This is a genomic window from Nocardioides sp. LS1 (genome assembly GCF_003865225.1).
Lineage (GTDB): Bacteria > Actinomycetota > Actinomycetes > Propionibacteriales > Nocardioidaceae > Nocardioides > Nocardioides ginsengisegetis.
This window is the reverse complement of the sequence record NZ_BIFF01000002.1, coordinates 1,234,466-1,292,136: the sequence shown is the minus strand read 5'-3', so window position 1 is coordinate 1,292,136 and position 57,671 is coordinate 1,234,466. Positions and strand designations below refer to the sequence as shown.

50 protein-coding genes and 3 tRNA genes (2 of these 53 running past the window's edge) are annotated in these 57,671 nt (G+C 68.7%); 30 read left to right on the top strand and 23 right to left on the bottom strand.

The genetic code is table 11. The annotated features are described in order from the left end of the window. Both EJF31_RS11055 and EJF31_RS11050 read left to right on the top strand, forming a co-directional pair. Positions 1–689: the 3' portion of a pyridoxal phosphate-dependent aminotransferase gene (locus tag EJF31_RS11055; protein ID WP_125037089.1), read on the top strand. It extends 526 nt beyond the left edge of the window; 689 of the gene's 1,215 nt are visible here — the last part of the coding sequence; its start codon lies off the left edge, out of view; its stop codon occupies positions 687–689. An 86-nt stretch (positions 690–775) separates the two neighbouring features. Further along, on the top strand, positions 776–1,546 hold the full coding sequence (locus EJF31_RS11050) for a 1-acyl-sn-glycerol-3-phosphate acyltransferase (protein WP_125037088.1): 771 nt from the start codon (positions 776–778) through the stop codon (positions 1,544–1,546). 241 nt (positions 1,547–1,787) lie between these two features. Here the strand turns inward: EJF31_RS11050 and EJF31_RS11045 are convergent, their stop codons facing one another. The 8 genes from EJF31_RS11045 to rpmH form a co-directional block, all read right to left on the bottom strand. Then, a complete protein-coding gene (locus tag EJF31_RS11045; protein ID WP_125037087.1) occupies positions 1,788–2,804 on the bottom strand; it encodes a ParB/RepB/Spo0J family partition protein in 1,017 nt (338 codons plus the stop codon). Beyond that, positions 2,801–3,778 carry a ParA family protein gene (locus tag EJF31_RS11040; protein WP_373994710.1) on the bottom strand — a complete coding sequence of 326 codons (978 nt, stop codon included), beginning with the start codon at positions 3,776–3,778 and terminating at the stop codon, positions 2,801–2,803. The genes EJF31_RS11045 and EJF31_RS11040 overlap by 4 nt, the downstream gene beginning before the upstream one ends. 143 nt (positions 3,779–3,921) lie before the next feature. Next, positions 3,922–4,611 carry a 16S rRNA (guanine(527)-N(7))-methyltransferase RsmG gene (rsmG, locus tag EJF31_RS11035; RefSeq protein WP_373994709.1) on the bottom strand — a complete coding sequence of 230 codons (690 nt, stop codon included), beginning with the start codon at positions 4,609–4,611 and terminating at the stop codon, positions 3,922–3,924. Positions 4,612–4,667: 56 nt separating this feature from the next. Beyond that, positions 4,668–5,096, bottom strand: a complete 429-nt coding sequence (locus EJF31_RS11030) for a R3H domain-containing nucleic acid-binding protein (protein WP_260430855.1) — start codon at positions 5,094–5,096, stop codon at positions 4,668–4,670. 158 nt (positions 5,097–5,254) lie between these two features. After that, positions 5,255–6,214: a membrane protein insertase YidC gene (gene yidC, locus EJF31_RS11025; RefSeq protein ID WP_373994720.1), complete on the bottom strand. Its 960-nt coding sequence runs from the start codon at positions 6,212–6,214 to the stop codon at positions 5,255–5,257. 36 nt (positions 6,215–6,250) lie between these two features. Beyond that, entirely contained in the window at positions 6,251–6,517 is a 267-nt protein-coding gene (gene yidD, locus EJF31_RS11020; protein WP_125037084.1) for a membrane protein insertion efficiency factor YidD, read from the bottom strand. After that, positions 6,514–6,870, bottom strand: coding sequence for a ribonuclease P protein component (rnpA, locus tag EJF31_RS11015; RefSeq protein WP_125037083.1), 357 nt, complete (start codon positions 6,868–6,870; stop codon positions 6,514–6,516). The genes yidD and rnpA overlap by 4 nt, the downstream gene beginning before the upstream one ends. Positions 6,871–6,895: 25 nt before the next feature. Next, positions 6,896–7,033, bottom strand: a complete 138-nt coding sequence (gene rpmH / locus EJF31_RS11010) for a 50S ribosomal protein L34 (RefSeq protein ID WP_028637884.1) — start codon at positions 7,031–7,033, stop codon at positions 6,896–6,898. A gap of 509 nt (positions 7,034–7,542) precedes the next feature. On the opposite strand from rpmH, the gene dnaA reads away from it, so the two are divergent. The 11 genes from dnaA to EJF31_RS10960 all read left to right on the top strand — a co-directional run bounded on the left by dnaA (position 7,543) and on the right by EJF31_RS10960 (position 19,912). After that, positions 7,543–9,087, top strand: coding sequence for a chromosomal replication initiator protein DnaA (gene dnaA / locus EJF31_RS11005; RefSeq protein WP_373994708.1), 1,545 nt, complete (start codon positions 7,543–7,545; stop codon positions 9,085–9,087). A gap of 566 nt (positions 9,088–9,653) precedes the next feature. Continuing rightward, the gene (dnaN, locus tag EJF31_RS11000) at positions 9,654–10,793 is read left to right on the top strand and encodes a DNA polymerase III subunit beta (protein ID WP_125037081.1); all 1,140 of its coding nucleotides are present in this window, start codon (positions 9,654–9,656) and stop codon (positions 10,791–10,793) included. A gap of 61 nt (positions 10,794–10,854) precedes the next feature. Further along, positions 10,855–11,766: a phosphogluconate dehydrogenase (NAD(+)-dependent, decarboxylating) gene (gene gnd / locus EJF31_RS10995; RefSeq protein WP_125037080.1), complete on the top strand. Its 912-nt coding sequence runs from the start codon at positions 10,855–10,857 to the stop codon at positions 11,764–11,766. Positions 11,767–11,773: 7 nt separating this feature from the next. Continuing rightward, positions 11,774–12,943 carry a DNA replication/repair protein RecF gene (recF, locus tag EJF31_RS10990; RefSeq protein ID WP_125037079.1) on the top strand — a complete coding sequence of 390 codons (1,170 nt, stop codon included), beginning with the start codon at positions 11,774–11,776 and terminating at the stop codon, positions 12,941–12,943. Further along, positions 12,943–13,521 carry a DUF721 domain-containing protein gene (locus EJF31_RS10985; protein ID WP_125037078.1) on the top strand — a complete coding sequence of 193 codons (579 nt, stop codon included), beginning with the start codon at positions 12,943–12,945 and terminating at the stop codon, positions 13,519–13,521. The genes recF and EJF31_RS10985 overlap by 1 nt, the downstream gene beginning before the upstream one ends. A gap of 324 nt (positions 13,522–13,845) precedes the next feature. Next, positions 13,846–15,975 (top strand): DNA topoisomerase (ATP-hydrolyzing) subunit B, encoded by a 2,130-nt coding sequence (gene gyrB / locus EJF31_RS10980; protein WP_125037077.1) that lies wholly within the window; start codon positions 13,846–13,848, stop codon positions 15,973–15,975. A 144-nt stretch (positions 15,976–16,119) separates the two neighbouring features. Beyond that, positions 16,120–18,783: a DNA gyrase subunit A gene (gyrA, locus tag EJF31_RS10975; RefSeq protein WP_373994719.1), complete on the top strand. Its 2,664-nt coding sequence runs from the start codon at positions 16,120–16,122 to the stop codon at positions 18,781–18,783. Next, positions 18,783–19,397 carry a DUF3566 domain-containing protein gene (locus tag EJF31_RS10970; RefSeq protein WP_125037075.1) on the top strand — a complete coding sequence of 205 codons (615 nt, stop codon included), beginning with the start codon at positions 18,783–18,785 and terminating at the stop codon, positions 19,395–19,397. Before gyrA ends, EJF31_RS10970 begins: the two co-directional genes overlap by 1 nt. Before the next feature lie 114 nt (positions 19,398–19,511). After that, a tRNA-Ile gene (locus EJF31_RS10965) sits at positions 19,512–19,588 on the top strand. A 69-nt stretch (positions 19,589–19,657) separates the two neighbouring features. Beyond that, positions 19,658–19,783: a DLW-39 family protein gene (locus EJF31_RS22125; RefSeq protein WP_220481937.1), complete on the top strand. Its 126-nt coding sequence runs from the start codon at positions 19,658–19,660 to the stop codon at positions 19,781–19,783. Between the two features lie 53 nt (positions 19,784–19,836). Next, positions 19,837–19,912 (top strand) — tRNA-Ala (locus EJF31_RS10960). Positions 19,913–19,967: 55 nt separating this feature from the next. Here EJF31_RS10960 and EJF31_RS10955 read toward each other — a convergent pair. Then, a complete protein-coding gene (locus EJF31_RS10955; RefSeq protein WP_185736209.1) occupies positions 19,968–21,845 on the bottom strand; it encodes a multicopper oxidase domain-containing protein in 1,878 nt (625 codons plus the stop codon). 146 nt (positions 21,846–21,991) lie between these two features. On the opposite strand from EJF31_RS10955, the gene EJF31_RS10950 reads away from it, so the two are divergent. Together EJF31_RS10950 and EJF31_RS10945 are read left to right on the top strand one after the other, a co-directional pair. Beyond that, entirely contained in the window at positions 21,992–22,855 is an 864-nt protein-coding gene (locus tag EJF31_RS10950) for a hypothetical protein (RefSeq protein WP_125037073.1), read from the top strand. Positions 22,856–23,014: 159 nt separating this feature from the next. Then, entirely contained in the window at positions 23,015–24,025 is a 1,011-nt protein-coding gene (locus EJF31_RS10945) for a hypothetical protein (RefSeq protein WP_125037072.1), read from the top strand. Here EJF31_RS10945 and EJF31_RS10940 read toward each other — a convergent pair. The 3 genes from EJF31_RS10940 to EJF31_RS10930 are packed head-to-tail and all read right to left on the bottom strand — an operon-like array spanning position 24,022 to position 26,311. Then, the gene (locus tag EJF31_RS10940; protein WP_125037071.1) at positions 24,022–24,816 is read right to left on the bottom strand and encodes an MBL fold metallo-hydrolase; all 795 of its coding nucleotides are present in this window, start codon (positions 24,814–24,816) and stop codon (positions 24,022–24,024) included. The genes EJF31_RS10945 and EJF31_RS10940 overlap by 4 nt on opposite strands. 8 nt (positions 24,817–24,824) lie before the next feature. Beyond that, positions 24,825–25,565: a sterol desaturase family protein gene (locus EJF31_RS10935; RefSeq protein WP_125037070.1), complete on the bottom strand. Its 741-nt coding sequence runs from the start codon at positions 25,563–25,565 to the stop codon at positions 24,825–24,827. Continuing rightward, on the bottom strand, positions 25,565–26,311 hold the full coding sequence (locus EJF31_RS10930) for a FadR/GntR family transcriptional regulator (RefSeq protein ID WP_125037069.1): 747 nt from the start codon (positions 26,309–26,311) through the stop codon (positions 25,565–25,567). Before EJF31_RS10930 ends, EJF31_RS10935 begins: the two co-directional genes overlap by 1 nt. A gap of 96 nt (positions 26,312–26,407) precedes the next feature. Between EJF31_RS10930 and EJF31_RS10925 the strand changes: the two genes are divergently transcribed. The 4 genes from EJF31_RS10925 to EJF31_RS10910 are packed head-to-tail and all read left to right on the top strand — an operon-like array spanning position 26,408 to position 29,476. Further along, positions 26,408–27,217, top strand: a complete 810-nt coding sequence (locus EJF31_RS10925; protein WP_125037068.1) for an SURF1 family protein — start codon at positions 26,408–26,410, stop codon at positions 27,215–27,217. Positions 27,218–27,226: 9 nt separating this feature from the next. Beyond that, positions 27,227–27,577, top strand: coding sequence for a DUF3817 domain-containing protein (locus EJF31_RS10920; protein WP_125037067.1), 351 nt, complete (start codon positions 27,227–27,229; stop codon positions 27,575–27,577). A 4-nt stretch (positions 27,578–27,581) separates the two neighbouring features. Then, the gene (locus EJF31_RS10915) at positions 27,582–28,460 is read left to right on the top strand and encodes a patatin-like phospholipase family protein (protein WP_221767526.1); all 879 of its coding nucleotides are present in this window, start codon (positions 27,582–27,584) and stop codon (positions 28,458–28,460) included. After that, on the top strand, positions 28,457–29,476 hold the full coding sequence (locus tag EJF31_RS10910; protein WP_125037066.1) for a 1-acyl-sn-glycerol-3-phosphate acyltransferase: 1,020 nt from the start codon (positions 28,457–28,459) through the stop codon (positions 29,474–29,476). Before EJF31_RS10915 ends, EJF31_RS10910 begins: the two co-directional genes overlap by 4 nt. A gap of 16 nt (positions 29,477–29,492) precedes the next feature. On the opposite strand, the gene EJF31_RS10905 is transcribed toward EJF31_RS10910, so the two are convergent. Next, positions 29,493–30,290, bottom strand: a complete 798-nt coding sequence (locus EJF31_RS10905; protein WP_125037065.1) for a hypothetical protein — start codon at positions 30,288–30,290, stop codon at positions 29,493–29,495. Between the two features lie 198 nt (positions 30,291–30,488). Between EJF31_RS10905 and EJF31_RS10900 the strand changes: the two genes are divergently transcribed. Further along, the gene (locus EJF31_RS10900; protein ID WP_125037064.1) at positions 30,489–30,998 is read left to right on the top strand and encodes a peptidylprolyl isomerase; all 510 of its coding nucleotides are present in this window, start codon (positions 30,489–30,491) and stop codon (positions 30,996–30,998) included. A gap of 26 nt (positions 30,999–31,024) precedes the next feature. Beyond that, complete coding sequence (locus EJF31_RS10895; RefSeq protein WP_260430770.1) at positions 31,025–31,936, top strand: rhomboid family intramembrane serine protease; 912 nt, start codon at positions 31,025–31,027, stop codon at positions 31,934–31,936. Positions 31,937–32,312: 376 nt separating this feature from the next. On the opposite strand, the gene EJF31_RS10890 is transcribed toward EJF31_RS10895, so the two are convergent. After that, positions 32,313–32,780 carry a cell division protein CrgA gene (locus EJF31_RS10890; protein ID WP_125037062.1) on the bottom strand — a complete coding sequence of 156 codons (468 nt, stop codon included), beginning with the start codon at positions 32,778–32,780 and terminating at the stop codon, positions 32,313–32,315. 77 nt (positions 32,781–32,857) lie between these two features. On the opposite strand from EJF31_RS10890, the gene EJF31_RS10885 reads away from it, so the two are divergent. Beyond that, the gene (locus tag EJF31_RS10885) at positions 32,858–33,697 is read left to right on the top strand and encodes a DUF881 domain-containing protein (RefSeq protein WP_260430769.1); all 840 of its coding nucleotides are present in this window, start codon (positions 32,858–32,860) and stop codon (positions 33,695–33,697) included. Here EJF31_RS10885 and pknB read toward each other — a convergent pair. The 7 genes from pknB to EJF31_RS10850 are packed head-to-tail and all read right to left on the bottom strand — an operon-like array spanning position 33,669 to position 42,321. After that, the gene (gene pknB / locus EJF31_RS10880; RefSeq protein ID WP_125037060.1) at positions 33,669–35,462 is read right to left on the bottom strand and encodes a Stk1 family PASTA domain-containing Ser/Thr kinase; all 1,794 of its coding nucleotides are present in this window, start codon (positions 35,460–35,462) and stop codon (positions 33,669–33,671) included. The genes EJF31_RS10885 and pknB overlap by 29 nt on opposite strands. Further along, positions 35,462–36,931 (bottom strand): serine/threonine-protein kinase, encoded by a 1,470-nt coding sequence (locus EJF31_RS10875; RefSeq protein WP_260430852.1) that lies wholly within the window; start codon positions 36,929–36,931, stop codon positions 35,462–35,464. Before EJF31_RS10875 ends, pknB begins: the two co-directional genes overlap by 1 nt. Before the next feature lie 5 nt (positions 36,932–36,936). Continuing rightward, positions 36,937–38,400: a penicillin-binding protein 2 gene (locus EJF31_RS10870; RefSeq protein ID WP_125037058.1), complete on the bottom strand. Its 1,464-nt coding sequence runs from the start codon at positions 38,398–38,400 to the stop codon at positions 36,937–36,939. Further along, entirely contained in the window at positions 38,397–39,818 is a 1,422-nt protein-coding gene (locus EJF31_RS10865; RefSeq protein WP_125037057.1) for an FtsW/RodA/SpoVE family cell cycle protein, read from the bottom strand. The genes EJF31_RS10870 and EJF31_RS10865 overlap by 4 nt, the downstream gene beginning before the upstream one ends. A 5-nt stretch (positions 39,819–39,823) precedes the next feature. After that, positions 39,824–41,125, bottom strand: coding sequence for a PP2C family serine/threonine-protein phosphatase (locus tag EJF31_RS10860; protein ID WP_125037056.1), 1,302 nt, complete (start codon positions 41,123–41,125; stop codon positions 39,824–39,826). Between the two features lie 4 nt (positions 41,126–41,129). Beyond that, the gene (locus EJF31_RS10855; protein WP_125037055.1) at positions 41,130–41,615 is read right to left on the bottom strand and encodes an FHA domain-containing protein; all 486 of its coding nucleotides are present in this window, start codon (positions 41,613–41,615) and stop codon (positions 41,130–41,132) included. Then, positions 41,608–42,321, bottom strand: a complete 714-nt coding sequence (locus EJF31_RS10850; RefSeq protein ID WP_125037054.1) for a DUF3662 and FHA domain-containing protein — start codon at positions 42,319–42,321, stop codon at positions 41,608–41,610. The genes EJF31_RS10855 and EJF31_RS10850 overlap by 8 nt, the downstream gene beginning before the upstream one ends. A gap of 214 nt (positions 42,322–42,535) precedes the next feature. Between EJF31_RS10850 and EJF31_RS10845 the strand changes: the two genes are divergently transcribed. Then, positions 42,536–42,622: transfer RNA gene (locus tag EJF31_RS10845), tRNA-Leu, on the top strand. A gap of 254 nt (positions 42,623–42,876) precedes the next feature. Further along, complete coding sequence (locus tag EJF31_RS10840; protein ID WP_125037053.1) at positions 42,877–43,194, top strand: hypothetical protein; 318 nt, start codon at positions 42,877–42,879, stop codon at positions 43,192–43,194. 35 nt (positions 43,195–43,229) lie between these two features. Here the strand turns inward: EJF31_RS10840 and EJF31_RS10835 are convergent, their stop codons facing one another. Continuing rightward, positions 43,230–43,658: a DUF3883 domain-containing protein gene (locus tag EJF31_RS10835; RefSeq protein WP_185736208.1), complete on the bottom strand. Its 429-nt coding sequence runs from the start codon at positions 43,656–43,658 to the stop codon at positions 43,230–43,232. 211 nt (positions 43,659–43,869) lie between these two features. Here EJF31_RS10835 and EJF31_RS10830 point away from each other — a divergent pair, with 211 nt between their 5' ends. From EJF31_RS10830 to EJF31_RS10805, 6 genes are all read left to right on the top strand, one after another. Continuing rightward, entirely contained in the window at positions 43,870–46,938 is a 3,069-nt protein-coding gene (locus EJF31_RS10830) for a BPTD_3080 family restriction endonuclease (RefSeq protein ID WP_125037051.1), read from the top strand. Continuing rightward, entirely contained in the window at positions 46,928–49,618 is a 2,691-nt protein-coding gene (locus EJF31_RS10825) for a site-specific DNA-methyltransferase (protein WP_221767525.1), read from the top strand. The genes EJF31_RS10830 and EJF31_RS10825 overlap by 11 nt, the downstream gene beginning before the upstream one ends. Beyond that, positions 49,615–51,363 (top strand): ATP-dependent endonuclease, encoded by a 1,749-nt coding sequence (locus EJF31_RS10820; RefSeq protein WP_125037049.1) that lies wholly within the window; start codon positions 49,615–49,617, stop codon positions 51,361–51,363. The genes EJF31_RS10825 and EJF31_RS10820 overlap by 4 nt, the downstream gene beginning before the upstream one ends. Continuing rightward, the gene (locus EJF31_RS10815; protein WP_125037048.1) at positions 51,360–54,164 is read left to right on the top strand and encodes an ATP-dependent DNA helicase; all 2,805 of its coding nucleotides are present in this window, start codon (positions 51,360–51,362) and stop codon (positions 54,162–54,164) included. The genes EJF31_RS10820 and EJF31_RS10815 overlap by 4 nt, the downstream gene beginning before the upstream one ends. A gap of 69 nt (positions 54,165–54,233) precedes the next feature. Continuing rightward, positions 54,234–56,279, top strand: coding sequence for a helicase HerA domain-containing protein (locus EJF31_RS10810; protein WP_125037047.1), 2,046 nt, complete (start codon positions 54,234–54,236; stop codon positions 56,277–56,279). Then, a complete protein-coding gene (locus tag EJF31_RS10805; RefSeq protein ID WP_125037046.1) occupies positions 56,279–57,646 on the top strand; it encodes a hypothetical protein in 1,368 nt (455 codons plus the stop codon). The genes EJF31_RS10810 and EJF31_RS10805 overlap by 1 nt, the downstream gene beginning before the upstream one ends. Here EJF31_RS10805 and EJF31_RS10800 read toward each other — a convergent pair. Then, positions 57,643–57,671, bottom strand: the final stretch of a protein-coding gene (locus EJF31_RS10800) for a DNA adenine methylase (RefSeq protein ID WP_221767524.1). Its footprint extends 877 nt past the window's final position; only the last 29 of its 906 coding nucleotides appear in the window; its start codon lies off the right edge, out of view; it ends in the stop codon at positions 57,643–57,645. The genes EJF31_RS10805 and EJF31_RS10800 overlap by 4 nt on opposite strands.

The following is a 57,671-nucleotide window of genomic DNA, read 5'->3' as shown; positions in this document are numbered from 1 at the left end:
ACCCCAACAACCCCACCGGCGCGGTCTACAGCGAGGCGACCGTCCGGGGGCTGGTCGACATCGCCCGCCGGCACGAGCTGGTCGTGTTCGCCGACGAGATCTACGAGAAGATCCTCTTCGAGGACGCGGTCCACCACCACGCCGCGACGTACGCCGGCAACGACGTGCTCTCCCTGACCTTCAGCGGACTGTCCAAGGCCTACCGCGTGTGCGGCTACCGCGCCGGCTGGGTGATGATCTCGGGCCCCAAGGAGATGGCCACCGACTTCCTCGAGGGCCTCACGCTGATCGCCAACATGCGGATGTGCTCCAACGTCCCGGCGCAGCACGCGATCCAGACCGCCCTGGGCGGCTACCAGTCGGTCGAGGAGCTGATCGGCCCGGGCGGCCGCTACTACGAGCAGAGCATGCTCGCCCACCGGCTGCTCAACGAGATCCCCGGCGTCTCCAGCGTGAAGCCGCAGGGCGCCCTCTACTGCTTCCCGCGCCTGGACCCCGAGGTCTACCCCATCGAGGACGACGAGCAGTTCGTCATCGAGCTGCTGCGCGCCAAGAAGCTGCTCGTCACCCACGGGACCGGCTTCAACTGGTTCCAGCCCGACCACTTCCGGCTCGTGACGCTGCCCGACGTGGCGATGCTCGAGGAGGCCATCGGGCGGATCGGCGACTTCCTCGCGATGCGTCGCTGACCCGTCGTTGATCCGCCGCTGGTCCGTTGCTGAGACAGCTCCTCCGCGACGCCCGCCGGTCACCGGGGTGCCCCTAGAGTCACCCCATGCGAGACCTCACCTACCCCCCGATCATCGCCACGGCCAAGACCGCCTTCCGGGTGCTGGGCCAGCGCTTCCAGATGACCGGGACGGAGAACGTCCCCCGCACGGGCGGCGTCCTCCTGGCCTACAACCACATCGGGTACGTCGACTTCGTCTACGGCGGCCTCGCCGCCAACCCCTCGGGCCGCAAGGTGCGCTTCATGGCCAAGCGCGAGCTCTTCGACCACACCTGGACCGGTCCCCTGATGCGCTCGCTGCACCACATCGAGGTCGACCGCGGCGAGGGACTCGCGTCGTTCCGGACCGCCGTGGACTACCTCAAGGCCGGTGAGGCCGTCGGGATCTTCCCCGAGGCGACCATCTCGCGGGCCATGGAGCTCAAGGAGTTCAAGTCCGGCGCGGTGCGGATCGCCGCCGAGGCCGGCGTCCCGCTGGTGCCGGTGATCCTGTGGGGCACCCAGCGGATGATGACCAAGGACCACCCCAAGGACTTCTCCCGCGGCAAGACGATCGCCATCCACGTCGGCGAGCCCCTGCACCCGACCGGCGAGAACGCCGTTGCCGAGACCGCCGAGCTCAAGAGCGTCATGGCGACGATGCTCGATCGGGCCATCGCCGACTACCCGGCCGACGAGCAGCCGCCGGGGTCCTGGTGGGTGCCGGCCAGCCACGGCGGCACCGCGCCGACGCTGGAGGAGGCCGCCGCCCTCGACGCCGCCGAGAAGCGGGAGCGGGCGGCGAAGCGCGCTGCGAAGAGGGCGGCCCGGTCCTGACCTCGATGTTGCACGTGAAACATCGGCGCCGGCCGGCGTAGACCCCCGAAATCGGCCTCGCCAGGAGCCGCTGGGAGCGATTTCCGGTCCCGCTGACGGCCGCCCCGCAGCGCCACCTCGCTCAGAATCGCTCTGACAGAACCGAAGAGCCCCCCGATCCGGCGATCGGGGGGCTCTTTCGTGCCTGTTCTGGTCGTTTGTCATGCAACATGTCGCTTTGTCGACAAAGCGACTTATTGATTCAGATGGGCCGATCGTTCCGGTTGCGCGGATCCATGACGTCGACGATGCGCTGGAGGTCGTCCATCGAGGCGAACTCCACGGTGATCCGTCCCTTGTTCTTGCCCAGGTCCACCTTCACGCGCGTCTCGAGGCGGTCCGAGAGCCGGTCGGAGAGCTCGACGAGTCCGGGGGCGACCGGCTTGCGCCGGGTGACCCGCTGGGGAGTCGTGCCGTGGTCGCCGACCGCGACGATCTCCTCGAGGCCACGCACGCTGATGCCCTCGGCGACGACCCGCGCGGCGAGGCGGTCCTGCACCTCGGAGTCGACGACGGCGAGCAGCGCGCGGGCATGCCCGGCAGAGAGCACCCCCGCGGCGACCCGGCGCTGCACGGCCGGGCTCAGCTTCATCAGGCGCAGGGTGTTGCTGATCTGGGGCCGCGAGCGGCCGATCCGGGTGGCCAGCTCCTCGTGCGTGCAGCCGAAGTCGTCGAGCATCTGCGCGTAGGCCGCGGCCTCTTCGAGCGGGTTGAGCTGCGAGCGGTGCAGGTTCTCCAGCAGCGCATCGCGCAGCATGTCGTTGTCGTCGGTCTCGCGGACGATCGCGGGGATCGTCTCCAGGCCGGCCTGCTGGGAGGCACGCCAGCGACGCTCGCCCATGACCAGCTCGAAGGTCTCCGGCCCCGTGCGGCGTACGACGACCGGCTGGAGCAGCCCGACCTCGCGGATGGAGTGCACCAGCTCGCCCATGGCCTCCTCGTCGAAGACCTGGCGCGGCTGGACCGCGTTGGGCGTGATCTGCGCCAGCGGCAGCTCGGCGAAGTAGGCGCCCGAGACCGGGGCGAGCCCCTCGGCGGCGGGGTCGACCGGCGCCGGCGGCACGGCAGGCGGAGCCGTGGGCGTGCCGTCGACCGGGGGCGCTGGGGAGGCCGCGTCCGTCTCGCTCGCCGCCGGCGGCGCCGTCGGGATCAGGGAGCCCAGCCCCCGGCCGAGACCGCGGCGCTGCTGCGGACGACCCGTGTTGGTGGTGCTGCTCATGAAGGAACTCCCTTGATCGCGATCTCGCGGGCGGCCTCGAGGTAGGACAGGGCTCCCGGCGATCCGGGATCGTAGGTCATCACGGTCTGGCCGTAGGACGGCGCCTCGGAGACGCGCACCGAGCGCGGGATCGTCGTCTTCACGACCCGCGCGCCGAAGTGCTCGCGCACCTCGTCCGCCACGCCGGCCGCGAGCCGGGTGCGGGCGTCGTACATCGTCACGAGGATCGTGGAGACCTGCAGGCGCGGGTTGAGGTGCGCCTTGACCATCTCCACGGTCTCGAGCAGCTGGCCCAGGCCCTCCAGCGCGTAGTACTCCGCCTGGATCGGGATCATCATCTCCGCGCCCGCGACCAGCGCGTTCAGTGTGAGCAGGCCGAGGGACGGCGGGCAGTCGATGAAGACGTAGTCGAAGCGCTCCTCACCCACCTCGTCGGCGGTGCCGACCCGGGGATGCGCCTGGATCGCCCGGTGGAGGCGGTTCTCACGGGCCACGACCGAGACGAGCTCGATCTCGGCACCCGCGAGGTCGATGGTCGCGGGGACCACGAAGAGGTTGTCGATGTCGGGGCACACGGCCATGACCTCGTCGAGCGGCACGCCCTCCACCAGGGCGTCGTACGTCGAGGGCACCCCGCGGCGGTGCTCCACCGACAGCGCGGTGGAGGCGTTGCCCTGCGGGTCGAGGTCGATGACCAACACCCGCTGCCCGAGCTGGGCCAGGGCCGCGGCGACGTTCACCGTCGACGTGGTCTTGCCGACGCCGCCCTTCTGGTTCGCCACGACCAGGACCCGGGTGGCGTCGGGGCGGGGCAGGGCCGGCCGCATCCGGGCGCCGGTGCGGGCGAGCACGGTGTGCTCTGCCGCGCGCGCCAGTGGAGTCGCGTGGTCGTCGAAGACCGGGCCCGCGTCGGCCAGGTCGGCGGCGGTCCGGACGGTGAAGGGACGGGCGGTCGGTGTTTCACGTGAAACCACGGTCTTGTCGGTGTCCGTCCCATGTTGTGGATGACTGGCGCTTGTCTGTGGATAACCACGCTCACTGAGCGGGGTCGGGGCGGTGGATAACTTGTCACTCATGAGGGCGGAGCCGTGCTCCGTCCCCTGCCGAGACTCGTCCGTCACGCCCCACGCCTCCGGTTCTTGCTCGTCCTGCGGGACTTGGCACCGGGTTTGCTCACCGGCGCCGTCGCAAGCGGCCAAGATACCCGGGTCGGATCGGCCCAGGCCACTCGCACCGCCAGAGTGGTCGAATCCAGCTGGTCCTCGCCCAGCACCAGCACCTCGGGCTCCGCACAGCCGAAGGCCTCGAGCTCCGCGGCGGCCTCGACGATCTCCTCGGTGATGGAGGAGCCCTTCATCGCCACCAGGGCGCCCGTGGGCGCCACCAGCGGCATCGACCAGGTCAGGAGGCGGCCGAGGGGAGCCACCGCCCGGGACGTCACCACGTCGAAGTGGCGGGACCCGTGCAGTGCGTCGGCGCGGCCGCGGACCACCTCGACGTGGTCCAGCGCCAGCTCGGCCACCACCTCCTCGAGGAAGGTGGTCCGGCGCAGGAGCGGCTCGACCAGGGTGATCCGCAGGTCCGGTCGGGCGATCGCCAGGACCAGGCCGGGGAGGCCGGCGCCGGACCCGATGTCGCACACCGAGGAGTCCTCGGGCAGCAGGTCGCCCAGCACCGCGCAGTTCAGCAGGTGGCGGTCCCACAGGCGCGGCGCCTCGCGAGGGCCGATCAGGCCACGCACGACCCCCTCGGTCGCCAGCAGCTCGGCGTAGCGCTCCGCGAGGGGAAGCCTCTCGATACGGAACACCCTCCGGGCCACGTCGGGCGCGGAGGGTGTTTCACGTGAAACATCGTCGTTCATGATCAGCCGGGGAGGACCACCACGTGCCGGCGGGGCTCGACGCCCTCCGACTCCGAGACCAGGCCGGCGGCGGCCACGGCGTCGTGGACCACCTTGCGCTCGAACGGGGTCATCGCGTCCAGGGCGACCTTCTCGCCGGACTCCTTCACCCGCGCGATCGTCTCCTCGGCAAGGGCCACCAGCTGCTCGCGCTTCTCGGCGCGGTAGCCGGAGACGTCGAGCATCAGCCGGGAGCGCTCGCCGGTCTCGCGGTAGACCGCGAGCCGGGTCAGCTCCTGCAGGGCGTCGAGGACCTCGCCGCGGGCGCCCACGAGCTGGCTGAGGTCGGCACCGACGATGGAGACCGCGGCCCGGTCGCCCTCGACGTCCATGTCCAGGTCGCCGTCCAGGTCGGCGATGTCGAGCAGCTCCTCGAGGTAGTCGGCGGCGATGTCGCCCTCCTGCTCGAGCTGCTGGACGCGGTCGACGCGCGAGGCCGGCGTCGCCGCCTCGTCGGCGCTCTCCGTGCCTTCGGTGTCCACGGTGTCCTCGTCGAGGACGTCGGGGGTGTCGGTCGCGTCGGTCACCGTCGTGTCGATCGTCGGGTCGCTCACTGCTGGTCTCCCTCGGGGGTCGTGCCCGACGGCTTCGCGCCACCGGACTTCTTGCGCTGTTCGCGGGTCTGCTTCTTCGGCTGCTGGCGGGTCGTCGGGCGACGGTCGACCTCGGGCTCGGCGGCGACCTCGGTGGCCACCGCGGCGCCGCCGTGACGACGGGCCTTCGCAGCATCGCGGTCAGCCTTGGCCTGGGCGGCCGGCGTGCCGGGAGCAGGGTTGTTGCGGATCACGTAGAACTGCTGGCACATGGTCCACAGGTTCGACGTCGTCCAGTAGAGGAGGACACCGATCGGGAAGGCGATGCCACCGACGGCGAAGACGAGCGGCAGCACGTAGAGCAGCAGCTTCTGCTGCTGGGCGTAGGGCCCGCTCAGCGCGTCGGCCGGCATGTTCTTGCTCATCAGCTGGCGCTGGGTCAGGAAGGTCGTGGCCGTCATGGCGACCACGAGGATCGCGGCCACGATCTGCACGCTGGTGTGCCCGTCGGGGCTGGTGAAGGAGGCCGAGATCGGGATGGAGCCGAAGAGCTTGGACTCCCCGAAGTTCTTGGCCAGCGCGTCGCTGAGGAAGCCGTTGCCGGTCTGGTTCTTGGCGGCCTTGTCGATCAGGCGGAAGAGCGCCAGGAAGATCGGCATCTGGATCAGGATCGGCAGGCACGAGGCGAACGGGTTGGTCCCGGTCTCCTTGTAGAGCGCCATCGTCTCCTGGGCGAGCTTCTCGCGGTCGTGGCCGTACTTCTTCTGCAGCTCCTTCACCTTGGGCTGGATGAGCTGCATGTTGCGGCTGGACTTGATCTGCTTGACGAACAGCGGGATCAGCGCGGCCCGGATCACCAGCGTCAGGCCGATGATCGAGAGCGCCCAGGCGATGCCGCCGTCGGCGTTGAACACCGTGCCCCACACCTTGTGCCAGCCCACGAGGACCGCCGAGACGAGGTAGTACAGCGGCGTCATGATGAAGTGGCCGATGTCGCCGAAGATTCCCACGGGTCAGGCTCCTTGCTGAGGGGTTGGAGTCGAGGGGGCGTGCTGGGTGCGGTCCGCACGGCGGGGCACCGGGTCGTAGCCGCCGGCCGCCCACGGGTGGCAGCGGGCCAGGCGTCGTACGGCGAGCCAGCTGCCGCGCAGGCTGCCGTGCTCGGTCACCGCGTCCAGGGCGTACTTCGAGCAGGACGGGTGGTAGCGGCAGACCTGGCCGTACAGCGGGCTGATCACCGCGCGGTAGGCCTTCAGAAGGCCGATGAGGAGGTATTTCACGACAGCACCCGCTGGAGGGAACGCGTGAGGTCGGCGCCGAGTTCCTCGTAGGAGGCCTCGGCGGCCGCCGGGAGAGCCCGGACCACGAGCACAGCAGAGCCCGGGAGAGCGGTGAGCTGCTCCCGGGCCAGGTGTCGAAGTCGGCGCTTCACGCGGTTGCGGATGACTGCGTTCCCCACGGCCTTGCTGACCACGAACCCCACCCGCGCCGGCAGGACCGGAGCGGGTGCGGAGTCCACGGCAGCCCCGGTGGCCAGATGGACCACCAGGGTGCGGGACCCGGCCCGACGACCGCGGCGTGTGGTCGTCCGGAAGGACTCGGGGTCCCTCAGCCTCGCGGCCTCGGGCAACACGCGGCCGGCCTGGGGAGGCTGGCCGTCAGACGGCCAGGTCCTTGCGACCCTTGCGGCGACGCGAGGACAGGATCGCGCGACCCGCACGGGTGCGCATGCGCAGGCGGAACCCGTGCACCTTGTGACGGCGGCGGTTGTTCGGCTGGTACGTACGCTTGCTCACGAGCTTCTCTCCATGGTGGTTCAGGGGCAGCCACGACCGGCGGATCGGCAGTGCCGTTGGAACTGTTGACGCCTTTCGGCTGGCACCGCCCACCCGCGGAGGGCGCGAGGCTTCCCCGTGGACATGCGGCACCGGTCGACACCGGGTGACCGGCCAACGGTACGCGCTGGCGTTCAACAGGGTCAAACCGACGGTACGGACCCCGGCGGCAGCCTGTGGATGACGTCTTGCTCCACGCCCAGCAGGCTTGTTACGTTCGCAGCCTCCGGGGTTCCCCGCCACCCCCGTCATCCACCGTTCAGCAGCTCGTGTGACCCCCGCCACAGTTGTGGTCAAAGGGCCTCTGACCTGCGGAAACACATCACCGGATGACATCGGGGTGGGTCCCGGAGCGGCTCTTTCCACAGTGGACGGGTCGGGTTCACAACCTGTGGACAAAGTTGTGGACACGAAACATCGCCTCGCGTTCCGACGCAGTTCTCCTGCGAGCCGGCCGACGAGGACCGAGCATGGGCACCGGAGAGCGGCCGCAACGGCCTCGGCACACCCGGCCGCCCGCGACACCAGCGGCACGAAGACAAGAAGGCGGGGACACCGTGGAGCACAGCTCGAACTCGGGCACTTCCGATCTGGGCAGCGCCTGGCGGGGAGTCGTCGACGACCTCCAGCCCAACCAGCGGGCCTGGCTGCGCGCCAGCGAGCCGGTCACCCTGCACGAGAGCACCGCGATCATCGCGGTGCCCAACGACTTCACGCGCACCCAGCTCGAGGGTCGGCTGCGCGCCCAGCTCGAGGATGCGCTCACCGTCGCCTTCGGGCGCGAGATCCGCATCGCGGTCACGGTCAACCCGCAGCTCGACGAGCAGGCGATGGCCGATGCGCCCGCCGAGCAGATCGACACATCAACAAGTCAACAGATCGATATGTCGACAAATACACCCGGGCTGACCGGGGTCGTTCCCCAGGTCGCCCTGCCCGAGCCGCCGGAGGCCGCCAACCGCCCGGCCACGGCCCTCGAGACCCGGCTCAACCCGAAGTACACCTTCGAGACCTTCGTCATCGGCTCGTCCAACCGGTTCCCCCACGCCGCCGCGGTCGCGGTCGCCGAGGCGCCGGGCAAGGCCTACAACCCGCTGCTCGTCTACGGCGACTCCGGCCTGGGCAAGACCCACCTGCTCCACGCGATCGGTCACTACGTGCGCAGCCTCTACAGCGGGGCCAAGGTGCGCTACGTCTCCAGCGAGGAGTTCACCAACGAGTTCATCAACGCGATCCGCGACGACCGGCAGGACCGGTTCAAGCGGCGCTACCGCGATGTCGACGTGCTGCTCATCGACGACATCCAGTTCCTGGAGGGCAAGACCCAGACCCAGGAGGAGTTCTTCCACACGTTCAACACGCTCCACAACGCCAACAAGCAGATCGTGCTGACCTCCGACCGCGCGCCCAAGCGGCTCGAGGCGCTCGAGGACCGGCTGCGGAACCGCTTCGAGTGGGGCCTGATCACCGACGTGCAGCCCCCGGACCTCGAGACCCGCATCGCGATCCTGCGCAAGAAGGCCGCGATGGACCGGCTCACCGCGCCGCCGGACGTCCTGGAGTTCATCGCCTCCAAGATCCAGACCAACATCCGCGAGCTCGAGGGTGCGCTGATCCGGGTCACGGCCTTCGCCAACCTCAACCGCCAGGAGGTCGACATGACCCTGGCCGAGATCGTGCTCAAGGACCTGATCCCCGAGGGCGGCGAGCCCGAGATCACCGCCGGGCTGATCATCGCCCAGACCGCGGCCTACTTCGGGCTCTCCATCGAGGAGCTCACCGGACCGAGCCGCGGCCGGCACCTGGTCATGGCGCGGCAGATCGCGATGTACCTGTGCCGCGAGCTCACGGACCTCTCCCTGCCCAAGATCGGCGCCCAGTTCGGCAACCGCGACCACACGACCGTGATGTACGCCGACCGCAAGATCAACCAGCTGCTCGCCGAGCGCCGCGCGGTCTTCAACCAGGTCTCCGAGCTGACCAACCGGGTCAAGATGCAGGCGCGCCAGTCCTGACCCACCCGTCCTGACCCGAAAATGGCTCTCCAGAAACCGTTCTGGGGGTCCGCGAGCACCCGCGACGTCCGACCAGTGGTCGGGCGTCGCTCTCATTTCGGTTTCTGACGAGCCATTTCTGCGCCTTCCTTGTCCTTCCCCGGCCTGTGGACGACCTGTGGGCCAGAGGTGCCGACTTCCCACACCCCCTGTGGAGAACCCGGGAGAACGAACGACACGGAGTTCCGAGTGCACAGCCACCCCTGGTCGTCACCCAGGCCGTTCCACACCCCCTGTGGAGAGTCATTGCGGGGGATGACCTGCGGTTTTGTCGCCTCTCCACAGATTCCACCGTTGCTATGACTCCTCCGTACCTCCAGACAGATCGATCCTCTGTCAACATCGATCCGGGCCCCGATCTGGGGACAACCTCCCGAACTTGTCGTTCCCCGGTCGCCCTGCGGGCCGACCGGGGAACGTGGATTGCCCACCGAACCTCCCAAGGGCTGGCGGCTCATGGCAGGATTCACAGTCCAGAAGACACCGGTCCGCCCTCGCGACCGCCTCTCCACCACGAAGGACCCACTGTGAAGTTCCGCGTCGACCGTGACGTCCTCGCCGATGCCGTCGCCTGGGCTGCCCGCAGCCTTCCGGTGCGTCCCAGCGTCCCCGTGCTGGCCGGCCTCCTGATCGATGCCACCGACGAGGGCCTGGTGCTCTCGACGTTCGACTACGAGACCTCGGCGCGCGCCACCCTCAAGGCCGACGTCGCCGACGAGGGCCGCGCCCTCGTGAGCGGTCGGCTCCTGGCCGACATCTGTCGCAGCCTGCCGGCCAAGCCGGTCGAGATGGTGCTCGACGGAAGTCGGGTCTCGCTCACCTGCGGGTCGGCGCGCTTCAGCCTCCAGACCATGCCGGTCGAGGACTACCCGTCCCTCCCGGACATGCCCACCGCCACCGGCACCGTGCAGAGCGACCAGTTCGCCCACGCCGTCGCCCAGGCCGTGACCGCCGCCGGCCGCGACGACATGCTGCCCGTCCTCACCGGCGTGCGGATCGAGATCGACGGCTCGACGATCTCGCTGCTGGCCACCGACCGCTTCCGGCTCTCGCACCGCGAGCTCGGCTGGGACCCCCGCACCCCCGACGAGTCGATGGCCGCGCTGGTCCCCGCCAAGGTGCTCGGCGACACCGCCAAGTCGCTGACCGCGGGCAGCGAGGTCACCATCGCGCTGGCCGCGAGCGGTGCCGGCGAGGGCATCATCGGCTTCGAGGGCGCGGCCCCCGGCGGCGTGCGCCGTACGACCACGCGCCTGCTCGACGGCGAGTTCCCCAAGGTCCGCAGCCTGTTCCCCAACGAGCACCTGATGGTGGCCAAGGTCGACAAGGCCGCGCTGATCGAGTCGGTCAAGCGCGTGGCCCTCGTCGCCGAGCGCAACACCGCGGTCCAGCTCGCCTTCTCCGACGGCGTGCTCACCCTCGACGCCGGCTCCGGCGACGAGGCGCAGGCCTCGGAGTCGATCGAGGCGACCATCGACGGCGAGGACATCACCACGGGATTCAACCCGCAGTTCCTGCTCGACGGGCTCACCGCGATCGACCAGCCCGTCGTGGAGCTCGCCTTCACGCAGGCCTCCAAGCCCGTCGTGATCAGCGGGTCCACGGCCGAGGGCGAGCAGGACTCGCCGTTCCGCTACCTGCTGATGCCGCGCCGCCTGCTCTCCTGAGCCGGCCTGCCTGCCGGCAGACCGCAGCACCGCACGACCCAGATCCACATCGGAGGAACGCATGGACATCGGACTCATCGGCCTGGGCAAGATGGGCGGCAACATGCGGACCCGGTTGCGCGAGGGCGGCCACACGGTCGTCGGCTACGACCGCAACCCCGACCTGTCCGACGTGGCGAGCCTCGAGAAGCTGGTCGAGAAGCTGCCCTCCCCCAAGGTCGTGTGGGTGATGGTGCCGGCCGGTGACCCCACCCGCGAGACCATCAAGGCGCTCGGCGAGCTGCTGGGCGAGGGCGACCTCGTCGTCGACGGTGGCAACTCCAAGTGGACCGACGACCAGATCAACGCCGACCTGCTCGCCCAGCAGGGCGTCGGCTTCGTCGACTGCGGCGTGTCCGGCGGCGTCTGGGGCCTGAAGAACGGCTACGCGCTGATGTGCGGCGGCTCCGACGAGGACGTCGCCAAGGTCCAGCCCGCCTTCGACACCCTCAAGCCCGAGGGCGACTCCGGGTTCGTGCACGCGGGCAAGAAGGTCGGCGCCGGGCACTTCTCCAAGATGGTCCACAACGGCATCGAGTACGCCATCATGCAGAGCTACGCCGAGGGCTGGGAGCTGCTGGAGAAGGTCGACCTGGTCGACAACGTCACCGACGTCTTCGACTCGTGGCGCGAGGGCACCGTGATCCGCTCCTGGCTGCTCGACCTGCTGGTCGAGGCGCTCAAGGAGGACACCCACCTCGACAAGATCTCCGGCTACGCCGAGGACAGCGGCGAGGGCCGCTGGACCGTCGAGGCCGCGATCGACAACGCGGTGCCGATGAACGTCATCGCCGCCTCGCTCTTCGCCCGGTTCGTCTCCCGCCAGGACGAGAGCCCGGCCATGAAGGCGATCGCCGCCATGCGCAACCAGTTCGGCGGCCACGCCGTACGCACCCAGCCGCCCGCCGGCGGCGACGCGCCCACGAAGGACTAGGCGCCGCTTGTACGTCTCCCACCTCTCCCTGCACGACTTCCGCTCCTACGCCTCCGCCGACGTCGCGCTGGAGCCGGGCGTCACTGCGTTCATCGGGCGCAACGGGCAGGGCAAGACCAACCTGGTCGAGGCGATCGACTACCTCTCGCGGCTCACCTCCCACCGGGTGGCGACCGACGCACCCCTGATCCGGGCGGGTGCGGAGCAGGCGGTGGTGCGCGCGGCGGTGGTCCGGGACGGACGGACGGCGACCCTCGAGATCGAGCTGAACCCGGGTCGGACCAACCGGGCCCGGATCAACAAGTCGCCGCTCCCCCGCGCCCGCGAGCTGCTCGGCCTGGTGCGGACCGTGGTGTTCTCCCCCGAGGACCTCACGCTGGTCAAGGGGGACCCGTCGGACCGGCGCCGCTTCCTCGACGACCTGCTGGTGCTGCGCACCCCGCGGCTGGCCGGCGTCCGCGCCGACTACGACCGGGTGCTGCGGCAGCGCAACACGCTGCTGAAGACGGCCGGCCACGCGCGGCGCGGGTCGTCCTCGCAGGAGGGGGCGCTCGCCACGCTCGGGGTCTGGGACGCCCACCTGGCCCGCACCGGCGCCGAGCTGCTCGCCGAGCGGATCGCGCTGGTCGACCAGCTGCGGCCCTACGTCGGCAAGGCCTACGAGACCGTGGCCCGGGGCGCCTCGCGCGACGACGCCGAGATCACCTACAAGCCGTCCTTCGAGCTGCCGCCGTCGCTCGACCGGGTGAGCCTGACCGAGGCCCTCCTCGAGGAGGTCGAGCGCCGGCGCAAGGACGAGCTGGACCGCGGCGTCTCCCTGGTCGGCCCGCACCGCGACGAGCTGCTGCTCACGCTCGGCAACGGCCCCGGCGACTCGGGGACCCGACTTCCGGTCAAGGGCTACGCCTCGCACGGGGAGTCCTGGTCCTTCGCCCTCGCCCTGCGCCTGGCGTCCTACGACCTGCTCCGCTCCGACGGCGACGACCCGATCCTGATCCTCGACGACGTCTTCGCCGAGCTGGACACCGAGCGCCGGGCCCAGCTGGCGGACCTGGTCGCCGGCGCCGAGCAGGTGCTGGTGACCGCGGCCGTCGCGGCCGACGTCCCGGCGGCCCTGGCCGGCGCCCGGTTCGAGGTCGCCGGTGGCCAGGTACGCCGCACCGACGGGGCCGGCTGATGGACGGGGAGCCGGACGAGGTCGAGGGTGAGACCTTCGACGAGCCGGAGGCCCCGACCGTCGGGGAGCCCGAGCCCGCACCGCACCAGGACGACGGCCTCGACCTGGCCCGCGCGATGGCCCGCGGCGCCGCGCGCTCGACTCCCCCGGCCAAGGGGAAGAAGAAGCGTCGCGACCTGCGGACCCCGCGCGGCCGGGTGTCGGGGGCACACCCCGACGAGCGCGACCCCCAGCTGCTCGACGCCACGCTCGGGCGCCTGGTCGCCGACCACGGCTGGGGCCTGGACCTCCGGGTCCACGGCGTCTTCGGCCGGTGGGCCGAGCTGGTGGGCGACGAGGTGGCCGACCACTGCACGCCCGAGTCCTTCGCCGACGGCAAGCTGGTGGTGCGCACGGACTCCACCGCGTGGGCGACCCAGCTGAAGCTGCTCGCACCGACCGTCGTACGCCGCCTCAACGAGGAGCTCGGGCACGGCACGGTGGCGCTGATCGAGGTGCTCGGCCCGCACCTGCCCACGTGGAAGAAGGGTCTCCGGTCCGCGCGTGACGGCCGGGGTCCGCGCGACACCTACGGCTGAGTCCCGGGCCGGTTCCCGCCGGGCCGGGCGGGCCAGGTTTCACATGAAACAGGAGTCCACGAGAGACGATCTGGGAGCCGCACGGACGTACGGGGGCCCGTTCGCCCCCCTGTTCGGCGCTCGCAGCCGCCCTCACGAGCCCCTGACGGGCTCTTTTTCCACAGGATCCCCCATTCTTCGGGGTCGAGACGTGGAATGCGGCCCTGTGGCCGGTATCATGGCGATCGGGTCGCAGGCTCCTCCACGCCGCGACCTTCTGTGTGTGACCAGATCTTCCAGCAGCCCGGCTCCGATGCCGCGCCGCCCAACGTGTATGAGGTGTGTGTGACCGACGAAGCCCCCGTCGACGTCCCGACCGAGCTCTCCGCGGAAGCACCGGCACCCCCCGCACTCCGGGGCACTGCCCCCGATGCAGGCGCGTCGTACGACGCCTCCGCGATCCAGGTCCTCGAGGGCCTCGAGGCCGTCCGCAAGCGTCCCGGCATGTACATCGGCTCGACCGGCGAGCGCGGCCTGCACCACCTGATCTGGGAGATCGTGGACAACGCGGTCGACGAGTCGCTGGCCGGCTACTGCGACCGGATCGTGGTGACCCTGCAGGCCGACGGTGCGATCCGCGTCGAGGACAACGGCCGCGGCATCCCGACCGACACCGCGCCCGGGCAGGAGATGCCCGCCGTCACGATGGCGCTCACCATGCTCCACGCCGGCGGCAAGTTCGGCGGCGGCGGCTACAAGGTCTCCGGTGGCCTCCACGGTGTCGGCGTCTCGGTGGTCAACGCGCTGTCGAGCCACCTCATCGTCGAGGTGAAGAACCGCGGCCACCTGTGGCGCCAGAGCTTCACGATCGGCGTCCCCGACGGCGAGCTCGAGCAGGTCCGCGCCATGGAGCCCGGCGAGCGCACCGGCACCACGGTCACCTACTGGGCCTCGGAGGAGATCTTCGAGACCACGACCTACTCCTTCGAGACCATCACCACCCGCTTCCGCGAGTACGCCTTCCTCAACAAGGGCCTCGAGATCGTGGTCCGCGACGAGCGGCCGGCGGCCGACGAGCTGCTCGAGGCCGTGGCCGACGAGACGATCGCCAACGAGGTCGACCAGGCCGGCACCGACGCCATCCGCAAGAGCGAGGGCGGCGGCATCGAGCGCGTCTTCAAGTACGACCGCGGCCTCGTCGACTACGTCGAGCACCTCAACCGCCGCAAGCAGGTGGCCAACCCCTCGGTCATCGCCTTCGAGGCGGAGACGCCCGATTCGGTCGAGAACCACATGAGCCTCGAGGTGGCGATGCAGTGGAACACCTCGTTCACCGAGTCGGTCCACACCTTCGCCAACACCATCAACACCCACGAGGGCGGCACGCACGAGGAGGGCTTCCGTGCGGCGCTGACCTCCCTGGTCAACAACTGGGGCTTCGAGTGGGGCCTGATGAAGAAGCCCGAGGACCGCGTCTCGGGTGACGACATCCGCGAGGGCCTCACCGCGATCATCTCGGTCAAGCTCGGCGAGCCGCAGTTCGAGGGCCAGACCAAGACCAAGCTCGGCAACACCGAGGCCAAGGGCTTCGTGCAGCGGATCATGAACGACCAGCTCGGCGACTGGTTCGAGAAGAACCCCGCCGAGGGCCGCGACATCATCCGAAAGTCCCAGGCCGCGGCGCAGGCCCGGATCGCGGCCCGCAAGGCCCGCGACCTGGCCCGCAACCGCAAGGGCCTGCTCGGCGGCGGCGGCCTGCCCGGCAAGCTGTCGGACTGCCAGTCGACCAACCCCTCGGAGTGCGAGGTCTTCATCGTCGAGGGCGACTCCGCCGGTGGCTCGGCCCGCCAGGGCCGGGACCCGCGCGTCCAGGCGATCCTCCCGATCCGCGGCAAGATCCTCAACGTCGAGAAGGCCCGCATCGACAAGGTGCTGGCCAACACCGAGGTCCAGGCGATCATCTCCGCCCTCGGCACCGGCATCCACGAGGAGTTCAGCCTCGACAAGCTGCGCTACCACAAGGTCGTGCTGATGGCCGACGCCGACGTCGACGGCCACCACATCAACACCCTGCTGCTGACGCTGCTCTTCCGCTTCATGAAGCCGCTGATCGAGCACGGCTACGTCTACATGGCCCAGCCGCCGCTCTACCGCCTGCGCTGGAACAAGCCGGCCGAGCACGAGTTCGTCTACTCCGACGCCGAGCGCGACGCGCTCATGCGTGACGGCCTGGAGTCGGGCAAGAAGCTGCCCAAGGAGAACCCCGTCCAGCGCTACAAGGGTCTCGGTGAGATGAACGCCGAGGAGCTGTGGGACACCACCATGAACCCCGAGCAGCGGCTCATGCTCCAGGTGACCCTCGACGACGCCGCCCAGGCGGACGAGATCTTCTCGATCCTCATGGGCGAGGACGTCGAGCAGCGTCGCTCCTTCATCCAGCGCAACGCGAAGGACGTCCGATTCCTGGATATCTAGCAATCTCGCGAGATTCCTAGATTCCAGTAGAACAGACCAGAGAGACGTAAGAACATGACTGAGACCCCGAGCAACCTGGGCACCGGCGGACCGGAAGGCCCCGGCCCCGGCGGGCGGATCGAGCCGATCGAGCTGCAGACCTCCATGCAGCGCGCCTACATCGACTACGCGATGGCGGTCATCGTCGGCCGCGCGCTGCCCGACGTACGCGACGGTCTCAAGCCCGTGCACCGCCGGGTGCTCTACGCGATGTACGACGGCGGCTACCGGCCCGACCGCGGCTTCTCCAAGTGCTCGCGCGTCGTCGGTGACGTCATGGGTCAGTACCACCCGCACGGCGACACCGCGATCTACGACACCCTGGTCCGCCTCGCGCAGCCCTGGGTGATGCGGGCGCCGCTGGTCCACGGCCAGGGCAACTTCGGCTCGCCGGGCAACGACTCCGCCGCGGCCATGCGGTACACCGAGTGCCGGATGGCGCCGCTGGCCCTGGAGATGGTCCGCGACATCCAGGAAGACACCGTCGACTTCCAGCCCAACTACGACGGTCGCTCCCAGGAGCCGACGGTGCTGCCGTCGCGCTACCCCAACCTGCTGGTCAACGGCTCGGCCGGCATCGCGGTCGGCATGGCCACCAACATCCCGCCGCACAACCTCCGCGAGATCGCCGAGGGCGCGACGTGGGCGCTGGAGCACCCCGACGCCACCCGCGAGGAGCTGCAGGACGCGCTCATCGAGCGGGTCAAGGGCCCCGACTTCCCCAACGGCGCGCTGATCGTGGGCCGCCAGGGCATCGAGCAGGCCTACCGGACCGGCCGCGGCTCGGTCACCCAGCGAGCGGTCATCGAGATCGACGAGGACGCCAAGGGCCGCACCTGCCTGGTCATCTCCGAGCTGCCCTACATGGTCAACCCGGACAACCTCGCGCTGAAGATCGCCGAGCTCGCCGACTCCGGCAAGGTCCAGGGCATCTCCGACGTCCGCGACGACTCCTCGGGCCGCACCGGCCAGCGCCTCGTCGTGGTGCTGCGCCGCGACGCGGTCGCCCGCGTGGTGCTCAACAACCTGCTCAAGCACACCGAGCTGCAGACCAACTTCAGCGCCAACATGCTGGCCCTGGTCGACGGCGTGCCGCGCACGCTGACGATCGACCAGTTCATCTCCAACTGGGTGACGCACCAGATCGAGGTCATCCAGCGGCGTACCCGCTTCCGCCTCGCCGAGGCCGAGCGCCAGGCCCACATCTACCGAGGCCTGGTCAAGGCGCTGGACGCCCTCGACGAGGTCATCGCGCTGATCCGCCGCTCCCCCGACGTCGAGGAGGCCCGCCAGGGCCTGATCGACCTGCTCGACATCGACGACGTGCAGGCCCGCGCGATCCTCGACATGCAGCTGCGGCGCCTCGCCGCCCTGGAGCGCCAGAAGATCATCGACGAGCTGGCCCGGCTCGAGGCCGTCATCGCCGACCTCAACGACATCCTGGCCAGCGAGTCCCGCCAGCGGCAGATCATCTCCGACGAGCTCGCCGAGATCGTGGAGAAGTACGGCAACGAGCGCCGCACGCAGATCATCGCGGCCGACGGCGACCTGTCGATGGAGGACCTCATCCCCGACGAGGACCTCGTCGTCTCCATCACGCGCGGCGGCTACGCCAAGCGCACCCGCGCCGACCAGTACCGCACCCAGAAGCGGGGCGGCAAGGGCGTTCGCGGCGCGACGCTGCGCGGCGACGACGTCGTCGAGCACTTCATCGCGACCTCCAACCACCACTGGCTGCTCTTCTTCACCACCGCCGGCCGGGTCTACCGCACGAAGGCCTACAACCTCCCCGAGGCGTCCCGCGACGCCAAGGGCGGCCACGTCGCCGGCCTGCTCAGCTTCCAGCCCGACGAGAACATCGCGCAGGTGCTGGCGATCCGCGACTACGAGCAGGCTCCCTACCTCGTGCTGGCCACCCGCAACGGCCTGGTCAAGAAGACCCGCCTCGGTGACTACAACAGCCCCCGCCAGGCCGGCGTCATCGCGATCAACTTCCGCGAGGACGACGACGAGCTGATCGGCGCCGAGCTGGTCAACTCCGAGGACCACATCCTGCTGGTCTCCCGCAAGGGCCAGGCGATCCGCTTCCCCGCCGACGACAGCCAGCTGCGGCCGATGGGTCGCGCCACGTCCGGTGTCTCGGGCATGAAGTTCCGCCAGGGCGACTCCCTGCTGTCGATGTCGGTGATCCGCGCCGAGCAGGTCGCCGCCGAGGAGGCCGCCGAGGCGAAGGCCGTGGAGGCCGGCGACTCGACCGCGCCCGGAGAGCTGCCGGACGTCAAGGAGCAGTACGTCTTCACCATCACCGACGGCGGCTTCGCCAAGCGCACCCGCATCAGCGACTACCGCCTGCAGTCCCGTGGCGGCCTCGGCATCAAGGCGATGTCGCTGGCCAACGAGGACCGCGGTGGCCTGGTCGGCGCGTTCATCGTGGTCGAGGGCGACGAGATCCTGTCCATCACCCAGTCGGGCCAGGTCGTGCGCAGCCCCATCAACGACCAGTTCCGGGCAACCGGCCGGTCGACCATGGGCGTGAAGTTCGTGACGCCCAAGAAGGGTGACGCGGTCGCCGTCGTGGCCCGCTCGGTGGAGTCGAAGGAGGAGGACGAGCTCGAGGCGCTGGCCGAGGGGGGCGTGGAGGCCGAGGTGGCCGACGTCACCGTCGCTGTGTCGTCTGAGGTTGCCGCGGGTGCGACAATCGACGAGACCGACATCGACCAGACCGCGTCCGACACCGAGGTGTCCGACAGCGGGGAGAGCGAGAGCTGATGACGGAACGACCCGTCGAGCGGACCTCCACCCGCACCGGCCTCGACCGCAAGCCCGCCCAGCAGGCGGCCGCCAGCAAGCCCAGTGCCGTGCCGCCGCCCGCCTCCTCGGGGGGCACCCCGCCGCGGGCGCCGCTGACCGAGCGCATCTCGGCCAAGCTGAGCAACGCAGCGGACGAGCACCGTGCCAACGCCAACCCGGACTCCAAGGTGGCCGTCAAGAAAGCCGCCCAGGGCTCCCGCCCCCCGCGTCGCGCCCGGCTGCGGCTCTCGCGGATCGACCCGTGGTCGGTGATGAAGACGGCGTTCCTGCTCTCGGTCGCCTTCGGCGTGGTCACGATCGTCTCGGTCCTGATGGTGTGGTCGGTGCTCGGCGCTGCCGGTGTCTGGGACTCCATCAACAAGACGGTCCAGGACATCGTCGGCGGCCAGGACGCCTCGTCGTTCGACGTGCAGAACTACGTCGGCACCTCGCGGGTCCTCGGCTTCACGATGCTCGTGGCGGTCATCGACGTGGTCCTGCTGACCGCGATCGCGACCCTCGGAGCGTTCCTCTACAACATGGCGGCGGCGCTCCTCGGCGGCATCGAGGTCACCCTGGCCGAGGACAGCTGAGGGGTCTCCCCGAGCACGGACGGCCCGTTTTGTCGGGCCGTCGAGGCGTGGGGTAACGTTCAGCCTCGGTCGCTCGTCGGCCACCCCCCGGTGCACGTTGTCGTGTGTCGGAACGGGCCTATAGCTCAGACGGTTAGAGCGCTTCCCTGATAAGGAAGAGGTCACAGGTTCAAGTCCTGTTAGGCCCACCACTCCGGCTCCTCGAGCCCGTCGAGGCAGTCGTCCCGATGACCGCTTGCCCCGACCGCTTGGAGCCCCGCATGAAGAAGATCCTCCTGGTCCTGCTGGCCGCCGCCGGCGCCGTCTTCGCCAAGAAGAAGATGGACGAGGGTCGCGCCGAGCAGGCCCTCTGGGCCGAGGCCACCGACAACGTCGACAAGGCCTGACCCAGCTTCGGTGGTCGAGCTTGTCGAGACCACACCCTGACGTCCGTCGTCACGGGGCCTTGGCGCAATTGGTAGCGCACCTGCTTTGCAAGCAGGGGGTTAGGGGTTCGAGTCCCCTAGGCTCCACCATGATCAGCACAGCTCCCACCGGGGCCTCCGGCACGGAGAGCGCCCGGCGACCCGCCTACCCGTGTGGGGTCACCACGAAGCGCGCCATCATCCCGTGGTCCTCGTGGTCGAGCATGTGGCAGTGGATCATGAAGGCGCCTGTGTAGTCCACGAAGTGCGCCGCGACCTCGACGGACTCACCGGGATCGAGACGCCACGTGTCCTCCAGCCCGCGTTCCCAGGGCGGCGGGCGCTTCCCGTCCCTCAGCACCGTGTGCCACTGCTCGGCATGGATGTGCACGAAGTGCGTGACGTCGCTGTCATTGCGGATCCGCCACCGCTGCGTCGACCCGAGGGGGACTCGATAGTCCACACGGTCGGGAGCGAATGCCTTGCCGTTGATCGACCAGAAGGTGCCGGTCGTGCTGTCGCCCCCGAGGTCGAAGACCCACGTCTTCGCCACATGTGTCGGGATGTCGATCTTCGGGACGGGCACCAGCGTGGAGGGGATCCTCGACCGGTCGTCGGCCTTCCAGCGGACCCGGAACTGCATCAGCGCGTCGACGCGCGTACCCGTGCCGGTCGTAGACCCGTCACTGCGAGCCAGGCTCCACAGCACGACCTTCTTGCCGACCTCGCGGTGGAAGTCGACGATCACGTCGGCGCGTTGCGCGGGGCCCAGCAGGATGCTCTGCCGGACGACCGCGTGGGGCAGCAGCCCGTCGCCGGTCCCGATCTGCACGAAGGGCCGGCCGTCGGACAGCGCGAAGTTGTACGCCGAGGCACTCGACCCGTTGAGCAGCCGCAGCCGGTAGCGCGTGGCCGAGACCGGAAGGTACGGCGCGAAGCGGCCGTTCACCAGGATGCGGTTGCCGATGACGACGTCGGTCGGCGGGGCGTTCGGACCGATGAACGTCATGTCGTCGGTCATCGTGGCGGCGTGACGGTAGGGGTTCGTCAGGTCGTTGGTCGCCGTGAAGCTGCGATCCGCCACCAGCAGCGGCACGTCCCGTCGCCCTGCCGGGAGGCGCAGACTGCTCGGCTTGGGGTCGTCGACGATGAACATGCCCTGGAGCCCGTGCCAGTTGTTCTGGGACGTCCGGTTCATCCGGTGGTCGTGATACCAGAAGAACGAGCTGGGCTCGGGTCGACCGCCGTACGTGAGCGGGAAGTCGTAGGTGCGTGAGTGTCCGTGCCCGATGAGGAAGCGGTCGGGTTGCCCGTCGTCGGCCGACGCGTGGTGATCCCCGTGGAAGTGCACGCTCATCGACCGGGCGCGCCGCGGCAGCCCGTTGGTGAAGGTCACGCGAGTGTCGTGTCCCGCCGGACGCCGGATCGTCGGGCCGGGGTAGGTGCCCCCGAACGTCCACATCGGGGTGCGCGCCCCGTGCGGCAACATCCGGACGAGCGCAGGCTCCATCCTCAGTCGCACATGGCTCCCGGTGATCACCGGGGGGGAGAACAGCGGTTGTTCGAACTTCGGTGCCGCCGGGGTCACACCGCCGGAGTCGCCCTCGACCGTGAGTGTCCCGGTCATGGTCGAGGGGTGGAAGCTGCAGTGGAACCCGAAGGTTCCCGGGGCGAGCTTGCTCGCGGCCGGGATCGAGACCGTCGACCCCGGGGGCACCAGGACGTCGAACAGCGGGAGGCCGTCCTCTCCCCGGTCGTCGGCGGTGACGGTGTGCTCCATCGAGTCCAGATTGACCACGCTGAGGGTGCCATCCTGGGAGATCGTCACGGACTTGGTGGTGTATCCCCTCGTGCTCGCCCCCTGGTCGATGACGATCGAGGCCGAGACCGGGGCCGCGTCCCCGGCCATGACGGCCGCCGCTGCGCCCGACGGATCCGCGGGAGTGACGTCCACGACGGGTGCGGCGCCGTATGCGGCAACCACGAGCGCGCCCGCCAAGCCGGCGAGGAAGGGGCGGCTGAGCGGCCGACGTCTGACGCGCATCCCCTCATTCTGCGCAGGGCTCCGCGAGAAGAGGCTAGTCAGATCGTGCCATTTCCGGGCGGCCCGGCACCTGTCCATGCTCGGAGGGAACGTCACCCAAGGAAGGGGAAGGTCCGATGCTGAAAGCTGGAGCGCCGAAGAGAGGCTTGCCGACCAGACTCGTGATCGCGGTGGCGTCGATGATCGCCGCGAGCCTGGTCCCGCTGTCCGCGACAACGACCAGCGCCGCGCCGGCCGATCGCGCCGCGACGCCCTCCCTGCGGGTCGTGGTCTCCAAGTCCGGCGTCGACGTGACCGGACCGACCCGGTTCCAGGCCGGCTGGGTGCGCCTGACCACGGTTGCCCACAAGACCCCCGGCTCGATGGAGCTCGTCCGGTTCCGTCGCGACTACACCTTCAAGGACCTGCAGTTCGACATCGCGAAGACGTTCGCCGGCGGCAAGAACGCGCTCAAGCACCTCAATCGAGCGATCCGGCACACCAAGTTCTACGGTGCGCCCGCAGCCGACCCCGGCAAGGTCACGCACGGCGGGGCGTTCCTGGACCGACCCGACACCTACGTGCTCTTCCAGTTCGGCGACAACGGCCCGATCAACCCGACCCGGCTCCATGTCCGCGGTCCCGTCGTGAAGCGCGCCGCCCCGGAGTCGACGGCCACGGTCGTCGCGCACGAGGACCGGCGCTGGGGCGGTGACGACGTGCTGCCGGCCCAGGGCGCCATCAGGTTCGTCAACCGGGCCGACTACAGCCCGCACTTCGTCTCCCTCCAGCACGTCGCCAAGGGCACCACGCGCAAGGAGGTCATCGACTGCATCAACGACCCGGCCTGCACCTTCGACTTCGCCCGCGCCGGCAGTGCCGAGACCGGCAGTCTCAGCCCGGGCAAGGCGTTCACCTTCGGATACTCCCTGCCGCGCGGCACGTACGCCCTGATGTGCTTCTTCCCCGACCCGGAGACGGGGATGCCCCACGCCGCCATGGGCATGGTGCGCATCGTCACGCTGAAGTAGGTGCTTCGGCGCCGGGCCCTTCCACGGTCCGGCGCCAGGCTGGGTTCGGGCACGTCGACGCCCGGGGCCTGTGGCACAGTACGCTCCCGGTCCGGGGCGGCGCGCTGCGTGGCGGCACGCCGTCCTGTGTCCCGACGTCGAGATCCCGAGTGAAGGCGGATGAGTCCGATCCTGCTGCGCGCCCCGGCGGTCGTGCTCCTCCTGGGCGCGCTGTCGGCCGGCTGCGGGGACGACGGCCCGCCCCCGCCCGACGTGGCGCCGCCTCCGGCGCGGCTCTCCGGCACGCCGACGTACGACGCCCGCCAGGAGCCGGCCGAGGCGGTGCTCCCGCTGGTCCCGGCCACCGCGACGACCCTGACGGTGACGGACCTCGACGCGGTCCGGGTCCAGCTCGGCGTGCCGGACATGACCAGCGACGACCTCGTGACCGACCGCGAGGAGTTCTGGCAGCGGGCGGCGACCGAGGCGCCGCTCCTCACCGACGGGCTGCTGCGACCGGACAACTCCGAGCTGATGCTCGACTACGGCTTCACCGAGGACGACGTCGACTGGGAGGCGCACTTCACCGGAGACCAGGGCGCCGGCTGGGTGCTGGCCTTCCGCCCCGACCTCGACATGGCGCCGGTGGCGAGCGCCGTCAAGGCCGGTGTCGGTGTGCTCGCGGGCGGACACGTCCAGGGCCATCTCGTCAGCTTCGGCACCGCGACCGACGGGGCCGACAGCTGGGCCACCGACCCGGCGTTCGTGGGCCTGCTCGGCGCGCCTGCGGAGGCGACGTACGTGCACCGGGGCTGTCTCCCCTTCGCCGACGCGCTCGGACCCGGGGCTACCCAGGAGGACCAGGACCGCGTGACCGAGCACGAGGACGTCACCGACCTCGACCCGCTCGACGCGGTGGTCCTGGAGTTCGGCGACCACCTCGCGACCGTGCGGATGCCGGTCCACCGGCTCGACCTGTTCGACCGGCTGCACGTCGGCGACTGGTGGCCACGCGACGGCTCCCCGGCGTTCGAGGACGGCTTCCGGCAGGGCGTGGGCGACCCGGCGACCGGCCGGATCGGCTACGTCGTGCCGCACCCGCCCCTCGCGGCCGAGCTGGCGCTCGGCGAGACCCTGCCCTTCGGGATCTGCAACAGCGTCGAGCCGATCGCCGAGCCGACGGGCCTCTAGGAGCCGGCGAGGGCGGCGTACTCGCCGGCGTCGTGCGCGGAGAAGATCGTGATCTCGCCGTGCGCGGCGTGCAGCTCGCGGAGCCGCTCCTGGTTGGCCTTGCGCTGCTGGTTGTCCACGGCCATCAGGGTCTGGAACGCGCGCAGCCCGATCGGCGGGGACGGAGGCGTCTCCTTCTCGCTGGTGTGGAAGTAGGAGTCGCCGGCGTGCAGCAGCCAGCCGCCGTCGGGGCGCCGCACGGCGACGCCGCAGTGTCCGCGGGTGTGCCCGTGCAGCGGCACCAGCATGACGTCGTCGCCGAGGGCCGTGACCCCGCGGAAGCCGAACCAGTCGTCGCCGGCCTCGTCGTGGCGGGTCCAGCGCGGGCCGTGTGCCCACTGGGCGCCGATGTAGCGCGCCTTCTCCCGCATGGTGGGGTGCAGGGCGGCGTCGAGCTCGGCGCCGAACACGTGGACGCGGGCGCCGGGGAAGTCCCCGAGGCCGCCGGCGTGGTCGAGGTCGAGATGGGTGAGCGCGATGTCTGTGACGTCCTCGACGGCGTGCCCCAGCGCCCTGACCTGCGCCTGGGCGGTCTCGGCGAGGTTCAGCGCCGGCCGGAGCACCGCCGTGAAGGGCCTCCCCAGCCGGCGCGGGTCGGCGATGTCGCCGGTGCCGAAGCCGCTGTCGACGAGCAGCAGTCCGCCGGGCCGCTCGACGAGGAGGCAGTGGGCCACCATCTGCGCCGGGGAGACCCGGCCGCCGAAGGAGCCGTGCGGACGGAGGGTGGCGCAGTTGAGGTGGTGGATGGTCACGGTGGTGATTACAGCCCCTCGGCGGCGTGCAGCGCGCGCACGGTCGGTGATGTCTGGACCTCCGACGGCTCGGGGTAGGTCCCGAAGAGCCGGTCGGCGGTGCCGGCCGTGGTCACGGTGAACCAGTAGTGCTCGTTCTTGTAGTGGTGCAGGCGGTGGTTGCGCCACACCGACCGGAACCACGCCGACTGCGGGCGGTAGTCGCTGTGCACGAGGTAGTGCGTCCACTCGTAGCCGAACTTCAGGCCGTAGACCGACACCAGCAGGGTGAGCCCCGCGGACAGCGAGGGCACCGCGAGCAGCGCGACGGCGACGTACGCCGGGAGCAGCCAGAGCAGCACCGGCCAGGGGATGAAGACGAGCGGGATCTGGCGCGGGTCGGCGTGGTGCTCGCGGTGCTTGCGGGCCAGGAGGGAGTCGATCGGGACGGGGCCGACCTTGCGCGGGCGCCAGTGCAGGATGCCGACGTGGATCACCCACTCGATCACCGGGAACAGGGCGACGAGCGCGGCCGGGATCGCCAGCTCCCACCACGAGCCGCCGCCGACCAGGACGCGCGCCACGACGGAGCCGACGAGGAAGCTGCCGATCATGTAGGGCGAGGGGTGCCGCCAGAAGGAGCCCCAGGCGCCGGCGAGCGACACGCTGGTCCGCCGCGAGCCGGCCCCGGTGAACTTGCCGAGCCGGTCCTCGTCGGCCGCCAGCCGCTGCGCGGCGAGGGCCTCGATCTCGGGGGTTGCCTTGGTCATCAGTGCTCCTGGGAGGGGAGGTCGGCCAGCGCGTCGAGGGCGCTGATCAGGCTGGTGGTCGCCGGCCGGAGCACGCGCTCCGCGGCGACCCGGGCGGTCTCGGGGTCCCCCTCCCCGATGGCGGCGGTGAGCAGCCGGTAGGCACCGACCTGACCCACCTCCTCGGCCATGAGCGGCGCGAGGGCCTCCAGCGCCGGCTCGTAGGCCGTGCGCAGGCTGTTGAACATCAGGCGGAACGTGATCGAGTCGGCCGCGTCGACGACGAGGTCCCAGAACGTCAGGGCGTGCAGCTGCCGCTCGACGTCGCCCGCGGGCCCGTCCTCGGCTGCGGCGAGGGCGTCGACCGCATCGGTGAGCTGCGCGGCCAGGGCCGGTCCCCCGCGCTCGGCGGCCAGCGCGGCGACGCCGGGGCCGACGACGAGCCGGGCCTCGAGGATGCTGCGCGCCACCCGGGCGTCGAGGTTGCCGCGGCGCACGAGCAGGGCCGGCAGCAGGTCGAGGCCGGCGAACTTCCGGTAGTCGCGCACGGTGGTCGCGCCGCCGTGGCGGACGTCGAGCAGCCGGGTCTGGGTCATCCGCTGCAGTGCCTCGCGGACGGCCGGACGGGAGACCCCGAGCACCTCGGCCAACCGGCGCTCGCTCGGCAGCGTCTCCCCGGCCTCGATCTCGCCGTCGACGACCTCGGCCAGGACCTGGTCGAAGACCTCGTCGGGGACCGATCGGCGGTTCACGGGCTGGAGTGGCATGCGTCGTATGGTAGAACGTGTTCTGGCTGGTGGTCAAGTGGTCTGACCAGTTCTCCCGCGGGCCAGGTGGTGAGGCGCCGTTCGTAGGATGAAGGAGTGCCCACCCTGCTCGCCCCGCGCTACTGGGCGATGCACCTGCTGGCCCTGGTGCTCACCGCGGCGGCGGTCGGCCTCGGCGTGTGGCAGTACGACGCGTGGTCGACGCGGCGGGCCGCCGAGGCCGCCGACCTGACCCGGGTCGAGCCGCTGCCGCTGCGCTCGGTGATCGGCCCCGACGACCCGTTCCCGGGCAACCGGGTGGGGCAGCCGGTGATCCTGGGCGGCCAGTGGGTGCCCGACGGCACGGTCTACGTGTCGGGCCGCGAGCACGACGGCCGCACGGGCTACTGGGTCGTGACGCCGCTCGCGATCGGCGCGGCGGACGCGTCGGCCATCCCGGTGGTGCGGGGCTGGGTCGCCGATCCCGCGGACGCACCCGCGGCCCCGACCGGCCACGGCGAGCTCGTCGGTTGGCTGCAGCCCCCCGAGGGCACCGGCCAGGGCGACACCGACCCGACCGACGACGTGCTGCCGCAGCTGCGGATCGCCGACGTGATCCAGCACGTCCACCAGGACCTCTACGGCGCCTACGCGGTCGTGGCGACCGAGGCCGCGCCCGGGAAGTGGCCGATCGGCGCGGCCGCGACCAACGACGGCACGGCCGGCCTCGAGCCGGCGACGCTGGAGCAGCTGCCGGACGCGAGCACCTTCACCGCCGTACGCAACCTGCTGTATGCCATCGAGTGGTGGTTCTTCGCGGGGTTCGCGCTCTTCGTGTGGGTCCGCTGGATGCGCGACGAGACGCAGGCCACCCGCGAGGACACCGTGGAGACGATCGCCGCGGGCGCCGCTGTGGACGGCCAGTAGGTTGGGCGCGTGAAGAAGCTGTTCAACGCCTACCGCGTGCTGGCCATCGTCGTCGGCGTCCTGCTCGCCTTCTGCGCCCTGGTGGCCATGCCCCTGAAGTACCTCGCCACCGAGGGCGGCACCCTGCAGACCTTCGGCGAGAACGCCAGCATCCTGTGGGTCGCCCACGGCTGGGCGTTCATGATCTACGTCGTGGTCGCGTTCCTGCTGTCCCGCCGGGCCCGCTGGACCCCCGGCTTCACGATCGTCGCCCTGGTCGCCGGCCTCGTGCCGCTGCTGATCTTCTGGGTCGAGCACAAGGTGACCCAGCGGCTGCGGGCCGAGCACCCGGAGCTGGCCGCTTCCACCACCGGGGTCTGACCCGGTGACGACCGCGTTCGTCCTGGGCGGCGGTGGCGTCCTCGGCGCGGTCGAGGTCGGCATGCTGCGGGCCCTGTTCGAACGCGGCATCACCCCCGACCTGGTTCTCGGCACCAGCGTCGGCGCCCTCAACGGCGCGATGATCGCCCGCGACCCCACGCTGGACTCCCTCGAGCGGCTCACCGAGCTGTGGCGCGGCGCGAGCGAGAACTCCCGCGAGGTATACGGCGACCGCGCGCTGCGGACCGTCCGGCGCGCGGTGGCGACCGGCACCCACATCTACTCCGCCAAGCCGCTGAAGAAGCGGCTGGCCGAGGAGCTCGGCGAGATCACCTTCGAGGAGCTGCCGGTCCGGTTCCAGGTGTGCGCGGCCAGCATCGAGCGGGCCGCAGAGCACTGGTTCGAGAGCGGCCGAGTCGTGGACGCCGTGGTCGCCAGCGCCGCCGTCCCCGGCCTGCTGCCGCCGGCGAAGGTCGGCGAGGAGCACTTCCTGGACGGCGGCATCGTCAACTCCGTGCCGCTCGGCCGCGCCGTCCAGCTCGGCGCCACGACCGTCTACGTGCTGCAGGTCGGCCGCATCGACCGGCCGCTGACCGTGCCGCGCCGGCCGTGGGAGGTGGCGCGGGTGTCCTTCGAGATCGCGCGCCGGCACCGCTTCGCCCGGGAGCTGGCCGAGCTGCCACCCGGGGTCGAGGCGCACGTGCTGCCCGCGCGCGGCACGTCCAGCCGTGACGACACCCTCTTCGGCACCCGCGACTTCTCCAGCGTCCTGCAGCGCATCGAGGAGACGTACGACGCCTCGGTGGCCTATCTAGACGGGCTGGACGGGCTGGACGGGCTGGACGGGCTGGACGGGCTGGACGGGCTGGACCGGAGGCCGTGATCTGGTTCCTGCGGCGGTGCGTCCTCGCCCCAGCGGTCGTCGTGCTGACGGTGCTGCTGTGGGTGACCTTCCCGCTGTGGCTGATCGCGGCGGCGGCGCTGTCGCCGCTCCTGCCGGGACGGTGGCGGGCGCTGCGGCTGCTGTGGCTGTTGATCCTCTACCTGAGCTGCGAGGCGCTGATGCTCGTGGTGCTGCTCGGGCTCTGGCTGGCCAGCGGGTTCGGCCGGCGGATCCGGACGCCGTACTTCGAGGGGATCCACTACGACCTGGTCCAGGGCCTGATGTGGGTGTTCTTCCGCGAGGCGCGGCGGGTGCTGCGGCTGCGGATCGAGACCGACGGGCCGGCGCCGGACGCGCACCCGGGCGTGCCGATCCTGGTCGCGTGCCGGCACGCGGGACCGGGCGACTCCTTCACGCTGATCCATGCGCTGATGCACTGGTACTCCCGCGAGCCGCGGGTCGTCCTCAAGGACACCCTGGGCTGGGACCCGATGATCGACGTGGTGCTGCACCGGATCCCGGCGCGGTTCATCACGCCCAACCCCGGACAGGGCGAGGACCTGGAGTCGCAGATCGCCGAGCTCGCCTCCGGCCTGGACGAGAACGACGCGTTCGTGATCTTCCCCGAGGGCGGCAACTTCACCCCGCACCGCCGGGAGCGGGCCATCGAGCGGCTCAACCAGCTCGGCATGCACCGGATGGCACGGCGGGCCGAGGCGATGACCAACGTGCTGGCGCCGCGCCCGGGCGGCTTCATCGCGGCGCTGGACGCGGCGCCCGACGCCGACGTGGTGCTGGTGGCCCACACCGGGCTCGACCACCTGCTCACGATCGCCGACGTGTGGCGGGAGCTGCCGATGGACAAGGTGATCGTGATGCGCTGGTGGCAGGTGCCGCGCGCGGAGATCCCCGAGGGCCGCGAGGCGCGGATCGAGTGGCTCTTCGGATGGTGGGAGCGGATCGACGCCTGGGTGGAGCAGCACCGGCCGGAGGATCTCTCCCCCGGCCGGCGCTGACCGTGCTGTCGGGCCGTCAGGCCTTGTGGTTGCCCCCGTTGGCGCTGGGGGCGTCGTCGATGTCGACGACCTCGGCCGGGTCGTCCGGCGTCGTCACCGGGTGTGCGCCCTCGGCCTGGTCGGCGAGCGCCTCGTCCGGCGAGGAGCCGCCGGAGTCGTCGGAGTCGCCCGCATCGTCGGTCGAGGTCGTGGTCGCCGTGGGGGCGGGCGCCGGCGCGCTGGGACGCGGAGCCGGCGTCGGCACGTAGGACGACTGCCAGTTGTCGGCGGCCGGGTTGCCCTGGAGCTTCTTGGCGACCGCGCCGGCGATGGCCGCGAGACCACCCAGGAGCAGGACCTTCTTGAGCTTGCCGCCCTTCTTCTTCACCGGCTTGCCCTGGAGCTCGGCGACCTTGGCGGCGGCCAGGTCACGGCCCGCGGCGGCCTTCTCCGCGGCCAGGTTGGCGCCGACGGTGGCCTTCTCCGCGGCGTACGCGGCGCCGGAGGCGATGAGCGGGGCGGCCTTCTCCCGGGCCTCGGCGACGTACGGCGCCGCCTTGTCGCGGGCGTCGGCCAGCGCGGGGCCGGCCTTGGCACGCGCGTCGGCGAACGCCGGGCCCGCCTTGTCCCGGGCGTCGGCCAGCGCGGGGCCGGCCTTGGCACGGGCGTCCGCGATCACGGGAGCGGCCTTGTCCCGCGCCTCGTGGAGCAGCGGAAGTGCGGTGTGCTCGACGTAGTCCATGGCCTTGTCGACCGCGGACTCGATCTGGGGCCGCACGGCCTCGACGTACTCGCCGGCCTGGTCGAGGAGGGACTTCTTCTGGCGGAGACGCATCTCGTGGCACTTCCTCTCGTCTGGTTCTTCCATTCGATCATGCCCGCCCGCCCCGAACCAGACCCGGCTCAGGCTGGGCCCACGCTCGGCCCACGCTCGGCCCACGCTCGATCACCACTTGGCACGCGTGCGAGGATCGGGGACGCACGGACAGCATCGATCCACCCGTGCTGTACCCACCACACGTGAGAGGCAGTCATGGCTGACACCCAGGCCATCTTGAAGACCAACCGGGGCGACATCACGATCAACCTGTTCCCCGACCACGCCCCCGAGACGGTCGACAACTTCACCGGCCTCGCCGAGGGCACCAAGTCCTACGACGCCGGCAACGGCCGCACCGGCCCGTTCTACGACGGCCTCGGCTTCCACCGGGTCATCTCCGGCTTCATGATCCAGGGCGGGTGCCCGCTCGGCACCGGCACCGGCGGCCCGGGCTACACGTTCAAGGACGAGGTCAACTCCGGCCTGGTCTTCGACAAGCCCTACCTGCTCGCCATGGCCAACGCCGGCCCGGGCACCAACGGCTCGCAGTTCTTCATCACCGTCGGCGCCACCTCGTGGCTCAACGGCAAGCACACGATCTTCGGTGAGGTCGCCGACCAGGCCGGTCGCGACGTTGTCGACGCCATCGCCACCACCGCGACGGGCCCGGGCGACCGCCCGGTCGAGCCGGTCGTGATCGAGTCGGTCCAGGTCGTTCGCTGAACGAGCACCAGACTCCGGCGGTCGGGGTGCCCACGTGCTACCGGCACCCCGACCGCGAGTCCTACATCCGTTGCCAGCGCTGCGACCGGGCGATCTGCCCCGACTGCATGCGCGACGCCGCCGTGGGCTTCCAGTGCCCCTCGTGCATCGCCGAGGGCAAGAAGAGCACCCGCAGCGGGCGCACGGCGTACGGCGGGCTCCGGCCCGGCAACGCCGGCATCACCTCCATGGTGCTGATCGGCATCAACGCCGCCGTCTGGCTGCTGGTGATGGCGACCGGCGGGTCCGCCAGCGTCTGGATCGCCCGGCTCTCGCTGCTGCCCACCGGCCGGTGCGTGCCCGCGGGCCAGCCGTCCCAGTACTTCCCGCAGCTGCACAGCGAGGCCGTCTGCACCGCCTCCGCCGCCCGTGAGTGGATCCCCGGCGTCAGCGACGGGGCCTACTGGCAGCTGCTGACCAGCGCCTTCACCCACGTGGAGATCTGGCACATCGGCTTCAACATGCTCGCCCTGTGGGTCCTGGGCCCCCAGCTCGAGCTCGCGATCGGGCGCGCGCGCTTCGTCGCCCTCTACCTGCTCTCCGGGCTCGCCGGCTCGGTCCTGGTCTACTGGGCCGCCCCCGTCGGCGGCTCCACCCTCGGCGCGTCCGGCGCGATCTTCGGCCTGATGGGCGCCCTGCTCGTCCTGGCGTTCAAGGTCCGGGCCCAGATGCAGCCGGTGCTGACCTGGATCGGGATCAACTTCCTGATCACCGTGGTGGGCCGCGGCTTCATCTCCTGGCAGGGCCACCTGGGCGGCTTCCTCGGCGGCCTCCTGATCGCCGCCGCGCTCGTCTACGCGCCGCGGCAGCGTCGTACGACGTGGCAGGTGGCCGGCCTCACCGCCGTCGGCGTGGTCCTGGTCGTGGCCACCCTGCTCCGCACCGCCGCCCTCGCCTGAGACCTGGTCGAGTCGGCGCAACTGCCGGAGGCCTGCACGCAATCGTTCAATTGCTGGGTTCTGACCCCCAATTCGGGGTAGGCCCGGGCGTTTCCCCAGCAATGGAACGGGTAGGACCCCCACCGTGGTCGAGGAACCACCGGGGAGGACCGCCTCTGCAGCCGGGTCGAGTCGGCGCGTCTGTAGGAGTTATCCACAGATCCTTTGTCCCCAGTTGTGGAGGAGCCTGTGGAGAACTACATCGATGTAGTTCTCCACAGTGTTATCCCCACTGTGCACAAACGCCGGCCCTCCCCAGCGGGGTGGACCGGCGTCGTGGTGAGCGGCAGTGGCGCCGACTCGAGGTCTCTGGGGCCGGCAGGTGCGCCGCCTCGACTCACTCCCAGCGCGTGGCGAAGGTGAAGCCCACCGCCATGAAGGCGATGCCGACGATGAGGTTCTTCTGCGCGAGGTCGTCGAAGACCGGCAGGCGGGAGATGTCGTCGGAGATGACGTAGAACGTGCAGATCCACAGCAGGCCGATGATGAAGCAGCCGAGCATGCCGACCACGACGCCGCGGCCGCGGCCGAGCGGGGTGTCGGGGTGGGCCGAGAGCATCAGGCCGACCATGATCGCGCCGAAGCCGATGAGGTAGTTCCAGTTCTTCAGGTCGGCCATGAACGCCGGGCTGCCGGCCTTCGGGGCGGGCAGCGCGGTCGGGTCGACCCGGACGGCGGCGTAGTAGTAGGCGATCCAGGCGATGCCCACGACGACGAGGAGCACGGCGACCAGGAACCGCACCGAGAACGTCGGTCCTGCGCCGGGGTCGAGGACATCCGCCTGCTTGGCCTTCGTCTTGGACACTGCTGCTCCTTGGTGGCACGTGCGTGCGTTGCGCGCCCATGACGCGTCGTCACAGGTCGCGGGCTACCTTAGTCGGCGTGACACCCGGATCCCACGCGAGGCCCGCCGTGGAGGAGCAGCCGCGCCTCTCGCGGCTGCGCACGCTCGCCCGCGCGACGCCCCTCGCCCGGCTGCGGCGCAGCCGCCCGCCGCGGTCGTCGTGGCCGTGGCGGGTCGGCACACCGGTGGTCGTGCTGCTCTGCGGCGGCCTGTTCATCGTCAGCGCGCACAACAGCCACGGCACCGACCTGCGCCCGGGGCGCTACACCGACCTCGCCTCCCTCGTGCAGGGCGAGTCCGACCAGTACGACGCCCTCAAGCAGCGGGTCGCCCAGCTCAACGACGACGTCCAGAGGCTGACCAACTCCGTCAACGACAGCGACGTACGCCGCTTCCAGCGCAAGATCGAGAAGCTCAAGGACCCCGCCGGGCTGGTCGCGCACACCGGGCCCGGCGTCACGGTGACCCTCGCCGACGCCCCGGCCGACGTCCAGAACGGCTCCGACGTCGACCCCAACCGCCTCGTCGTCCACCAGCAGGACATCCAGGCCGTCGTCAACGCAATGTGGGTCGGCGGCGCCACCGCGGTCACCATCAACGGCCAGCGGGTCGTCTCGACCACCGGCATCAAGTGCGAGGGCAACGCCGTCCAGCTCCAGGGCGTGCCCTACTCCCAGCCCTACGTCATCTCCGCGGTCGGCGACCAGGGCTCGATCCTGAGCGCGATCGACCGCGACGACTACCTCGGCTACTACCGCGACGACGCGGCCAACCCGCTGATCCAGGTCGGCTGGGACGTGCAGACCGAGGACAGCCTCACCGCTCCGGCGTACGACGGCCTGCTGGACCTCAACTACGCCAAGCCGCTGACGAGCTGAGCCGCCCGGGCGCCGACCGCTGCTGGGCGGACGGTGTCGGGATCGAGGGGCTCTCGGTCGGCGTCTCGGTGGGGGTCGGCGACTCCGACGGCTGCGTGAACGTCGAGACCACGATCGTCACGACGGTGTTCTCGGGCTGGGGCTGGCCGGCCTGCGGGCTCTGCTGGATGACCGTCCCGGACGGCTCCGTGGTGTTGGAGGACTCCACCACCTGTGGCTGGAAGCCCGCGTCGCGCAGCACCTTCTCCGCGTCGGACTGTTGGAGCCCGACGACGTCGGGCACCTGCTCCGGGCCGTCGGAGTAGAAGACGGTGACCTGGGAGCCCTCCGGGACCTGCTGGCCCTGCGCCGGGTCGGTCGAGACGACCTGGCCGGCGGGCGCGTCGGACTCCTTCTCGGTGAGCGTCACCGAGAAGTGCTTCGCCTCCAGGGCCGCCTTGGCCGCCTCCTTGTCCTGCCCGATGAGGTAGGGCATCTCGACGAGGGGCTTGCCGGTCGACACCACGATGTCGACGGTCGTGCCGGGGTCGACGTACTGGTCGCGGTTGGGGTCCTGGCTCAGCACCTTGCCCTTCCCGCCCCGGTCGTCGGCCTGGTAGGAGACGTTGCCCACGGCGAGGCCGGCGTCGCCGATGGCCTTGCGCGCGGCGCTCTCGCTCAGGCCGATCAGGTTGGGGACGGGCGTCTGCTGGGGGGCCGACTCGAACATCTTCGGCAGGAGGTACGCCGCCCCGCCGATCAGCAGCAGCACGAGCAGGCCGAGCAGCACCATGGTGCCGGTCCGCCGGCGGTCGTCGCCGTCGTCGGTCATCGCGTACGCGGGCACGGTCGTGGTCGGCGCGGGCGCGGGGACCACCGGCGGGATCATCGTGGTCGCGGGCGAGGGCGGCGGCACGGCGGCGTGCACGGGACGTCCCGCGAGGTAGCGCTCGATGTCGCTGCGCATCGCCGCGGCGGACTGGTAGCGGTCCTCGAGCCGCTTGGCGAGCGCCTTCATCACGATGGCGTCGATCTCCGGGGGGAGGTCGGTGTCGTGGTCCGACGGCGGCATCGCCGGCTCGCGGACGTGCTGGTAGGCCACCGCGACCGGGCTGTCGCCGACGAAGGGCGGGCGGCCGGTGAGCAGCTCGTAGAGCAGGCAGCCGGCGGAGTAGACGTCGGAGCGGGAGTCGACGGTCTCGCCGCGCGCCTGCTCCGGGGAGAGGTACTGCGCCGTGCCGACCACGGCCGCGGTCTGGGTCATCGTCGAGGAGGCGTCGCTGATCGCGCGGGCGATGCCGAAGTCCATCACCTTCACGTCACCGCTGGGGGTGAGCATGACGTTGCCGGGCTTGATGTCGCGGTGGATGATCCCCGCACGGTGGCTGTAGTCCAGGGCCGAGAGCACGCCGCTGGTGATCTCCAGGGCACGCTCGGGCAGGATCTTGCGGCCCTCGCGGATGATGTCGCGCAGCGTCCGCCCGGCGACGTACTCCATGACGATGTAGGGCTGGGCGACCTCGGACCCGTCGGTCGCGAGCTCCTCGCCGGTGTCGTAGACCGCCACGATCGCCGGGTGGTTGAGCGAGGCCGAGGACTGCGCCTCGCGCCGGAACCGGGCCTGGAACGTCGCGTCGCTGGCCAGGTCCGTCCGCAGGCGCTTCACGGCGACCACCCGGCCGAGCCGGGTGTCGGTCCCTTTGCGCACCTCGGCCATGCCGCCACGGCCCAGCAGCTCGCCGAGCTCGTAGCGTCCGCCGACCGTGGTCGGACCGGGGTTGCTCATCAGCGGGCGGCCTTTCCTTCGGCGAACGCGGTCGGCGAGGACTGCGCGCTCGGCGCCGTGCTCGCGGAGGGGCTGGGGGCGGTGCTGCTCGCGGGCGACGCGGACGGGCTCGGCGGCGGCTGCGAGGCGGCCGCCGACGAGGACGGCGCCGCCGGGGTGGAGCTGGTGGGCGCCGTCGGGCTGGTGCTCGGCGTCGTCGTGGGCGTCTCGCTCGGGGTCGGGGTCGGCGAGGCCGAGGTGGCGCTGGAGCTCGGCGCCGTCGGCGCGGTGGAGCTCGGGGCCGTGGAGCTGGAGGGGGCCGAGGGCGCGCTGCTGTGCCTGGTCGCGTGCTTGGTCGGCGTGTCGGTCGGCGTCGAGTCGTTGCCGCCGGTGGCGAACGCGATCACCCCGATGACCGCGACCAGGATCAGCACGACCGTGCCGACGATCAGCCACGGGACGCGGCGACGCCGGGTAGGTGCGGGCGCGGGCACGGGGGTGGGGGTCGGGTCGGGTGCACCCGCGGCGCCGGCCGGGCCCAGGCCGGTGAGGACCTGGGTGCCGTCGTCGGCTCCCGCGGCGGCAGCTCCCGCGGCGGCAGCTCCCGCGGCGGCAGCGGCACCCGCCGCGGCGGCCATCGGGGCCACGCTCGCCGGGTCGCGCAGGGCGGCCGCGAAGGCGTGGGCGTCGGGGAACCGGTCGGCGGGCTTCTTCGCCAGTGCCCGGCGTACGACGTTGGCCAGGTCGGCCGGCACGCTCGCCGGCAGGTCGGGGACGTCGTCGCGGAGGTGGGCCAGCGCGGTGGCGATCGGGCTGTCACGGACGAACGGGCGCTCGCCGGCCAGGCACTCGAAGGCCACGCAGCCGAGGGAGTAGACGTCGGAAGCGGGGGTCGCGGCGGTGCCGGCGGCCTGCTCGGGCGAGAGGTACTGCGGCGTGCCCATGACCTGGCCGGTCTGGGTCAGCCCCACGCCGTCGGCGGCGCGGGCGATGCCGAAGTCGGTGATCTTGACCTCGCGGTCGGGGGTCACCATGAGGTTGGCGGGCTTGACGTCGCGGTGCACGATCCCGGCGGCGTGGGCGGCGCCGAGGGCCTCGGCGGCCTGGGCGAGCAGGTCGCGGGCCACGTCGGGGTCCATCGGCTCGCCCCGCAGCAGCGCCGACAGCGGCTGGCCGTCGACGAGCTCCATGACGAGGAAGGGCCGGGCGACGCCCGACCCGTCGGTCGGGGAGGCCTCGCCGAAGTCGTAGACCGCGGCGACGCCCGGGTGGTGCAGCGACGCGGCGTGCCGGGCCTCGGTCTCGAAGCGGGAGCGGAACGAGGCGTCGTCGGCGTACTCGTGCTTGAGCAGCTTCACGGCGACGAGGCGGCCGAGCGTGGTGTCGGTGGCGCGCCACACCTCGCCCATCCCGCCGGTCGCGATCCGCGAGTCGAGCCGGTAGCGGTGGGCGTCGTCGGCGAAGCGCTCGGCGCCGTCGTCGGGGGGCATCGTGCTCACTGGTTGATCACCGCCTCCATCACGGCCTTGGCGATCGGGGCACACAGCAGACCGCCCGCGATCTCGCTGCGGGCCGTGCTGCTGGACTGCACGAGGACCGCGACGGCGACCTGCGGGTCCTCGGCGGGCGCGAACGACGTGAACCAGGCGTACGGCGGCCGGTCGGGCGTCGACTGCGCGGTGCCGGTCTTGCCGGCGACCGCGATGCCCGGGATCTGCGCGGCGGTGCCGGTGCCGTTCTGGACGACCGACTCCATCATCGTGGTCAGGTCGCGGGCGGTGGAGGACGAGATCGCCTGGGAGAACTCCGACGGCTCGGTCTTGTGCAGCACGTCCAGCTCGGGCGACTGCACCTCGTCGACCAGGTAGGGCTTCATGACCGTCCCGCCGTTGGCGATGCCGGCCGAGATGAGCGCCATCTGCAGGGGCGTGGCCGCGACGTCGTACTGGCCGATCGCCGACAGCGCCGTGTTGGGCGGGCTGACGTCGCCGTCGGGGAACCGGCTGATCGCCTGCGGGGACAGGTCGTCGAGGTAGTGCTGGCCGAAGCCGAACTTCTCGGCCTGGTCGCGCAGCTTGGCGGCGCCGAGCTGGAGCCCGAGCCAGCCGAAGGTCACGTTGCACGAGACGTCGAGGGCCTGGGTCAGGGTGATCCGGTCGCCACCGCAGCTCGAGCCGTTCTCGTTGTGCAGGTCGTGGGTGGTCTGCGGCAGGTCGAGCGAGGTGCCGCCGGGGACCTGCGAGTCGGGGTTGAAGTTGCCCGACTCCAGGGCGGCCGCAGCCGTCACGAGCTTGAACGTCGATCCCGGCGGCAGGATGGTCTGGATCGCGCGGTCCTGCAGCGGCTCGCGCGGGTCCTGGTTGAGCCGGTTGTAGTCCTGGCTGACCTGGGTCAGGTCGTGGCTGGCCAGCTTGTTGGGGTCGTAGCTCGGGGTCGAGGCCAGCGCCAGGATCTTGCCGGTGCTCGGCTCGATCGCCACGACGGCGCCCTGCACGTCGGCCCCCAGTGCCGTGAGGCCGTCGTACGCCGCGGTCTGGGCGTCGGGGTTGATCGTGAGCTGAACGCTGCCGCCCTTGGAGGCGTTGTTGCTGAGCAGGTCGACCAGCTTGGTCACGAAGAGCAGCGAGTCATCGCCGGAGAGCACGTCGTTCTGCTTCTGCTCGATGCCGGTCTGGCTGTAGTAGGAGAAGTAGCCGGTGATCGGGGCGTACTTGAACGGCTGCGCGTAGGTGCGCTGGAACTTGTACTGGTCGTCGGACTTCACGCTCTCCGCGACCGGGTCGCGGCCCACGAGGATGGCGCCGCGCTCGCGGGAGTAGGACGCCTCGATGACGCGGCGGTTGCGCGGGTCGTTGTTGAGGTCGCCGGCCTTGTAGTACTGCAGGTAGGTCGCGTTGACCATCAGGGCGAGGAACAGCAGCAGGCAGAACAGCGAGATCGTGCGGATCGGCTTGTTCATGACTCGCTCCTCACCGCCTTGACCACCTGGGTCTGCTCGCTGTCGGCCTCGGTGTCGTCCGGGGCCGAGAGGTCCGGGATCGGCCGACGGGCCTGGTCGGAGATGCGGAGCAGCAAGGCGATGATCACCCAGTTCGCGACGAGGGAGGAGCCGCCGTAGGACAGGAACGGCGTGGTCAGACCGGTGAGCGGGATGAGGCTGGTGACGCCGCCGATGACGACGAAGACCTGGAGCGCGAAGACCGCGCCGAGGCCGGTCGCCATCAGCTTGCCGAAGCCGTCGCGACAGACCAGGGCGGCCCGCAGCGCGCGCTCGACGATGAGGCCGTAGCAGAGGATCACGGCGATGACCGCGGTCAGGCCGAGCTCCTCGCCGATCGAGCTGATGATGAAGTCGGAGTTGGCGTAGGGCACCCGCTCGGGGCTGCCGCCACCGAAGCCGCGGCCGATCAGGCCGCCCCAGCCCATGCCGAACATGCCCTCGACCGGCTGGAAGCTCCGGGCGCCGAACTTGTCGTCGTAGTAGTGCAGGGGGTTGAGCCACACGTCCACGCGGATGGCGACGTGCGAGACCAGCTTGTAGGCCGCGAGCGCGCCGACGAGGAACAGCCCGCCGCCGAGCACGAGCCAGCCGGGGCGCTCGGTGGAGACGTAGAGCGCCACCAGGAAGAGGCCGAAGAACAGCAGGCTCGAGCCCAGGTCGCTCTCGAAGACGAGGATGCCGAGGCTGACCAGCCACATGCCCAGGATCGGGCCGAGGTCGCGGCCGCGCGGCAGGTCGACGAAGACGACCCGGCGGCCGGCCAGGGCCAGCGCGTCGCGGTGCAGCACGAGGTAGCCCGCGAACGCGATGACCAGCAGGACCTTGGCGACCTCACCGGGCTGGAAGCTGAACGGGCCGAGGTGGATCCAGATCCGGGCGCCGTTGATGGTGGTGCCGATGCCCGGCAGCAGCGGGAGCAGCAGCAGCACGATCGCGGACAGCCCGCTGGTGTAGGTGAAGCGCTGCAGCACCCGGTGGTCGCGCAGCCCGATCAGGGTGACCATGAACAGGACGACGCCGAGCGTCATCCAGATCAGCTGCTGCTGGGCGAAGCCGTCGGGCTTGCCGTCCGCCTTGTAGGCCAGGTCGAGCCGGTGGATGACCGCCAGACCGAGGCCGTTGAGCGCGGCCACGACGGGCAGCAGGACGGGATCGGCGTACGGCGCCACCATGCGGACCACGACGTGGGCGGCGATGATCAGGACCGCCAACCAGCCGCCGTAGCCGACGATGTCGGCCGGGATCGTGCCCTCGACGCCGATGCCGACCGCGGCGTAGGCGCCGATGCCGACGAGCAGGGCCAGGACGAGGAGGAAGAGCTCCGCACCCCGGCGCCGCCGGTGCACGAATCCCATGAGGGCGCCGTTCTGAGCCATCCCGGTCAGCCGTTCGCCGTCTTGGACGCGGAGCTGGAGCCGGAGCTGGACTGCTTGGCCGCGAGGTTGTCGACGGTGCGGTGCGCGTCGTCGAGGTCGCCCGCGTCGATCCCCTCACGGACCTTGCCGGCGTCGAAGTCCGAGAGCTGGTCGAGCTGGACGTCGGTGGTCTCGTAGACCGACGACAGGGAGACGCCGGGCAGGTCGGCGTTGACGCCGCGGAAGATCACCACGGCCCCGTCGTGCTCGCCGACGAAGTACTGGTCCTGGCTCCAGGACCAGGCCGCCGCGGCGCCGACCCACACGATGCCGACCACGATCGCGGCGCCGAGCAGCCGGCGCAGCCACACGAAGCGGCGGGGCGGGCGCGGCGCGTAGCGGGCCTGCTCGGGGTCGATCGGGTCGCTGGAGATCGCGAAGGGGAGGTCGCCGGGGATCTCCTCGCGGATCGGCTCGAGCTCGCCGGTGTCGCCGGAGCGGTGCCCGCGGAAGAGGCCGCGAGGGGTACGACGGCGCAGCTCGGCCGCCGCGCCCACGATCAGCGGGGACAGGTCGTGCCCGGCCGGCGGCTCGTGGTCGACGACGTCTGCGACGATGCAGGTGACGTTGTCGGAGCTGCCGGCCTCGAGGCTGGCGCGCACGAGCTCGACCGCGGCGAACTCCGGGCTGCCGGTGGAGAGGATGTCGGCCAGGCGGCCGTCGTCGAGCACGCCGCACGCGCCGTCGGAGCACAGCAGCAGGCGGTCGCCCTGCTGGAGCTCGACGTGGAAGAGGTCGGGCTCGGCCTCGTGGATGCCGTCGAGGGCCTTGAGGATGAGGTTGCGGTGGGGGTGGACCCGGGCGTCCTCCTCGGTGATCCGGCCCTCGTCGATCAGCGACTGCACGAACGTGTGGTCGTGCGTGAGCTGGCTGATCTCCTTGCCGCGGAAGAGGTAGGCGCGGCTGTCGCCGACGTGGCCGATGCCGAGCCGGTTGCCGTCGAAGAGCGCGACCGTGGCGGTGGTGCTGGTGCCGTTGAGGGCCGGGTCCTCGTCGACGAGCTCGCCGATCCGGTCGTGGGCGCGGTGCAGCGCTCCGGCCACCTGGCCGAGGAGGTCGTCGGTGGGCGGCTCGTCGAGCTTGCGGAGCTGGTGGACGGCCGTGCTCGAGGCGATGTCGCCGCGGGCGGCGCCGCCGACACCGTCGCAGACGGTGAGCAGCCAGGGGCCGGCGTACCCGGAGTCCTGGTTGTCCTTGCGGACCCGGCCCACGTCGGAGATGGCGGCGTAGTCCAGGCGCAGGCCCGGCGGGCGGTCAGGGGAGGTCATGGGGCTACTTCCTCAGCTCGAGGATGGTCTTCCCGATCCGGACCTGCGTGCCGAGCGTCAGCGTGGTGGGCTGGGTGATGCGGACGCTGCCGATGTAGGTGCCGTTGGTGGAGCCGAGGTCCTCGACGAACCACTGGTCACCGGACGCGGCGATCCGCGCGTGGCGGGTGGAGACGTAGTCGTCGTCGAGCCGGATGGCCGCGTCGGTGCCGCGGCCGATGAGGATGGGGGCGTTCTCGAGCTCGGCGCGCTCACCGGTGTTGGCGCCCTCGGTGACCAGCACGTGGGTCGGGGAGCCGCGGCGCTTGGGCGGCGCCTTGGCCGGCTTGGCCTTGCCGGTCTTGGCGCGCGAGCCCCGGGTGGCGCGGGCGCCCTCGGGGACACGGGCGCCGAACATGTCAGAGCGGATCACCGAGATCGCGGAGAGGACGAAGATCCACAGGATCGCGAGGTAGGCGATGCGGATCAGGAACAGGGTCAGCTCAGACATGCACGTCCTCCTCGATGACGCGCACGGTCATCGTGGTGTTCCCGATCTTGACCTGCGTCCCGTCGTGGACGCCGGTCTGGGTGATGCGGTGGCCGTCGACCAGCATGCCGTTGGTCGAGCCGAGGTCGCGGACCTCGATGCGGACGTCGTCGCCGCTCGCGTCCACGACGAACTCGATGTGGCGCCGGCTGACGCCCGGGTCGTTGATGCGTACGTCGGCCTCGGTGCCGCGGCCGATCACCAGGCCCGGGGCCTGCAGCGGGTGGCGGGTGCCGTTGACCTCGAGCACCGCGCGGGCGCGACGTACCTGGGTGTAGGAGGCGTTGCCGGTGACCTTGGCCTGCGAGCGGCTGCGGATCCGGAACCGGCCGGTGGTCAGGTCCTCGGCCGGCTCGAACTCGATCGAGATCGGTCCGGGGAACTGGTAGCCCTGCTGGTCGGCGTGCTCCTTGAGCTGCGTGGCGAAGTGGCCGGCGAGGCCGTTGTCGATCGGGTTGAGCCGGTCGAGGTCGATCGCCGCCAGCTCGACGTGGAAGTCGTTGGGCACGATCCGCCGGTCGCGCGAGAGGATCTGCGCGTTGTTGTCGCACTCACGCTGCAGGGCCGCGGAGATCTCCACCGGCTGCACCGCCGACCGGAATGCGCGTGCGAAGGCACCGGAGATCATCGTCTCCAGCTTGTGCTCGAACTTCGACAGTCCGCTCACTGCCCGCCTCCTCTCGCCTCTCGGCCGTTGTCGTCACCAGGGGTGTCGCCCCCGACCTGTCGGTCGAGTTGGTCGGGGCCACGGCATGCCGCGCCGCCCAGCGGGGGTGCCGGGTTGCGACCGATCGTAACGGGGTGGCAACGAGCCGTGACGCAACCCCTCTACCCGGTTTGGGAATGTCCGAACCGCTGGGATAACGTGAGCGCCGCATCACGCGCGAGTGGCGGAATAGGCAGACGCGCACGGTTCAGGTCCGTGTGTCCGAAAGGACGTGGGGGTTCAACTCCCCCCTCGCGCACCACGGCCGGTTTAGGTAAAACCGGCCGAGCGGTTTAGGTAAAGGAAGGGCCCCTGGCCTGCGGAAACGCAGATCAGGGGCCCTGCTTATTCAGTAGCGGTCAGGCGGCCATAGCGCCTGCGCTCCCCGCGTTGGCGCACCCGCTGCGCGGCCTGCTCGGCGGCGTAGCGGCTCGCAAAGGACTCAACCGACGCCGCGACCTTGTCGGACCCACGCCCCACAGACCCCCGCCAGGCGGAGCGATTTACAGTTGATCCGTGTCCGACGACCCTTCGCTGTTCGGGGATGACGCGCCGGGCGTGCCGTCCGAGCCGGTCAATGCGCCGTGGCCGATTACTGATTGGCAGGTTGACCTGCTGCGCAGGGCGCTAGACGCGCGTGGCTTGACGTCGATGGCCGAGCGCCAGCAGGCCATCGAATGCGTGGCTGGGCGCGCGGTCGAGTCACTGCGTGCGCTTTCGCACGATGAGGCACGCAACGTGCTGGCCAGCCTTGCCCAGCAGCCAAGTGCGGGCCGATCCCAGACGTCGGCCTGGGACGATCGAGACGAGGAGACCTGGATCGACCGGCTCTGAAGCCCAATCGAGTTCAACTTCTGGGTCCTGCGCGGTCATTCTTCAGGCTTGCGCCATCCGAGCAGCCGTCGAGTCGAACTCAAAAGGGCCTGACCGGTTTCGTCGCGCTCGATTTCTGGTTCACGAAGAGCCTGCCAACCATCGTCGAATCCGAACTTGGTGGCTTCCCCGGCCGGGTTGTGGATCCGGTGGATGACCGCGTCGTCGTCGTCCGCGTGCTCCACCACGTACAGCCAAAAGTCGGCCGGATGAGTGCGGTTCTCGTCGAGCTGCGTGGCTGACATCCAGACGCCGAACAGAGTCCAGGCTCCGCCTATTGACTTGATCTCGATGCGACGAAGAACGACGCCATCTGCGTCTTTGGAGAGTACGTCGTAGCCGGGGTTGTTGTGGGCCTGCTCCTCGGGGATTCGCCCGCAGGAACGCTCATAGTCGAGGACAAGGCTGACGCCCGCGGTATCCACGGATGACCCTTCAGATGCCTCGTCACCGAAATCGTCGTGTACCCGCCCCTCCACCGTTCCGAAGAAGCACGCTACCGAGGACAGGCGACACAGTCAGTCAAATCGAAGGGCCACGGAGGGCCCCTGGGTGCCTCGTGTCGTGCGAACCCACCCAATCCGTCGGACGACCTCATTAGGGTGTTCCCGTGGGAGTAAAGAACGAGCGGCGCGCATGACGGGGACTATCGACAACCCCATCCTGAACTCGCCTTACGAGCAGCCTGACCGCCACTACGCCATCGGCCCGCAGGGCCCCACCGGAGAGGTCAAGGACGGACGGCGTCCGAGCGAGTCGTTCATTCCGATCGCGGTCAGCCGGAAGGGCAAGAAGGGCGGCGACGGGTCCGAGCAGGAGGGGTTTGACTTCGACGCGACCCATGAGCGTCGCGAGAAGAACAGCCTGATCAACGACATCCGTCGAGATGTCGACAAATGGCGCCGGGACGGGCAGTACGCCGGGGTCACCCCCATCTCACGGAAACTCCTTCAGCACTGGGCCGACCCGGCCCGGGAGAACCGCGTCATCTTCGCTCAGCGCGAGGCGGCAGAGACGGCCATCTTCCTGACCGAAGTCGCGGGACGGCATGCGTCCTACGCTGACTGGCGCAAACGGCTTGAACCGGAGAACCAGGCACACAACAGCGGCCTTCCGCGTGCTGCGCTCAAGATGGCGACTGGCTCCGGCAAGACCATCGTCATGGCGATGCTGATCGCCTGGCAGACCCTCAACAAGCAGTACGCGCCGCGCGACGCGCGGTTCACCAACCGGTTCCTCATCGTCGCGCCCGGCATCACCATCCGTGACCGACTGCGCGTCCTTCTGCCTGAGGACTCGGAGAACTACTACGACCTCCGCGACCTAGTGCCGGCCGACCTCAAGGGCGGCCTCGATAGCGCGCGCATCGTCATCACGAACTACCACTCCTTCCTCCTCAAGGACGCCAAGGAGATCAAGGGCGTAGCGAAGAACACGCGGTTGCTGCTTAAGGGTGATCGCGCGGACGACCCGTTCAAGGAGACACCGAAAGCCATGGTGAGTCGGGTTCTCCGGGACGTGGGCGCGGACAAGCAGCAGATCATGGTTCTCAACGACGAGGCTCATCACTGCTACCTCGCGCGGCCCATTCAGACGGGAGAGAAGCGCGCCAAGGAGCAGAACGAGGAGAACGAACAGGCTGGCGTCTGGTTCTCAGGCCTTCAGGCGATCGCGAAGAACGTCGGCATCAAGCAGGTCTGGGACCTGTCGGCGACGCCGTTCTATCTGTCAGGCAGTGGGTACAACGAGGGCTACATCTTCCCGTGGACGGTCAGCGACTTCTCGCTGATGGACGCTATCGAGGCTGGCATCGTCAAGGTGCCGAGGACGCCGGTCGACGACAACGCGGACGAGGATCTCGTCACCTACCTGCGGCTCTGGGACTACGTTGGCCAACTGCTGCCGAAGCGTGCAGCGAAGGACACGGTCCAGGGCTGGCTCCCTCCCAAGGAGCTTGAGGGCGCCTTGCGCAGCCTCTACCGCAGCTACGTGAAGGCGTACACCCACTGGGAGACCGTGCTCAAGCCGTACGGCGAGACGCCCCCGGTCTTCATCGTCGTGTGCCCCAACACGGTGGTGAGCAAGCTGGTCTACGACTGGATCGCCGGAGAGGCGATCGTCGAGGACGGCGAGGTCATCGCGCACAAGCCGGGGAACCTCGACCTCTTCAGCAACATTGTCGACGGACAGCCAGTCGCGCGGCCGTACAGCATCCTGGTCGACTCGGCCCAACTCGAGTCCGGCGAGGCACTCAAGGACGACTTCAAGAAGGCGGCCGGCCTCGAGATCGCGAAGTTCAAGGCCGAGTACCGCCAACGCAACCCAGGCGCTGACACCGACAAGCTCACGGACCAGGACCTGCTGCGCGAGGTCATGAACACCGTAGGCAAGAAGGGAAAACTGGGCGCCGACGTGCGCTGCGTCGTCAGTGTCTCGATGCTGACCGAAGGTTGGGACGCCAACACGGTGAGCCACATCCTCGGCGTCCGCGCGTTCGGCAGCCAACTGCTGTGCGAACAGGTCGTCGGCCGCGGATTGCGTCGCCGGAACTACGCAACCAACGACGAGGGCTACTTCGATCCTGAGTACGCAAACGTCTACGGCATCCCGTTCCAGTTCATCTCCAGCGACAAGCCGATCACCGACCCGGCGCCTCCGAAGCCCTCCATCGAGGTGCGGGCGATGGAGGGGCGCGAGGACCTGCGGATCTCGTTCCCGAAGCTGGACGGCTATCGAGTCGAGCTTCCCGACGAGGACATTTGGCTCGATTTGGATAACGCACCCGTGTTCGAGATCGGTCCGAACACTGTTCCGACCTGGGTCGAGATGGGAGGAGTCGTCGGCAGGCGCGAGCTCGAGGAAGGGGACCCCACTGCATACCGACCGCAGCAGGTCGCCTTCGCGCTGGCCAAGCGGATCCTCGATGAGCAGTTCACGACCGCGGGCGACAAGCGTCCATGGCTCTTCCCGAAGCTTGTGAAGATATGCCAGGACTGGATCGAGCAGAGGGTCGTGCTCAAGGGTGATTACAGCCTGGGATACCTCATGAGCATCACCGAGGCGCGAGTCCTCGCGACCGAGCAGGTCTGGAATGCGATCACTCGGCACGTGGGCAATCGGCGAGAACGGCTGCGCCCGATGATCAATCGCTTCGACCCAGAAGGCTCGACGGGCGACGTCGATTTCGTCACCCGAAAGCGAGTGGTCACTGCCGAGAAGTCCGAGGTCTCGCATGTCACTCTGGACGGCAAGGACGGCAACACCTGGGAGCAGCTCCTGGCAAGCGAGCTCGAGCTGAACAAGAACGTCCACGCCTACGTCAAGAATGACCACCTCGGCTTCACGATCCCGTACGTGCACAAGGGGCGGAGTCACTCGTATGTCCCCGACTTCCTCGTCCGCCTCATCAAGCACGATGAATCCGACGTAGAGCGGACGCTGATCATCGAGGTCTCCGGAAGTCAGAAGAGCCCTGGGCCGACCCAGCAGAAGGCAACCACGGCCCGCGACTCATGGTGCGTCGCGGTCAACAATCACGGCGGCTTCGGACGCTGGGGCTACATCGAGATGACCGACCCCCACAGCTTCAAGGTTCGTATCGCTGAGGCGATCCAGGCTTTGTATGACGACGCGCCGATCATCGGCGACCCCGACCTTCTCGACTTCAACGAGACTGGCAGCGATAGGAGCGCTCGTGGCGCGTAACACTTCCAAGGGCCCGACCCCCGTCAACTCGATCACTCACGACGACAAGCGGGTCAACAATCCGACTGCCGAGATCGCCGAGCAGTTCGGCGGCGCCGCGCTCGAAGAGATCCGTCAGGTTCGCTATGCCCGCGACGAAGCACTTGACCCTCAGTTGGTGTGGCGTGGCAAGTACCCGACTGCGGAAGACATCGACGGATACGACGGTGACCTGGTCACCGACGCACCGCCCATATACATCCAGGAGAAGATCGACCCACGGGTCCTGATCGAGAACCTTCGTCGGACTGCTGAACGCCCAGAGGACGAGCCCGAGTTCACGCTCTTCGACTCCTTTGACGGTCTGGATGACCTTCAGCAGATTGAGTTCTACGAGCACGACGCCAACTGGTCCAACCGGATGATTCTCGGCGACAGCCTCCAGGTGATGGCGTCACTTGCCGAGAGAGAGCAGCTGCGCGGCAAGGTCCAGGTCGTTTACATTGACCCGCCCTACGGGATCAAGTTCCAATCAAACTGGCAGGTCTCGGCCCGGAACCGGAGTGTTCGAGACGGCAGGCTCGAAGACGCGGTTCGCGAGGCGGAGCAGGTGAAGGCGTTCCGAGATACTTGGGAACTTGGAATCCATTCGTATCTGGACTACTTGCGCGACAGGCTCATCACGGCTCGTGACCTGCTCGCAGCCTCCGGCTCGTGCTTCGTTCAAATTGGTGACGAAAACGTGCACCTTGCTCGCTCCTTAATGGACGAGGTGTTCGGGAAGGAAAACTTCGTCAGCCAGATCTCGGTGGACAAGACCTCGTCTTCCTCGATGGGTTATCTGGACAGTGTCGCTGACTATGTCCTTTGGTATGCAAAGGACTACGAGCGGACCAAGTACCGGTCGCTTTTCACCTTGAAGACCGAACGCAGCATGCGATTCCTCGAGCTTCCCGACGGTTCGCGCAGGGCGGCTACGAAGGAAGAGCGAGATGACATGTCCAAGGCACCTGCCGGCGCCCGCTGGTACGAGGTGGGCGACCTCACAAGCCAAACGGACTCGAGTCAGGCTCGTTACGAGATCGAGTTTGATGGCGAAACCTTCAAGGTCGGAAAGCGGAACTGGGCAACGCCGCGCCCGGGAATGGACCGCGCGATTGCGGCAGGGCGCGTGGAGCGTCGCGGGGCAAGCATCGGTTTCGTTCGCTTTGCCGACGATTTCCCGGCGATCCCGCTGCGAAACAACTGGACCGATACCGGTACGGGCTCCTTCACCGATGAGAAGATCTACGTCGTTCAGACTGGCAACAAGGTCGTCGAACGTTGCGTCCTGATGGCTTCGGACCCCGGGGACATCGTTCTGGACCCGACGTGTGGGAGTGGAACGACCGCCTACGTTGCCGAACAGTGGGGACGCCGTTGGATCACCATCGACACGTCGCGCGTCGCGCTGGCTCTTGCACGCCAGCGTGTGATGGCGGCGAGGTACCCGTGGTACTTGCTGACGGACTCGAGCGAGGGGCACGCCAAAGAGCAGTCGCTCACGGCGAATGTCCTGCCTCGGCAGTCGTTCGGCGGCGACATTCGAGCAGGCTTCGTCTACGACCGTGTTCAGCGGGTCACGCTGAAGTCAGTCGCCAATAATCCCGATATTCGGGTGGGCATGACAGCCCGAGAGATCGATTTCGCGATCAAGCGCCACGCTGATTTCGAGGTTCTTTACGATAGGCCCTTCGAAGACCCAAAGAAGGTCCGCGTTGCAGGGCCGTTCACGGTGGAGTCTTTGAGTCCTCACCGTGCCCTCTCCTTTAAGGACTGGGAGGCGCCGGTGTCGGAGACCGAGGCGGCTAAGGACGCTGACTCTGCGAACTTTGAGCAGTCGATCCTGGACAACCTCGCCAAGGCTGGCATTCAGAACGGCACTCGGGCCGAGCGAATCAAGTTCGCAGCTTTTGAGAGCTACGCCGGCTCGTACGTCCAAGCCATCGGTGAGCAGGTTCCGAGTGGTGATCATGCCAAGCCCTCCCGCGTGGGTATCGCCGTGGGGCCCCAGTACGGAACGGTGAGCGCAAAGTACGTGAAGAACGCGGCTAAGGAAGCGATCCAGGCTGACGAAGTCGATCTCCTCTGCATCCTCGGCTTCGCTTTCGATCCCAACGTCACGGCAGTCACTGAGACCGACGGCGTGACTGTCGAGGCGACCGACGAGGGCTTCGCACAAGTCGAGGGCGCACGCCTGCTCGGTAAGCTGCCGGTGCTGATGGTGCGGATGAACGCCGACCTGCTGATGGGGGAGGAGCTCAAGAAGACAGGAGCCGGCAACCTCTTCACGGTCTTTGGTGAGCCGGACATCGACATCAGCAAGACCAGCGAGGGCTTCATAGTCGATCTCAAGGGTGTCGACATTTACGACCCGACGACAGGCCAGGTGCGGAGCAACGACACCAGCCAGATTGCTCTCTGGATGATCGACACGGACTACAACGGCGAGTCGTTCTTCGTTCGGCACTGCTACTTCACCGGCGCGAACGACCCGTACAAGCGACTCAAGACCGCGCTCAAAGCGGACATCGACGAGGACGCCTGGGAGTCGATGTACCAGACCGTCTCCCGACCTTTCGCGAGGCCCGAGAGCGGCAAAGTCGCAGTCAAGGTCATCAACGACTACGGCGACGAGGTCATGAAGGTCTTCGAAGTATGAAGCTGACACATGTCCGAATCAAGGACTTCCGCAGCTTCTCTGGCGAGCACATCTTCGACCTGGCGGACGGGGCGAACTACTTTGTAGGCCCGAACAATTGTGGGAAGTCGAATCTGATTCGAGCGCTCGAGCTGGCGCTTGATCCTGACGTCGAGTACGTCCCCGACCGTGATCGACCGATGAAAGACGCGGCATCCGGAGGCCGCAAGGTCACCACGCGTATCACGTTGACGTTCGAGGTTGGCAAGTCTTCAACTGAGAAGACGCTGCTCACCTACGCGCAAGCCTACGAGCGGTTGCTGACCGCGAAATCGACTTACGCAGAAGAGGGCCAGATCCACTTCGTTACGACGTTCACGAGCCCGGCTCGCCAGGCCTCATTCCAGGCCAAGCGTGCCGGCGCTCGGTCTGCGCCCGTGGAAAGCAAGGAGCACCAGCTACTCCTCCGTCAGTTTCATTCGCTCGTGCGTTTCGCAGTTATCCACAGTGGTGAAGATCTTGAGTCATTGCTTCAGGGCAAGTTCCTCGAGATCCTCCACCTCGTTATCGAGGATCATCTGTCGACAGAACTCCAAACCGCAGCCGAGGCTCGGGATCGATATGTGGGAACGCTGCAAAAGTCGGTCCTCGAGCCATTGAGGTCCAGGATCCAGGGACTCGTCGGCGGAATCTTCCCGGAGATCACGGCCGCCACTTTGATTCCAGATGTGCCGACAGTCGAACAGACCCTCTCTTCGGTGGAGATTCTGCTCGGTGACCTTGTCCCGACCCAGCTCGCCGACAAGGGGACGGGCGTACGCGGCGCCGTGCTCCTTTCGATGCTGCAATACCTCGCCGAGGAAAGTCGGCGCTCCCTCGTGCTTGCGGTGGAGGAGCCTGAAGCCTTTCTGCACCCTGCGGCGCAGGAGTCAGTTTGCAGCGAACTTGAGCAACTTGCTGCACGTTCCGACGTATCTGTTCTGACCACGACCCACTCGCCTTACGTGATATCGCGGAGTGCGCAAGCATCGGTGACAGAACTTCGCAAGAACCACGAGGGATTCACTGAGCGCGCTCGATCGGCAATGGGTAACGATTCGCGTGCGGAGCTACTTGGTTCCCTGTTTCGAGACCCGGCCATGTCTGCAGTCATTGACCGGAGCCTTCAAATTCCGCCTACGGCAACGGCGATCGTTGTTACCGAGGGCTATACGGATGACTTGTTCCTGCGCCTCGTGCTGGACGCCACCGGACAAGCGACGTTGCTCGATGGCTTCGTGTTTGTTCCGGCGGGGAAAGCCGAAAAGGTCGTACTGCAGGCAATCGCCGCGCGCGCGGCGAGTAGCGTCCCCGTCATTGCTCTACTGGACTTCGACGATCAAGGGCGGGCGGCGAGGGACAAGCTCAAAGCCTTCCAGTGGAGTACAACCCGCGACATCATCATGCTCGGGGACTGGCCAGGGGCGTGCGCTGCGCACCCCGATGTTGAGATTGAGGACCTCCTGCCGTCGTCTGCGATCGAAAAGTTGATTGCGAGGGTCGGTGACGCGAAGGCGATCGAAGGTTGGACCCGATGTGATCCCACGACGCACCGGCGCTACTCCTCGTCATTCAAGGACGAGGCGATCGTCTCACTTGAGAAGGTCCTCCCGAAGTCAGACGCGGGCGGGATGCTGTGGCTTGCAGAGGTGCTTGTGCAACGAGCCACGAAGATGTCGGGGGCAGCGGCCCGTGCCGCGGAGTACATGGCCGCGGGTACCAGGTGACTGCGTACACCGAAGCACAGACGGCCGCCATCGGATGCCTGGACGAACCGCTCCAGATCATCGCGTGTGCGGGATCGGGCAAGACCCAAGTGATCTCCCAAAGAGTGGCCGAGATCCTCAAGCAGCCGGGAGCCGAGCCGCGCAACGTCATCGCGTTCACGTTCACCGAGAAAGCGGCGGCGGAGCTAAAGGAGCGCATCCACACAGTGCTCGGGGCTGAAGGCGTGAGCACCCAAGGCATCGCCGAGATGTACGTAGGCACCATGCACGGATACGCCCTCGACGTGGTTCAGCGACTCGTGCCCGAGACGTTCAAGTTCTCCGTGCTGACCGACATCACGACCAGGCTGTTCATCGACCGCAATAGCCGGAAGTCTGGCCTTACGGAGTGCCCCACGCTCTCGCCCGGGACTCCCCGGCTGCGACGTTTCCTCCACTCGAAGCTCTACATGCAGGCCACCAGTGTGCTGCGGGAAGACACGATTGACGAGGAGCAGGTACCCGCCGGCGTACTCAAGTCTCACTGGGACTACATGAAGCTTCTGTATGACCACGCGTACTTCGACTTCACGGAGATGATCAATCTCGCGGTGCAACTTCTCGAAGGCGATCCGGACGAGGATGCGGAGGCCGGCCTCGTCCAGCGAAACATCCGTGACGAGATCCGCTACGTGGTCGTCGACGAGTACCAGGACGTCAACCCGCTCCAGGAACGACTGATCCGGGGGTTGGTGCAGTTCGGCGCGAACCTCTGCGTCGTCGGCGACGACGATCAGACGATCTACCAGTGGCGCGGCAGTGAGGTCACCAACATCTTGACCTTTAAGGATCGCTACGCCGGCGTCCGACAGGTCACGCTTGACGACAACTTTCGCTCGAGCGAGGGCGTGGTGGAGGTCGGTAGGTCAGTCGCTGAGCTCATCCCCTTCGGGGCGAGGCTCTCGAAGGCGATGGTTGCTTCGGGACATCAGGAGTTCGCTCGTGGTGACCTCCTGGCTCTCGAGTTCGCTGATCCAGATGCGGAGGCATCGTGGATCTGTGACCGGATCCAGGCCATGCGGGGAGTCGCCTTCGCTGACGGGCCGGGCGCGGATCCGCGCGGCCTCTCGTGGTCGGACTGCGCGGTGCTGTTCCGATCGGTGGCCCGTGACGCCGGACCTCTCGTTGACGAGATGCGCCGACGGGGCATTCCTTTTGTGATCAAGGGACTCAACCGGTTGTTCGACAGCCCCGAGATCCAGGCGATCGTCGGGGTCTTCCGCTACATCGTGAGCGAGATTGACGGAGCGGCGCTACGGACTCTGTTCGACGACGCGTCGCTACTCCCGGCCGGCGGAGATTGGGCGGCAGCGATGCGGGTGTTGGACGAGGGTCGCGACTTCGACCGCGGCGAAAGGTGGGGCGTCTACAACATCCAGCGCCTATACCTGGAATTCCTCGAAGCGCTCATGCTCCGCGAGGACACCGTTCCCGGCGATCCCGCACGTGCGGAGCTGGTCTTCTACCAACTCGGCAAGTTCAGCCAAGCGATCTCGGACTTCGAAGCGATCTACTTCAACACCGACCCAGCCCAGAAGTACAGGTCGTTCGCCGACTGGCTGGAGCACCAAGCACACGATTATTACGCCGACGCTGATGCAGATGTGGGGTACGCCGCACCCGATGCCGTCGTCATCTCGACGGTTCACCAAGCCAAGGGCATGCAGTGGCCTGTGGTGTTCGTGCCGTGTCTCCGCAACAACCGGTTTCCCGCGAAGCGGCAAGGCGGGCTCGGTCTCTTCCACGTCATCCCGGACACCGCGGTCGCGAGCCCCGATCGCTACCGCGGAACCGTCGAGGACGAGACTCGCCTGTTCTACGTCGCAGCGACCCGGGCCCAGAAATTCCTGTTCGTCTCCTACTCTCCGGTGCCGGGCAATCGGCTGTATGGCAGACGTTCGCAATTCTTCGACCATTGCGCTCGGCAGCCCTGGTTCCTGACTCGCGAGCCAGCAGCTCCCGCGCCCACGCTCGCGCCGCATGCCAAGCAGGAGCTGCCGAACGTCACCCTCTCCTTCTCAGAACTCAAGTACCTCTTCGAGTGCCCGTATCAGTTCAAGCTGCGCTTTCTCTACGGCTTCAATCCGCCCCTGCACGAGGCGCTCGGCTACGGGAAGGGTCTCCATGACGCGCTAGCCGAAGCGCACAAGCGCGCGCTCGATGGGGACATCCTCGGTGCGGGCGCCGCCGAGGACCTCGTCGACCGACACCTGCACGCGCCGTACGCCTATCCGGCGCTGAAGGCAACGCTGCGTGCCGCCGCCATCAAGTCTGTCGAGCGTTACCTGACGGATCACGCTTCGGACTTGGAGCGAACGGTCCACAGCGAGAAGCAGATCCAGGTGCACGTGGCGCCTGGGATCACGGTTGACGGCCGCATCGACCTTGTCCGTCGCCTCGACAGTGACGAGGTCGCGATTGTCGATTTCAAGTCGACGGCTCGGGCCCAGGACGAGGACGTTACGCGCGACCAGCTTCATGTCTACGCAGTTGGTTATCAGGAGCTGACCGGCGAACGGGCAGATCTCATTGAGGTCCTCAACCTCGACGAACAGGGCAAGACCATCCGCGAGCTCGTTGAGGACCCGTTGCTTACCGCCGTCCGTGGTCGGATCAAGGCGGCGGGCGACGCACTGCGAGACAACGATCTTCCACGCCTCCCAGTCTGGGAGGACAAGTGCTCGAAGTGCGACCTGGCGGAGCTGTGCCGGGACGTGCCGGCGGATGAGCGGCGGGCGCGGAGAGCCGCCTCTGGCCGATAACGGCTGATTCTGTCGGACCCTTGTGGAAGTCTCAGCCACGACCGCTGAGGATTGACCGAGAAGGCAGATATGACCGATCTCATCCCCGGAGTAGGTGCCGGATCCCTGCTGCATGCCCAGCTGCTTGCCGACGATCGATCGACCCGGATCGGCGCCATCTACCGGCTGGACTACAACGAGGCGATCGTCCTGACGCACGACAGGTGGAAGTTCGACGCCGGTGGCATCCCGCAGCACTCGTATCTCCTGGCGACCGCGCAAGACATCAACACTCCGCAAGTCGATGACGACGAGGTACTGCTGCTCCGCGTCGAGGGCACGGCCCCCCTCTCCATGGAAACCGACCTGCACGCCGTGCGCGAGGAGTCGCTCCGCTCCGCACTTTCGAGCAACAACGACCCTCTCCCGTCGGCGGTGCTCGACGTAGACATAGACCCGTTCACGCGCAACAGAGTCTCGTTCACCGGGCTCCGGTGCCGCATCCTCGGCACCTTCTACGAAGACGACGTTGACGGTCGCAAGGTCCTCGAGTTCGGTGCGGACGTCGACAACTTCTACGCCACCTCTACCTACCGCGTGCTCAAGCCAATTGGCGACGGTCTCTCGACAGTCGCGTCCTACCTCAAGCCGACCGGGCGCGACCAGGAGCGCGTGCGGATAGGAGCGGTGCGCTACTCGGCAACCCGGCGACGCGCCAAGACGTCCAAGCAGGCCGACGCCGCGGTGGAGGTCAACATCCACGACTTCATCGGGAACAAGACCGCCCTGCTCGGCATGACCCGAATGGGCAAGTCCAACACGGCCAAGACCATCATTGCCCGCACCTTCGTCATCTCCGAGCGGCAACGGGCTAGCGGAGGCAAGCCAATCGGGCAGCTGATCTTCGACCCGCAGGGTGAGTACGCGAACGCCAACACCCAGGACGGCACCGAGATCGCGGCCATCGGCGCCAATCACGTCAGCATCTACAAGTTCGGCGCCGACGGGACGCAGCCTCACGTCAAGCCGCTCGCGATCAACTTTTTTGCGGAGAATCAGGTCGAAGCTGTGCAGCGCCTGATCGGCAACGAGTTGGCCAACGAAGGGTCTGGCTATGTAAAGGACTTCGCCCAGGAATCGTATGCCGACGTGCCGGGGAACTGGTCAGCGACGAATCACGCTCAACGGGCTCGACTTGTGCTGTACGCAGCCTTGCTGCGCGCAGGTTTCCCGACCCCGTCGTCCTACAGGGTTCGACTCAGCGTGAAGGGAGCGCTTCAGGCACTCGTGAAGTCCAAGCTCGGACGAGACCCCTTCAGACCCGCGGGCAGTTCAGCTGACAAGGTTGCGGTCGAAGCGGCGGACATTGAGGACGTCGTCGGCGCCATCGTGAGTCTGCGTGATGACGACGGGGAGCGAGACGCGGCAGAGTTTACGAAAGACGCGCGCTGGAAGAACGTGGAGCCCATATTCACAACCCGCACCGCGCAGGGGCACACGGTCAGAGGCTGGCGGAACCTCAATCCCCTGAAGCCCTTCCACAGTCCGCACACGCAGAATGACCCGGCGATTGAGATTTACGACGAACTGGTCGATGGTCGGATCGTGATCGTTGACCTTCACGTCGGCGCGGAGGCCATCACCAGGGCCATGAGCGAAGCGATCACTCTGCGACTGCTGCAACGACAAACTGATGTCTTCACGGCAGGCGCTGAGCCTCCGCGTATCCAGGTCATGCTTGAGGAGGCACACAATCTCTTCTCCTCAGACCGGTACAAGGACGACCTGGATGTCTGGGTGAAGCTGGCCAAGGAGGCCAGCAAGCTGAATCTTGGGATGACATACGCGACCCAGGAGGTCTCCGGCGTCGCCCACCAAGTCAAGGCGAACACTGCGAACTGGGTGGTTGCCCACCTCAACAACACGACCGAGGTCAACGAGCTCGCAAAGTTCTACGATTTCGGCTCGTTCAAGGAGGCCATTATCGCCTCCGAAGATCGCGGCTATGTACGTCTCAAGACCCTCTCGTCGCCCTACATCGTGCCGGTCCAGATCGACCGGTACGATGTTGAGCTTGTGAACGAAGCCCGGGCGGCCGCGGGAGATCTGCCGCTCACGCCGGGGCAGGGCGTCTGATGCCGTACGAAACCGTCGCGGGTTCCCATGAACTTGCCTCGAGGCTCGGCCACTCGGCCGCGGCTGTGCGCGCTATTGCAGACAACCGAACCTTTCACGTGCCAGCCGAGGCTCTGCGCGATGCCGACGACATCAAGATGAAGGTTCGGCCCCGGAGCGACTTCGTGTTCCCCGATGCAAAGCGACTGACCGCTGCGCTTGCAATTGATGGCTCGTACGTGGTCGAGCGGATTCGTGACGGCTTGCCTTCGGTGCTCTACGGCTTCGCGCAGGCGGCCGCGGCGTACGTCGATCTCACGATCATGGAGACCCAGGCGGCCGAAAGATTCGTCGACCCGTACGAGATCGAACGCGCCGTAAATTCGGCTCTTGTGACGCTCGATCTGCCCGTCGCAGGGGCGTACACGCGAGAGGGAGTGGGCATCGCCACTTCGTGGCGCGAGGCCATTGATGGCCTCTTCCGGACCAAGAAGGTCCAGGTGAACCGACTCGATGAATCTCTGCTCGACCTGCTGTTCCGGCTTCACGGGCGACCGGGTGAAGCGGCAAGCCGCTTGCCCGTCAACTGTCCGGGCGACGACTGCAACGCGGAGGTCGTGGTCCCGTCTGCGGGCGTTGAATGCATCGCGTGCAACGAATGGCTGTACCCGACGGACGTACTCCGCATCCACGAGGAAGTCGGGGAGGAGGGCTCGAACCAGTCTGCGCTGGGACGCCTGATGTCGGTCGTCGAGCTCCTGGTTCTTGTCGGCCTTGCGACGCTGCTATGGGAGCAATCGCGCTACGAGCTCATGCCAAGGACGTTGTTTATCGTTGACGGCCCACTCGCTGTCTACGGCCCGCCAGCAAAGCTTCGTGGCCGGGCGCTCGAGTACTTCCAGGCCATGAACGCAGGAACTTCGGGCGACGGACCCTACCTGTGTGGACTTGAGAAGACAGGGGCCATGGTGGACTTCGCTCGCCAACTGGCCCGGCACGACATCGTCCAGCCGGGCGAACTTCTCGTGTGCGACCACGAGATCCTCGCAAGGGTCACGAACGCGACAAACGTGCAGGCGTACGGCAAGGAAACCTACTGGGGTCGCAAGTTCATCTATCGCGCCCTCGACGGGCGTGTCGTCGTGCCGACGGTGATGCCGGCTGTCGGCGCGCCGTACGACGCGAACGGCGGGATGCCAGATCCTGCGGACTACCCGACCCTGCCGGCGATCTTGGATGTCATCGACCGCACCGGATCGTCGATGTACGTCGACGGGATCATCCCGGTTGCAGCGGCCCACGGGAAGGCTGCTTTCCCGATCGGTGTGGGCACTGACGTGTTGCGGCTCGTCGCCACCCAGCGACTGGGACTCGCACCCAGCAACTAACAATCGGTCTCTAGCGCGTGCGCCA

What these genes read in the sequence shown, in the direction of transcription:
- EJF31_RS10810 (WP_125037047.1), top strand. Translation starts at nt 54,234, where the DNA reads ATGACCGATCTCATCCCCGGAGTAGGTGCCGGATCCCTGCTGCATGCC.
- EJF31_RS11050 (WP_125037088.1), top strand. Translation starts at nt 776, where the DNA reads ATGCGAGACCTCACCTACCCCCCGATCATCGCCACGGCCAAGACCGCC.
- EJF31_RS10970 (WP_125037075.1), top strand. Translation starts at nt 18,783, where the DNA reads ATGACGGAACGACCCGTCGAGCGGACCTCCACCCGCACCGGCCTCGAC.
- dnaA (WP_373994708.1), top strand. Translation starts at nt 7,543, where the DNA reads ATGGGCACCGGAGAGCGGCCGCAACGGCCTCGGCACACCCGGCCGCCC.
- EJF31_RS10945 (WP_125037072.1), top strand. Translation starts at nt 23,015, where the DNA reads ATGAGTCCGATCCTGCTGCGCGCCCCGGCGGTCGTGCTCCTCCTGGGC.
- gnd (WP_125037080.1), top strand. Translation starts at nt 10,855, where the DNA reads ATGGACATCGGACTCATCGGCCTGGGCAAGATGGGCGGCAACATGCGG.
- EJF31_RS10855 (WP_125037055.1), bottom strand. Translation starts at nt 41,615, where the DNA reads ATGTCTGAGCTGACCCTGTTCCTGATCCGCATCGCCTACCTCGCGATC.
- EJF31_RS10875 (WP_260430852.1), bottom strand. Translation starts at nt 36,931, where the DNA reads ATGCCCCCCGACGACGGCGCCGAGCGCTTCGCCGACGACGCCCACCGC.
- EJF31_RS10985 (WP_125037078.1), top strand. Translation starts at nt 12,943, where the DNA reads ATGGACGGGGAGCCGGACGAGGTCGAGGGTGAGACCTTCGACGAGCCG.
- EJF31_RS10900 (WP_125037064.1), top strand. Translation starts at nt 30,489, where the DNA reads ATGGCTGACACCCAGGCCATCTTGAAGACCAACCGGGGCGACATCACG.
- EJF31_RS10870 (WP_125037058.1), bottom strand. Translation starts at nt 38,400, where the DNA reads ATGAACAAGCCGATCCGCACGATCTCGCTGTTCTGCCTGCTGCTGTTC.
- EJF31_RS10865 (WP_125037057.1), bottom strand. Translation starts at nt 39,818, where the DNA reads ATGGCTCAGAACGGCGCCCTCATGGGATTCGTGCACCGGCGGCGCCGG.
- gyrA (WP_373994719.1), top strand. Translation starts at nt 16,120, where the DNA reads ATGCAGCGCGCCTACATCGACTACGCGATGGCGGTCATCGTCGGCCGC.
- EJF31_RS10935 (WP_125037070.1), bottom strand. Translation starts at nt 25,565, where the DNA reads ATGACCAAGGCAACCCCCGAGATCGAGGCCCTCGCCGCGCAGCGGCTG.
- EJF31_RS10955 (WP_185736209.1), bottom strand. Translation starts at nt 21,845, where the DNA reads ATGCGCGTCAGACGTCGGCCGCTCAGCCGCCCCTTCCTCGCCGGCTTG.
- EJF31_RS10905 (WP_125037065.1), bottom strand. Translation starts at nt 30,290, where the DNA reads ATGCGTCTCCGCCAGAAGAAGTCCCTCCTCGACCAGGCCGGCGAGTAC.
- EJF31_RS10820 (WP_125037049.1), top strand. Translation starts at nt 49,615, where the DNA reads ATGAAGCTGACACATGTCCGAATCAAGGACTTCCGCAGCTTCTCTGGC.
- EJF31_RS10930 (WP_125037069.1), bottom strand. Translation starts at nt 26,311, where the DNA reads ATGCCACTCCAGCCCGTGAACCGCCGATCGGTCCCCGACGAGGTCTTC.
- EJF31_RS10805 (WP_125037046.1), top strand. Translation starts at nt 56,279, where the DNA reads ATGCCGTACGAAACCGTCGCGGGTTCCCATGAACTTGCCTCGAGGCTC.
- EJF31_RS10830 (WP_125037051.1), top strand. Translation starts at nt 43,870, where the DNA reads ATGACGGGGACTATCGACAACCCCATCCTGAACTCGCCTTACGAGCAG.
- pknB (WP_125037060.1), bottom strand. Translation starts at nt 35,462, where the DNA reads ATGAGCAACCCCGGTCCGACCACGGTCGGCGGACGCTACGAGCTCGGC.
- EJF31_RS10860 (WP_125037056.1), bottom strand. Translation starts at nt 41,125, where the DNA reads ATGACCTCCCCTGACCGCCCGCCGGGCCTGCGCCTGGACTACGCCGCC.
- EJF31_RS11045 (WP_125037087.1), bottom strand. Translation starts at nt 2,804, where the DNA reads ATGAGCAGCACCACCAACACGGGTCGTCCGCAGCAGCGCCGCGGTCTC.
- EJF31_RS22125 (WP_220481937.1), top strand. Translation starts at nt 19,658, where the DNA reads ATGAAGAAGATCCTCCTGGTCCTGCTGGCCGCCGCCGGCGCCGTCTTC.
- yidC (WP_373994720.1), bottom strand. Translation starts at nt 6,214, where the DNA reads ATGACGCCGCTGTACTACCTCGTCTCGGCGGTCCTCGTGGGCTGGCAC.